49 protein-coding genes (1 of these 49 running past the window's edge) are annotated in these 57,671 nt (G+C 42.8%); 37 read left to right on the top strand and 12 right to left on the bottom strand.

Features of this window, described 5'->3' with window-relative positions; genetic code table 11:
• Positions 1–1,653, top strand: partial view of a DEAD/DEAH box helicase gene (locus tag EKM67_RS03640; protein ID WP_125577391.1) — the 3' portion only. 1,353 nt of this gene lie to the left of the window's left edge; only the last 1,653 of its 3,006 coding nucleotides appear in the window; its start codon lies off the left edge, out of view; its stop codon occupies positions 1,651–1,653.
• 379 nt (positions 1,654–2,032) lie between these two features.
• On the opposite strand, the gene EKM67_RS03635 is transcribed toward EKM67_RS03640, so the two are convergent.
• Positions 2,033–3,418 (bottom strand): FtsK/SpoIIIE domain-containing protein, encoded by a 1,386-nt coding sequence (locus tag EKM67_RS03635; RefSeq protein WP_125577389.1) that lies wholly within the window; start codon positions 3,416–3,418, stop codon positions 2,033–2,035.
• A gap of 94 nt (positions 3,419–3,512) precedes the next feature.
• Here EKM67_RS03635 and EKM67_RS03630 point away from each other — a divergent pair, with 94 nt between their 5' ends.
• Together EKM67_RS03630 and EKM67_RS03625 are read left to right on the top strand one after the other, a co-directional pair.
• Complete coding sequence (locus EKM67_RS03630) at positions 3,513–3,800, top strand: transposase (RefSeq protein ID WP_003688751.1); 288 nt, start codon at positions 3,513–3,515, stop codon at positions 3,798–3,800.
• A gap of 23 nt (positions 3,801–3,823) precedes the next feature.
• Entirely contained in the window at positions 3,824–4,702 is an 879-nt protein-coding gene (locus EKM67_RS03625; RefSeq protein ID WP_010011610.1) for an IS3 family transposase, read from the top strand.
• On the opposite strand, the gene EKM67_RS03620 is transcribed toward EKM67_RS03625, so the two are convergent.
• The 7 genes from EKM67_RS03620 to EKM67_RS03590 form a co-directional block, all read right to left on the bottom strand.
• Entirely contained in the window at positions 4,688–4,993 is a 306-nt protein-coding gene (locus tag EKM67_RS03620; protein WP_125552310.1) for a hypothetical protein, read from the bottom strand. The genes EKM67_RS03625 and EKM67_RS03620 overlap by 15 nt on opposite strands.
• A gap of 43 nt (positions 4,994–5,036) precedes the next feature.
• The gene (locus EKM67_RS03615; protein WP_125552309.1) at positions 5,037–5,300 is read right to left on the bottom strand and encodes a hypothetical protein; all 264 of its coding nucleotides are present in this window, start codon (positions 5,298–5,300) and stop codon (positions 5,037–5,039) included.
• Between the two features lie 25 nt (positions 5,301–5,325).
• Positions 5,326–5,595 carry a hypothetical protein gene (locus EKM67_RS03610; RefSeq protein WP_125552308.1) on the bottom strand — a complete coding sequence of 90 codons (270 nt, stop codon included), beginning with the start codon at positions 5,593–5,595 and terminating at the stop codon, positions 5,326–5,328.
• Between the two features lie 77 nt (positions 5,596–5,672).
• The gene (locus EKM67_RS03605) at positions 5,673–6,041 is read right to left on the bottom strand and encodes a YdcP family protein (protein WP_125552307.1); all 369 of its coding nucleotides are present in this window, start codon (positions 6,039–6,041) and stop codon (positions 5,673–5,675) included.
• Positions 6,042–6,074: 33 nt separating this feature from the next.
• Positions 6,075–6,392 (bottom strand): DUF961 family protein, encoded by a 318-nt coding sequence (locus EKM67_RS03600; RefSeq protein WP_125552306.1) that lies wholly within the window; start codon positions 6,390–6,392, stop codon positions 6,075–6,077.
• A 47-nt stretch (positions 6,393–6,439) separates the two neighbouring features.
• Positions 6,440–6,685 carry a SpoVG family protein gene (locus EKM67_RS03595; protein WP_225417301.1) on the bottom strand — a complete coding sequence of 82 codons (246 nt, stop codon included), beginning with the start codon at positions 6,683–6,685 and terminating at the stop codon, positions 6,440–6,442.
• Positions 6,685–10,506: a SpaA isopeptide-forming pilin-related protein gene (locus EKM67_RS03590; RefSeq protein WP_225417300.1), complete on the bottom strand. Its 3,822-nt coding sequence runs from the start codon at positions 10,504–10,506 to the stop codon at positions 6,685–6,687. The genes EKM67_RS03595 and EKM67_RS03590 overlap by 1 nt, the downstream gene beginning before the upstream one ends.
• A 581-nt stretch (positions 10,507–11,087) precedes the next feature.
• Between EKM67_RS03590 and EKM67_RS03585 the strand changes: the two genes are divergently transcribed.
• The 25 genes from EKM67_RS03585 to EKM67_RS03465 all read left to right on the top strand — a co-directional run bounded on the left by EKM67_RS03585 (position 11,088) and on the right by EKM67_RS03465 (position 42,066).
• Complete coding sequence (locus EKM67_RS03585) at positions 11,088–11,606, top strand: NAD(+) diphosphatase (protein ID WP_125577387.1); 519 nt, start codon at positions 11,088–11,090, stop codon at positions 11,604–11,606.
• A gap of 474 nt (positions 11,607–12,080) precedes the next feature.
• A complete protein-coding gene (locus EKM67_RS03580) occupies positions 12,081–13,127 on the top strand; it encodes a zinc-binding dehydrogenase (protein ID WP_125577386.1) in 1,047 nt (348 codons plus the stop codon).
• A 347-nt stretch (positions 13,128–13,474) separates the two neighbouring features.
• Complete coding sequence (locus EKM67_RS03575) at positions 13,475–13,876, top strand: MerR family transcriptional regulator (RefSeq protein WP_125577383.1); 402 nt, start codon at positions 13,475–13,477, stop codon at positions 13,874–13,876.
• Positions 13,873–14,523 carry an NAD(P)H-binding protein gene (locus tag EKM67_RS03570; RefSeq protein WP_125577381.1) on the top strand — a complete coding sequence of 217 codons (651 nt, stop codon included), beginning with the start codon at positions 13,873–13,875 and terminating at the stop codon, positions 14,521–14,523. The genes EKM67_RS03575 and EKM67_RS03570 overlap by 4 nt, the downstream gene beginning before the upstream one ends.
• Positions 14,524–14,572: 49 nt before the next feature.
• The gene (locus EKM67_RS03565) at positions 14,573–15,049 is read left to right on the top strand and encodes a flavodoxin (RefSeq protein WP_125577377.1); all 477 of its coding nucleotides are present in this window, start codon (positions 14,573–14,575) and stop codon (positions 15,047–15,049) included.
• A 106-nt stretch (positions 15,050–15,155) separates the two neighbouring features.
• Positions 15,156–16,001, top strand: coding sequence for an aldo/keto reductase (locus tag EKM67_RS03560; RefSeq protein WP_125577375.1), 846 nt, complete (start codon positions 15,156–15,158; stop codon positions 15,999–16,001).
• A 143-nt stretch (positions 16,002–16,144) separates the two neighbouring features.
• A complete protein-coding gene (locus tag EKM67_RS03555; protein ID WP_125577374.1) occupies positions 16,145–16,945 on the top strand; it encodes a TIGR00282 family metallophosphoesterase in 801 nt (266 codons plus the stop codon).
• A 14-nt stretch (positions 16,946–16,959) separates the two neighbouring features.
• Entirely contained in the window at positions 16,960–19,551 is a 2,592-nt protein-coding gene (mutS, locus tag EKM67_RS03550; protein WP_125577371.1) for a DNA mismatch repair protein MutS, read from the top strand.
• Positions 19,552–19,565: 14 nt separating this feature from the next.
• Entirely contained in the window at positions 19,566–21,536 is a 1,971-nt protein-coding gene (gene mutL / locus EKM67_RS03545; RefSeq protein ID WP_125577369.1) for a DNA mismatch repair endonuclease MutL, read from the top strand.
• Between the two features lie 974 nt (positions 21,537–22,510).
• On the top strand, positions 22,511–23,104 hold the full coding sequence (ruvA, locus tag EKM67_RS03540; protein WP_125577367.1) for a Holliday junction branch migration protein RuvA: 594 nt from the start codon (positions 22,511–22,513) through the stop codon (positions 23,102–23,104).
• A 48-nt stretch (positions 23,105–23,152) separates the two neighbouring features.
• A complete protein-coding gene (gene ruvB / locus EKM67_RS03535) occupies positions 23,153–24,166 on the top strand; it encodes a Holliday junction branch migration DNA helicase RuvB (RefSeq protein ID WP_125577365.1) in 1,014 nt (337 codons plus the stop codon).
• Between the two features lie 20 nt (positions 24,167–24,186).
• The gene (queA, locus tag EKM67_RS03530) at positions 24,187–25,218 is read left to right on the top strand and encodes a tRNA preQ1(34) S-adenosylmethionine ribosyltransferase-isomerase QueA (protein WP_125577363.1); all 1,032 of its coding nucleotides are present in this window, start codon (positions 24,187–24,189) and stop codon (positions 25,216–25,218) included.
• Between the two features lie 24 nt (positions 25,219–25,242).
• On the top strand, positions 25,243–26,385 hold the full coding sequence (gene tgt, locus EKM67_RS03525) for a tRNA guanosine(34) transglycosylase Tgt (RefSeq protein WP_125577361.1): 1,143 nt from the start codon (positions 25,243–25,245) through the stop codon (positions 26,383–26,385).
• A 78-nt stretch (positions 26,386–26,463) separates the two neighbouring features.
• Entirely contained in the window at positions 26,464–26,898 is a 435-nt protein-coding gene (yajC, locus tag EKM67_RS03520; RefSeq protein ID WP_225417299.1) for a preprotein translocase subunit YajC, read from the top strand.
• A 205-nt stretch (positions 26,899–27,103) separates the two neighbouring features.
• Positions 27,104–29,710 carry a bifunctional acetaldehyde-CoA/alcohol dehydrogenase gene (adhE, locus tag EKM67_RS03515; RefSeq protein ID WP_125577359.1) on the top strand — a complete coding sequence of 869 codons (2,607 nt, stop codon included), beginning with the start codon at positions 27,104–27,106 and terminating at the stop codon, positions 29,708–29,710.
• A 132-nt stretch (positions 29,711–29,842) separates the two neighbouring features.
• Positions 29,843–31,303, top strand: coding sequence for a glucose-6-phosphate dehydrogenase (gene zwf, locus EKM67_RS03510; protein WP_125577357.1), 1,461 nt, complete (start codon positions 29,843–29,845; stop codon positions 31,301–31,303).
• A 93-nt stretch (positions 31,304–31,396) separates the two neighbouring features.
• On the top strand, positions 31,397–32,515 hold the full coding sequence (gene dinB, locus EKM67_RS03505; protein ID WP_125577355.1) for a DNA polymerase IV: 1,119 nt from the start codon (positions 31,397–31,399) through the stop codon (positions 32,513–32,515).
• Between the two features lie 1,052 nt (positions 32,516–33,567).
• Positions 33,568–35,259, top strand: a complete 1,692-nt coding sequence (argS, locus tag EKM67_RS03500; RefSeq protein ID WP_125577353.1) for an arginine--tRNA ligase — start codon at positions 33,568–33,570, stop codon at positions 35,257–35,259.
• An 8-nt stretch (positions 35,260–35,267) separates the two neighbouring features.
• Entirely contained in the window at positions 35,268–35,738 is a 471-nt protein-coding gene (locus EKM67_RS03495) for an arginine repressor (protein WP_125577351.1), read from the top strand.
• 17 nt (positions 35,739–35,755) lie between these two features.
• Positions 35,756–36,250 (top strand): PTS sugar transporter subunit IIA, encoded by a 495-nt coding sequence (locus EKM67_RS03490; RefSeq protein ID WP_125577349.1) that lies wholly within the window; start codon positions 35,756–35,758, stop codon positions 36,248–36,250.
• A 192-nt stretch (positions 36,251–36,442) separates the two neighbouring features.
• Positions 36,443–37,351, top strand: a complete 909-nt coding sequence (locus EKM67_RS03485; protein ID WP_125577347.1) for an alpha/beta hydrolase — start codon at positions 36,443–36,445, stop codon at positions 37,349–37,351.
• A gap of 126 nt (positions 37,352–37,477) precedes the next feature.
• On the top strand, positions 37,478–38,881 hold the full coding sequence (locus EKM67_RS03480; RefSeq protein WP_125577345.1) for a class II fumarate hydratase: 1,404 nt from the start codon (positions 37,478–37,480) through the stop codon (positions 38,879–38,881).
• A gap of 232 nt (positions 38,882–39,113) precedes the next feature.
• The gene (locus EKM67_RS03475; protein WP_125577343.1) at positions 39,114–39,581 is read left to right on the top strand and encodes an Rrf2 family transcriptional regulator; all 468 of its coding nucleotides are present in this window, start codon (positions 39,114–39,116) and stop codon (positions 39,579–39,581) included.
• The gene (locus tag EKM67_RS03470; RefSeq protein ID WP_125577341.1) at positions 39,568–40,539 is read left to right on the top strand and encodes an ATP-binding cassette domain-containing protein; all 972 of its coding nucleotides are present in this window, start codon (positions 39,568–39,570) and stop codon (positions 40,537–40,539) included. Before EKM67_RS03475 ends, EKM67_RS03470 begins: the two co-directional genes overlap by 14 nt.
• Complete coding sequence (locus tag EKM67_RS03465) at positions 40,540–42,066, top strand: ABC transporter permease/substrate-binding protein (RefSeq protein ID WP_125577339.1); 1,527 nt, start codon at positions 40,540–40,542, stop codon at positions 42,064–42,066.
• Positions 42,067–42,158: 92 nt separating this feature from the next.
• On the opposite strand, the gene EKM67_RS03460 is transcribed toward EKM67_RS03465, so the two are convergent.
• The gene (locus tag EKM67_RS03460; RefSeq protein WP_125577337.1) at positions 42,159–43,418 is read right to left on the bottom strand and encodes an NADPH-dependent oxidoreductase; all 1,260 of its coding nucleotides are present in this window, start codon (positions 43,416–43,418) and stop codon (positions 42,159–42,161) included.
• Positions 43,419–43,448: 30 nt separating this feature from the next.
• Entirely contained in the window at positions 43,449–44,057 is a 609-nt protein-coding gene (locus EKM67_RS03455) for an NADPH-dependent FMN reductase (protein WP_125577335.1), read from the bottom strand.
• Positions 44,058–44,313: 256 nt separating this feature from the next.
• Here EKM67_RS03455 and EKM67_RS03450 point away from each other — a divergent pair, with 256 nt between their 5' ends.
• The 7 genes from EKM67_RS03450 to EKM67_RS03420 all read left to right on the top strand — a co-directional run bounded on the left by EKM67_RS03450 (position 44,314) and on the right by EKM67_RS03420 (position 51,519).
• A complete protein-coding gene (locus EKM67_RS03450; RefSeq protein ID WP_164506548.1) occupies positions 44,314–45,597 on the top strand; it encodes an ABC transporter substrate-binding protein in 1,284 nt (427 codons plus the stop codon).
• 21 nt (positions 45,598–45,618) lie between these two features.
• Positions 45,619–46,095 carry a flavodoxin gene (locus EKM67_RS03445; protein ID WP_125577333.1) on the top strand — a complete coding sequence of 159 codons (477 nt, stop codon included), beginning with the start codon at positions 45,619–45,621 and terminating at the stop codon, positions 46,093–46,095.
• 196 nt (positions 46,096–46,291) lie between these two features.
• A complete protein-coding gene (locus EKM67_RS03440) occupies positions 46,292–46,738 on the top strand; it encodes a MarR family winged helix-turn-helix transcriptional regulator (RefSeq protein WP_164506547.1) in 447 nt (148 codons plus the stop codon).
• Positions 46,739–46,756: 18 nt separating this feature from the next.
• Entirely contained in the window at positions 46,757–48,472 is a 1,716-nt protein-coding gene (locus EKM67_RS03435) for an ABC transporter ATP-binding protein (RefSeq protein WP_125577329.1), read from the top strand.
• 1 nt (position 48,473) lies between these two features.
• Positions 48,474–50,255, top strand: a complete 1,782-nt coding sequence (locus tag EKM67_RS03430; protein ID WP_125577328.1) for an ABC transporter ATP-binding protein — start codon at positions 48,474–48,476, stop codon at positions 50,253–50,255.
• 234 nt (positions 50,256–50,489) lie between these two features.
• Positions 50,490–50,894, top strand: coding sequence for a hypothetical protein (locus EKM67_RS03425; protein WP_125577326.1), 405 nt, complete (start codon positions 50,490–50,492; stop codon positions 50,892–50,894).
• The gene (locus EKM67_RS03420; protein ID WP_125577324.1) at positions 50,881–51,519 is read left to right on the top strand and encodes a DUF805 domain-containing protein; all 639 of its coding nucleotides are present in this window, start codon (positions 50,881–50,883) and stop codon (positions 51,517–51,519) included. The genes EKM67_RS03425 and EKM67_RS03420 overlap by 14 nt, the downstream gene beginning before the upstream one ends.
• Positions 51,520–51,665: 146 nt before the next feature.
• Here the strand turns inward: EKM67_RS03420 and EKM67_RS03415 are convergent, their stop codons facing one another.
• Positions 51,666–51,959: a cupin domain-containing protein gene (locus EKM67_RS03415; protein ID WP_125577322.1), complete on the bottom strand. Its 294-nt coding sequence runs from the start codon at positions 51,957–51,959 to the stop codon at positions 51,666–51,668.
• A gap of 453 nt (positions 51,960–52,412) precedes the next feature.
• Between EKM67_RS03415 and EKM67_RS03410 the strand changes: the two genes are divergently transcribed.
• The gene (locus EKM67_RS03410; RefSeq protein ID WP_125577320.1) at positions 52,413–53,672 is read left to right on the top strand and encodes a methionine gamma-lyase family protein; all 1,260 of its coding nucleotides are present in this window, start codon (positions 52,413–52,415) and stop codon (positions 53,670–53,672) included.
• Between the two features lie 60 nt (positions 53,673–53,732).
• Here the strand turns inward: EKM67_RS03410 and EKM67_RS03405 are convergent, their stop codons facing one another.
• On the bottom strand, positions 53,733–55,820 hold the full coding sequence (locus tag EKM67_RS03405) for an Orn/Lys/Arg family decarboxylase (RefSeq protein ID WP_125577401.1): 2,088 nt from the start codon (positions 55,818–55,820) through the stop codon (positions 53,733–53,735).
• 328 nt (positions 55,821–56,148) lie between these two features.
• On the opposite strand from EKM67_RS03405, the gene EKM67_RS03400 reads away from it, so the two are divergent.
• Positions 56,149–57,567 carry an APC family permease gene (locus tag EKM67_RS03400; protein ID WP_125577399.1) on the top strand — a complete coding sequence of 473 codons (1,419 nt, stop codon included), beginning with the start codon at positions 56,149–56,151 and terminating at the stop codon, positions 57,565–57,567.
• Positions 57,568–57,671 lie beyond the last annotated feature (104 nt).

The raw sequence follows: 57,671 nt of genomic DNA, 5'->3' as shown, positions 1-57,671 counted from the left end.
AAAATTAAAGTTACACCAAGAAGAATTGAACCTAATTTTATTAGGAAACAAAAATCTACCACGAAGCAATGGGTTACAACTTTATTTGCTGAAAAATTGATTTCTGCCGGTATGGTTGCAGTATATTCGCCACGAAAAGACAGTATACGAAATCTAGCAAAGTGTTTTCTGGAATTAACGAATGTAAGAAATTCATTTAGTAATCAATTAAGAAATAATGATTATGATTACAGATCTACAAATTCATTGGCTACTCTATTTAGTAAAAACTTTGGAGATAAGAGTGTGCTAGTTCGATCATTTTATAAAGGAATTTTTATACACGATGCGGAAATTCCGAGTGGAATTCGCAATGCTTTGGAGTATGAGGCTTCACAGGGACATATTAAGTTGTTACTGTGTACATCAACGCTAGCACAGGGAGTAAATCTACCTATAAAGTCAATGTTAATTACATCTAAGGGTTATGGAAACTTAAAGTTGAATAATAGAAGTTTACGAAATTTGATAGGAAGGGTCGGACGCCCAGGAATTGAAAACGACGGTAACGTAATTTTTATGGCTTATGGAAATGTGCATGAGAATAAGGAAACCCAAAAGGCTATAATTAGCAATATTAACAGAGAGAGGGTTGAGGATTTAGGAAGTTCAATTCTAAATTTATTCCGGGATACACCTATTGATGAATATAATTATCAATCAGCGGTTATAACTACATCTATGTGGTTTCGTGCTGATTTCTTAAAAAATCCAGTTATGTGGATAAAAGCAAATTTATCAAATGTAAATCCAAATTTAAAAAGTGTTTTTCAAATAAAAGCTGATGCCATTAGTAAAATAGAAAATTTTTTAATGGCTACGTGGGATTTACTGAACGATGGAGACCCTGAAGAAAATTTGATACATGTTGTTGAAAAAACATATGCTTATGCCATCGGTAGTGATGATGACAAAAAATTAATTATGGAACTGTTTATGAATCTATATAAAAAAATAGTAATTTTAGATCTTGGAAATGAAAAAATTAAAGAATATAGTAAAATGATGATTGGTGTTAACGATGCTATAGATATTGAAAATTTCGTTGAAGTCAATATAAACGATTCTATTGAGTCAGACGATATTGTACAAGTTTTAAAAGATATATGGCCTGTACTAGAACAGAAACTTGATCAATCCGATGCCAATGTATTGAATTTATATTATCAATTTGCAAAAATGTGGATTATGGGTGAGTCTTATGTCGAGATGGTTAATATGTGGAACAAATACCCAGATATACGTATTGGTAATAGGAAACCTTCTGTTGAATTAGTTTTTCACATATGTGACCAAATATTACAATACGATTTGTCTATGCAAGTATCATCTATTTTGGAGTTGGTTAGCGATGAATCAAAAAAGAAACGCCTGACTAATTTACATGAATCAATGAAGTTAGGACTTCCAAACCAAACTGAAAAAAATTTGTATAGATTGGGACTAAATGATAGATATCTGGTCAAAAGCATTGCAGACATAATTGGAAAAGATAACCTTGGAGAAAAACGAGTTAAAGAATGGATACGTACCCCTGAAAATCAATTTTCAGTAAAAGAAAATCTGAAAGAGTCACTACCAAATTACTATATTAATATCTTAGAGCATATTTAAAATATTCTGAAAATTAGGAGTTACCAGTATGGTAATGAATTACAATAAGTTTAAGGTTTATGATGCTTTCAGGTCTATTAAGCTTGATGAGCTAAGCCAAGCGATATAAGTAACTATCCTGGGTATTATCAAGTAGCGTTATACTCTCAGCATAATTTAATACTGTTTTATAATAGTAGATAAGAAATCAAAAATATCGTTGATGTTATCCACGGTTGCATATCATGGACAGTGTAGAGATAAAGGACTCTCAAGGCTTTCTGCTACGTTATTACCCTAATCCTCAGCATTAGTCTGGGAAAGATTAGCAATGTTAAGCCGAAAATCTTCTTTAAATCTGGGCTCATTATTAATTCTGACTGATGGCATATAACCCTCCTTAATTATCTGGGGTAGATTGCTTTTCGGTATGCATTGATAGATAAGCCGCTTCGATTTTGGTTAGAAAGTCATACTTTCTGGGTACCATTGGTGTATAGAACTCACTAATGACACTACCACCAGTATCAATGTAGCCACGACCTTTAATTGGTTTCTGGAAAAAATCTTTATTGGTTTCTCCGAACATCATTGTATAGCCAAGGTCAGACATTCTACCAAGTGCTACACGGAACATGAATTGATCACGAATACCATCACCGAGATATTTAGCATCCGGCCGTTGACAGGCCAGGATTAAAAAGAAGCCGGATTGGCGGCCTAACATAACAATCTGTTTGAGTTTACTCATAGCGGTAATGGATTCACGACCAAGCATATCCATAAAAGCAACATACTCATCAAAAATCAGAAAATGGGCAGGTAATCCAAGATAGGCGTAGTTTTCGCCAGTCTTGTAACCGTCCATTTTTTTCATTGCTTCATTACGAGCCATCATAGCGTTATAAAAGTCATTCAAAGCGGCAATCATATCTTCTTTTTGAAAGTGAACATCAGGCAGCACCGCTTCTAAATCTGCCAAATCAGCATTCTTGGGATCGAGGATAGTTAGTTGTGCATTTGTTTTGAGTAGCGATTCAATCAAAGTCAAAATAAAGTAGGTTTTACCACCACCAGTACCGCCAGCAATCAACATATGTGGAAGTGAATCATATTTCCAAGTTACAGTTTTCATCAAACGCATTTCGCCATGATCACAAGTTACATCTTCGATTCGAATACGATTAGCAATGGTATCGTAGAGTAAAGTATATTCAACAAATGAGTTGTGGAGTACTTTATCGACCATTTCGCAAAAGAGGCCGGCTTCCCATTTTTTCTCTAAATGTAGTAGTTGATCCTGATATGAAGACATAACTATTTCTACTTGAATGTGGATTAGACCATCTTTTAATAGATAATACACTCGTGGAAAGTAGCTGATTTTTTCTTTTGATTTTCGGCTAGATAAGTCTTTAAAATAACTTTCACTTTGTTGTGTGGAAGTTTCATACCAGTTATTTTCTAAAATCATGCGCGCCAACTTTTGTCGGTGGCGCAGTTGTTGATAGAAGTTGTCAAAGCGTACCCGTAAGATGATTACTAGGGTGGCAGTAATAATAATGCTAACAATAGTACTCAATATTAGACCGTACCATGACCAAGATAAGGATTTAATGAACGGCCACGAAACATTCTTTAAATTAATCTTATTCAAAATATTCCAATAGAACGTAACTACATTTAATAGGAAGAAACTGAGAAAAACAGAAAGTAAATAATGGAATAACAAGTACTTGTGGTGCGGATAAATTCTGATGCCACGATATTTAAAGATTCGATTCATCTATATCACCACCTGGGCCTAGAATAAAAAGTGTACAAGTTAAATAGAGACTCTGATTTAGTATAATTAAGGAAGTAAATTGGAGGATCAAATAATGACGAAGCACAGTTATGACAAGGAATTTAAGGAACAGGCCGTTCAGTATTACTTAGATAACAAGGATCACATGACCATGAATGAAATAAGTAAGAATCTAGGTATTGGGGCTAGTACATTACATAAATGGATTAAGCTGTTTACTGAGACTGGGGAGTTTGGCCGTGGCTCTGGTAATTTTGCCAGCGATAAGGACAAGGAGATTGCACGACTAAAGCGTCAACTTCGTGACGCTGAAGGAGCGATCGAAGTGTTAAAAAAATCAATCGGGATTCTGAGCAAGTAACTACCGAAAAGGTATACCAAGAAATGGACGTTCAGCACGCTTTGGAATCCCACCCTTCCATCAATGGTATGTGTGATTATGTTGGAATCTCAAGAAGTGGTTACTATCAACGAGAAAAGCGTCATAATCACCAATCACCGCGAAAGCTTCGGAAGAAGTTTATTCAAGGTGAAATTAAAGCAATTTGGCTCAAAAGCCTTTGTATTTACGGTGCCGGCAAAATCACCCAAGAACTTCGCTCAAAAGGATATAAGATCGCTGAACGAACTGTTGGTAAGTATATGCGTGAACTTGGCATTCACGCCGTTTACCTAACCCCTTGGACGACTACCACTCGCAATTCTAAGTTTGATAAACAGCTAATAAATATTTTAGACGAGCAGTTCAATCCATTGCGACCAAACGCCGTTTGGTGCATTGACACCACTTATATTCCAGTTCATGACGGATTCGTTTATTTAACCAGTATTATGGACTTGTACTCCCGACGGATCATTGGTTGGGACTTATCTGAAACCTTGGAGGTATCGAATGTCATCCCACTTATTGAAAAGACTAAGCACAGTCGCCATATTAGCAAGCCATTAATCATGCACAGTGATCGTGGTAGTCAGTTTACGTCTGAAGCTTACAATCAAGTTACAGCTAACATGACATTAAGCTATTCAAAGAAAGCTTATCCTTGGGATAATGCCTGCATTGAGTCGTTTCATGCCTTGATTAAGCGTGAATGGATAAATCGGTTTAAAATCCATTCATACTCCGAAGCTAAACGACTAGTTTTTCAGTACATTGAAACGTTTTACAACACAGTTAGAATTCACAGTCACTGTGGATTCAAATCACCAAAGCAACTTGAAGATGAGTATCAAACTCAAATTCAAAATTTAGTCGTGGCATAGGACAAAAAAGTCTCTATTTAAATTGTCTATTTTATTGACAGGGGACCAACCATAATATATTTGAAGACCGGTTTTGCTCTCGACAAGACTGAAAATAAATTTATTACCCCGGCCATTCACTGATTTTCTTGGTAAAATACCAAATATTAATATAGCGTCTGGATTTCCAAGAATACGCTTAGTAATATTTTTGATCAATACTTCTGGGGCTACCTGATAACAAGATAGAATATTGTTGTTATAATCGGTGATGAACTTTTCTTGATCAATCATAGGGATGCTGTGCTGCATTTATTACACTTCCTTAATTTGAGATTGTGAACATATCAGTTCATTAACCATCATTGACGCCAACATAATGAATCTGTAGGCCATATTCACTTTCATAACTAGTAAAAGTAAATAACTTGGCATGACCGTCTTCAGTCATTTCATCATTGATTTGAATATGTTGATAGCTTTCAGGACTATCAACTAAAATGGTGACCATTTCTTCTACTAATTCTTCTTGGTCCCGCTGAAATTCTGGTTTAACTTCATTACGATAGTCATCATAAAAATCTTCGCGGCGGACGACTGCTATATCATTGATCGACATATTGGTTTACCTCACTTTCAAATTATCATTCATCGGTCATACCGATATAAAAAACATGCATTCTATCGGTAGTTTCAAAAATATTAAAAGCAAATTTTTTAGTAACACCATCATTTGTTTGTTCACTGGCAATATACAAATGATGGTAAGCATATATTCCTTCAATCAAAGCAATAGTTACTTCATTTAATAAGCTTCTAAGATCTGTTTGGTAACGTGGCTTCACAGCTTGTTTGTAATTTCTGATGAAGATTTCTTTCCTAACAATCGGTATAGCACTAATATGCACTGGCATACTCTTGTCTCCTCGTATTGAATTTTCATACAAATACCCACAGAAATGTGGGTGAACGAGAGGGGGAAACTCTAAAGTTATTTTTTGTCATTAGCTGGTTTTTCTAATCCTTTCGCTTTTTCGTTTGCGGCCACAATATTGTCGGCTTTCAAATACCAAGACACATCAGCACCACGAAAGTCAGCATTAGCAACGGTGTCAATAACTGGATTAACTAGCATAACAACTTGATCGTAAGCAAACTCCTTAGTTCCAGCTTCAGCCGGAATAGAAACTTGAATCATCTGTCCTTGTTCGTAACTCTTTAAATCAAAGGTTCGTGCAGCAACATCATTAGTTCGATTGCCATCTTCGTCTTGGACAAATCGTTCACGCCGCTGGGCCGAAAATTTTAAAACACCAAATGTTTTTTCTGTATCTAGGACAATTCCTTCTGGTAAACGCATATAAAATTCCTTCTTTCTTTTGTCGTTAGTGGATTAGAGTTTAATGATGTCATCAGCATTGCAAGTGTAGTTGGTAAAAGCTTGATCACCAATTCGATAGCCAACAGCTGATACTCGAGGATTGATCAACTGGATACGTGCTTCTTTTTCAATGGTTAATTTTTTATCTCCAGATTCAGCCGGGATAGTGACCTCAATATTATCGGCACGTTGTAAATCAGAGTATAGATTGTAAGTGTGCGAGATAATCTTGCCATTACGACCACCTTCGCGATTCTCACTTTTTTCACTGCCAAAGGTTAAGTTGCCAAAGGTGCCTTTTATGTTAGGGATGATATTTTTTAGTTCCATGAATTAGTTCCTTCTTTCATTTTTGAGTAAATTAAAACCAGATAGTCTTAATTATCTGGTTTGAGTTGTTTATAATATTCAATTATTTTGCTTAATAGATCGTTGTAAAAATATTTATTGAGGGGATAGGTGGTGCGACCAGTTTCATTTTGGGGGAAGTTTAGGAATAGACGATAATTACCTTGAATCAATTGAATATCTTTAATGATCAAACAATGATTAAGGATAATTTCACCGTCAAGTAATACATTGGGCTGGTCACTGGGGTACATGTTGATTGCTGAAATAAACATTATTCTTCGTGATGCTTCTTGAGATGGTAAACACCAACAAAGATAAATACATTAGCTAAGATGACAAATCCGATAATAGAAAGCCAAATTGTTTTTTGTTCACCAGTTTGTGGTAAACGTATCAAAGGTTGGTCAATTTTTTTATCGGTCATTTCGGCTTTGACGATTTCACCATTGGTTTTAATTTCAAACGGAACTGGTTCCTCATTGATTTTATAGCCCTTGGGTGCATCGAATTCAATAAACTCATACTTACCAGCAGGCAAATTTTCAAAGCTAAATACACCGTGATCATCAGTCCGACCCTCAGTAACTGTCTTACCATCAGCATCAATAATTTTGATGCCAGTGTTTGGTAATAATTTACCATCACTGACATCTTTCTTAGTCAATTGAGCAGTACCTTTTATGAGATAGTTCTTTAGTTCGAACAAAATGAGTGACTGTTTACTTTTATCTGCCTCATCTGTTTCTTTTTCGTCAGCTTCAGTTGTTGCGCTAATTAATTTATTTTGTGTATCATAGGCAGTAATATCGTCTTTTGTAGAGATGATTTTAACTAAATCTGTATTTAAAACTAATTGGTTATTTGATGTTGCTTTTTCACGTAGATAAAAGGTGCCAACCGGAACGTTTTTAAAGGTTCCAATTGATTGATCATTAATTTTGATACTTTGAATAGTTTTCTTAGTACTATCCAATAATTCAAATTCTGCATCTTTAGCATTACCAGCAAAATCAAATTTATAACCAGTACCTTCATCAAGTTTTGCGACTTCATTGATTTTTTTGAAGGAGAATTCATTTAAGTGAAGTTTATTTAGAATTGGGGACTCTTTTTCACCCGTAATTTCGAATGACTTAGTTGCTTGATTATCATTGGCAGTAAATTCAAAGTCATGTTCGGCTGTATCTAGGTCAAATTGATCACCAGCGTCTAATTCCTTAACAAAGTATTTTCCTTCGGGAAGTTGTACACCATTAAAACTAGCTTTGCCATCTTTAGTAACGGCTGTTGCAACAAGTGCCTTCGCCGGAACTTTAATAGTACCGTTACTGTAAGCCTCACGAGTAAAGATACCGAAGACTTGACCATTGGCAGTAACTTTATCTAAAGTAGGTTTGTTGCCATTCCAATTTTTGATTGCTTCAGCTTGTTTAGCAACTGTCACGTTCAATTTTTGGAAGTCATTAGTCATTGCTAGGGAGGTGGAAGTGACTTCAACCGATTGGCCCGCATATTTCAGCTCAAAATCAATTGGGTTACTATTGAGTACATAGCCGTTTGGTGCACCAACCTCTTTAGCAGCATACTTGCCTAAATATAGTTGTGGTGTTTTAATCTGACCATTTTCATCAGTAGTTGCCGTTGCGACTACTTGTCCTTTTTTAGCGTGGACAGTCCCGTCAGCAGTTTTGATGTCTTCACGGGCAGTGAATTCAAATTTGGCTCCAGCTAGTGAAGTGTAATCATATTTGAAATTGTATTGATCGCCAAACTTAGTCGTTTGTTTATCAACACTAACTGGAGTAGCACCAGTTTTTTTCAGTGCAACGATACCTTTTTGTGACTTATCTAAAAACTTAATATCAACGATGCCATCTTTGTGTGTACCGTCAATTGTGAAGCTAGCTGGATCTTTTGCTAAAACATAGCCAGTAGGGGCTTTTGTCTCTACCAATTCATATTTTCCATAAGGCAATGTTTCACTGGTAATCAAGTAGCCAGCTTCATTAGTCAAGAATGTATCGGTCATACCATCATGGTTATGATTTGGCATGGTTACGTATTTACCAGTTTGTAATGATTTAATCTTAAAGGCTGCACCAGCTAATGGTATTGTCTTACCACTTTCTGTATCAGCTTTGACGACACGCAATTTCTCTTCAATTACTTTATTCTCGACGCCATAATGATGAGTTTCATTTTGTGTATGAATCGTTACTTTGAATGGATCAATGGTTTTGTAACCTTCTGGTGTTTTGTTTTCTGTAACAGTGTAAGTGTCATAAGGCAAGTCAGTAAATTTCAAATAACCTTCGCTGTCAGTTTTACCGGTTTTAACTACTTTTTTAGTAGTATCACTGGTAACCGTAAATTCAACATCAGCTAACGGTTTAGTTTTATTTTCTTTACCAGTTAGTTTGTTTGAGAGGGCAGTATGCCAGTCATAATTACCAATTTTTACGAGGTCAAAGCCGCCAGTGATTACTTGTTCTTTAACGGTTTCAGATTCAGTAGCGGTTTTCACATTTTGACCGGCGTAGGCTAGCTTAAATGGGTGTTTAGCTGTATCGCGTAGATAACCAGTAGGGGCAGTTTTCTCGACCCAGTAGTAGTCATCCAATTTTAGGTTGGCAACACTGGCCTGATTATCTTTAATAGTGACAGTTTTAACTAATTCATTATTTGAAGTTCGGTATAATTCATAGACCGCACCATCTAATGAGGCTGCACCCTGTGATGTTTTACCGGTTAATTTATCTTCTTTGATCAATGTGGCAGTTCCTAATTGTTCATCATCAGTAGCATGAACATCGCTGCTAGTGACTTGAACGTTTTGACCGGCATACTTTAATTCGAACGGTAACTTAGTAGTACTAAGAATATAGCCAGCTGGGGCTTTTTCCTCTACAGCATAGTAGTTGCCAAGTTTAAGGTTCTGTAGAGTCCCTTTACCGGTACTGTCTGTAGTAATCGTGCCAACTTTTTTACCATCAGTGCTATAAATGCCGTAAACTGCACCATTTAGACTGTAGTATTTGTTGAACATTGTTGTGCCAAATTCACGACCAATTTTTGATAATTGAACATTGCCAAGTTGTTCCTTGTTACCTAAAACAACTTCAATCGTTTGATTAGGAGCGATAATTGCTTCCTTTAAATCGCCTTGGTTGTAGTAACCATTTGGTGCCAATACTTCAGAAACTTTAACTTTAGTTCCAGCCTTAATATCGTTTAAAGCTGCATAGCCATCATTGCCGGTAGTAACTTCTTTAGTTTGACCATTGTATTCAAATTTAAGTTTGGCATTTGGTAATGCTTTGCCTGTATCAGCATCAACTTTTTTAGCGCGGAGATTACCATTTAAATTGACTTTGATATTTAATTTAAATTCACCAGCGTTTGATAATTTAAAATTAACGATCTTTTGTTGGCTTCCCTTAGTGTAAACAAACGATTGACCAACGTCGGCCTGTTTGGCAATGGCATAAATTAATTCACCACTAGCTTTAGAATCTTTTGTCGCCGTTAGTTTCAGTGAATTACCATTTTTATCAATTTGTAGATTAGCTGAGTTAGCAACCTGAGTGGCAAATTGTGCTAAACGATTGTTGGTATCGTTTAGTGTGATTGAATCACCAACATTTAGCGTAATATTTTGACCATCAAATGATGGTTTCTGATCGTGTGTATTGACTTTAGCTAGAATGACTTTCTTTTGTGCTTGATAGTCGGGTAGACTATTGGTTAACAACTCACTACCAAGTTCTTCCCAAATTAGCGTTTGGGTAACCCCGTAGTTGTAATTTGTGGGATTTTGTTGGTAACCGTAGTAGGCAATTTTTGCGAGTCTTTCTTTTTTGGCATCTGAGTATTCACTGGGATTGTAACCAGAGCCACTCATATCCAAAGGAACACCATGCTCAACACAGAAAGCAATTTTATTATCTACTTTCTTCATATAAATGCCTTCTTCAGTCCAATGAAGGCCATTAAAGTTTGGTAAATGCCAGGTTGAAACCCAATCACCAGCCTTAATATTTGTCATGTCTGCGGCAAATGCGGAAGTAGGTGCTGCAAAAACTGAAATGATCATTGTGAGTAGGGCGAACCAAACCGACAATTTTCGGGCTTTTATGTTCAATGCCTTTAACCTCCTAATAATTATTAATCTTTGATAAAGTGTAAAGAAAAAAGCAAACAATTTTATTTGTCTGCTTTTAATCATTCGTGTGCAATTTTTACGCAATTCGTGAGCAATTTGGCGCAATTTTATGGTTAATATTTCTAATGCTTTTTTTTGCTTAGAGAACTGTAATCGTAGTCTTACGTTCCCCAAAATCAGTACCAATTTTGGTACGGAGGCTTCAAACTGGTTAAAATACTTTGAAACTTTTAATTTTTTTGTAGGTGCAAAGCCCTATTTTGATTGATTTTAAAACCTATAGAAACCATAAGCTTCAAAGCCAGGTCTTAAGAAAGCTCGTAAAGCTTCACAATTCTCAAAACGTTAATATACATTGTATATCAATGCTCGAGGCACATTACTGTTATTCAGTAATGTGTTTTTTTATTGGTTCGAATTTTATTGGAACGCATGATCAAAACCTTTTAGTTGAAACTGGTGGTTCGATTTAGACCTCTGCACACTAATAATTTGTTATTAGGAGAATTCGTATGAGATATAAATTTTGTCCGCAATGCGGAACGAAATTAATTAGCAAAGATGCCGGTGATGACGGCAAGGTACCATTTTGTGCTAGCTGTGAACGTCTGTGGTTTCCGACATTTTCAGATTGTGTGATTGTTTTAGTGGCGAATGAATTTGATGAAATTGTATTGGCGAAAATGCCTTACTTATCACATCAATATGCTTCGTTAATTTCAGGATATATGCAACCTGGAGAAACCGCGGAAACCGCAGCCAAAAGAGAAGTGGCGGAAGAATTGGGAATTGTTTTAAAAGGTGTTACTTATACGGGAACGTATTGGTTTGATAAGACCGAAACGCTCATACATGGTTTCATTGGCAAGACGAAGAAGTGTGAGTTACGGCTTTCAAAAGAACTCGCTTCGGCTGAATGGATTGCCTCAAGCGATGCGCCACAATATATGTTTCCTGACAGTCCAGAAAATGCCGCGTTGGCCGTATATAAAAAATATATTTATCAACACACTGATGCTCAAAGAGTTTAGATATTAGCGAATAACAAGTTCAAAACCTTAATTAGTTTTTGTCTTGAACTCAAAAAAATGGTCTGAAAAATCAGAATACGATTTTTCGGACCATTTTTCTACGAATTATTATGGGACTTGCGTTTGTGGTAGGTGAGAAACAGTAAAGTGACGCTTAATAATGTTATGGAGACGCCAACCGTCATGCCTAACAGACCTGTACTGTTATTGATGTTTGGGCTGTGTTGTGAGGATAATAGTGCCAATTGAGTCAACACAATTGCCACTGCACCATCTGCCAAACTGATGACTTTAAGCAGTAATAATGAGCCTTGTCTAAATTTCCGAACTCTCACGAAACCGATTCTGAAAATAGCTTGCCTTGAAGTCCAGACTAAGGTTTATACTGAGTTTGAAGTTATTTTTTATTGAAAGGAAATGGACTGCCGAATCAATTTACTTTACGTCGATTCGGTCGTTCTGGGTAAGATATCTATGAAATCTGTAATTTTTGAAAAAGCTGGGTTAGTCACTGTTCAAGAGGTTGATAAACCAAGTCTACTAGCTGACGATGATGTGATCATCAAAGTTGTTCGCGCAAGTGTCTGTGGCTCTGATCTTTGGGCTTATGCGCATGGTGACAATAAAGAACCACATTCTGTTAATGATGGTCACGAAGCCATTGGGATCGTTGAGGAAGTTGGTTCTGCCATTACAACGGTAAAACCCGGCGACTTTGTTATTGCGCCATTCACTCACGGTTGCGGCGAATGTGATGCCTGTCTTGCAGGCTTTGATGGCACTTGTGACCGTCACAAAGGCGCGACTAACTGGTCTAACGGTTTCCAGTCCGAATATATTCGTTTCCAGTATGCTAATTGGGCTTTGATCAAGATTCCTGGGCAACCAACTGACTATACAGAAGGCATGATCAAGTCACTTACGACCTTAGCCGATGTGATGCCAACTGGTTATCATGCAGCGCGTTGTGCCAATGTTCAAAGAGGCGATAAAGTCGTTGTGATCGGTGATGGCGCGGTTGGACAGTGTGCCGTTATTGCAGCAAAATTACGTGGTGCTTCACAAATTGTACTCATGAGTCGGCACGAAGGTCGTCAACAACTGGCACTCCAGTCAGGTGCTACCGCAATTGTGGCTGAACGTGGTGAAGAAGGTATCGCTAAAGTTCGAGAAATCCTCGGCGGTGGCGCAGATGCTGCACTCGAATGTGTGGGTACAGAATCCGCAATCGATCAAGCGCTCGGAGTACTTCATAACGGTGGTCGTATTGGTTATGTAGGTGTACCACACTACAATAACCATGCCATGGGCTCAACTTTTGCACAAAACATTGCAGTCGCCGGTGGTTCTGCTTCTGTAACAACTTACGACAAACAATTCTTGCTAAAAGCAGTTCTTGATGGCAATATTAATCCTGGTCGCGTCTTTACGGAGGCTTACCGCTTGAACGATATTAACCAAGCATACCAAGACATGCAAAATCGCAAAACGATCAAATCACTCGTTGTTGTCGCTGACTAATTTGCGGTATTGAATTGAAATATTTAGAAAACATCTATTTGATGAAGTCGATAAATTTGGGCTCATATTAATAGTGTTTGTTAAACTGAAGCTAGAATAGCTATAGGACATCATAAACCCTCTTCTCGATTTAGGCTGCCGATTAAATCGGTACAGGAGAAGGATATGATGTCCTATTTATTTCGACAAATAAAACGGATTGTTCGTCATATCTGCGTTGTTTCTAAGCACGATCTCCGTGAATTCACCAATTTTCTCAAATTTTTTTAATCAAAGTACTTGCCCTAGAGTCCACACCAGGGTTTACAATGAACCTATCTTAAATAGATCGGTAGAGGTGGGACGTCATGAATATTGAAGGTGTGGCCAAAAAATTCGATTTAACTCGTGATACGTTGCGGTATTGGGAGCGCATCGAATTATTGCCGGCAATTCCGCGCAATCAGAGTGGTTATCGCGAGTACGGCGAACGAGATCTGAATTGGGTATTTTATATCAAGGCGTTACGTAAAGCTGGAATGTCGATCGAGGCCTTGGTTGAGTTTGTTAAATTATATCGCGATGGCAATCAAAATATTGCGGCTCGCAAATCATTGTTAGTCGATCAACGACAGGAATTATTGAATAAGGTTAATGATATTCAAAAAACGGTCAAGTACTTAAGCTTCAAGATCGATCATTTTGAAGATCATACATTAAATTATGAAAACGAAAAATTAGCATACGATCAGGAGGATGATCAAATTTGAATTTATTAATTTTAGCAGCAAATGGCCAAATTGCTCGCATTGTTGAACAGCGGATTTTAAACGAGTCTGAGTTTGCAGATGTCAAGATGACTTTGGTTCTGAGCAATAGTCAGCGACTCAGTCAACTCGGCGCTGATCCCCGCGTGACGATCGTGGAGGGGGACATTGCGGATGCTTCGGTACTTGCTCAGGTAATGCCTGGACAAGACATGGTTTATGTGGCCGTTGTTGACCACGGGCGCGACAATGCCATCACCAAGAACGCGATCACTGCGATGCAAGCCAATGGGGTCAAACGAATTGTTTCGACGAGTATACTAGGGCTTTATAATGAAGTTCCCGGTGAATTCGGTCGTTGGAATTTAGCCATGGTTAAGAGTGGTCTGCAAGCTGCCATAGACGCCGATCAATTGTTGACAGATTCGGGCTTGAATTACACGACTTTACGTTTGCCTTGGCTAAATGATCGCGATGAAGTTAAATATACGGTCACCAAAAAAGATGAAACTTACGTCGGCGTTTCTGGTTCTCGTCAAAGTATTGCGGATGTCGTGCTTAAAATTGTGGCTGATCCCAACTATGGCGCTAACGATAGCTTAGGCATTGCTGATCCAGCTACCCAAGGTCAGGATCGTCCAGTTTATTAAATTCGCCAGAATTAAAAGAGAATCATTTAAGTAGAAACGAGGAAATAGGATGCCAGAAAATCAGCAAAGTTTAATTATTTATTTTTCATTATCCGGAACGACCAAAACAGCAGCTGAAAAAATTCAGGCTGCAACAGGTGCCGACCTGGTTCGGATCGAAGCGACGAAGGCTTATCCTGCGGGTTACGATAATTATATTAAAGTTGCGCAGCAAGAATTGGACGACCAGATTCATCCGGCCATCAGCACGCAACTCCCAGATCTGGATCAGTATGATCGAATTTTCGTGGGCTTTCCAACTTGGTCGCAGCAGCCACCAATGATTATCCATACGTTGTTCGAACAAGCCAACTTTGCTGGCAAAACGATCATTCCTTTTACCACCAGCATGAGCACCGCCATGGCAGATTCCGTGCCTTATCTTCAAAAAATGGCACAGGCAGCACACGCTAAGTTAGGAAGCGGTTGGCGCTATGAAAATAATCAGCAGTCACTCGATCATTTTCTTCAGCAAAATAATTTTTAAATTTAACGCAATTAATTTTAAAAAACTACTTGCTATGGAGTGCACACGATGGTTTAGAATGAATTTGTAAGTTGATCAAAAATAAATCAATAAGGAGATCTTAAATATGACAGTTCCAACTTTTAAATTAAATAATGGTGTTGAAATTCCTGCCGTTGGCTTCGGCGTGTTCCAAATTGAAAATGGGGGTACCAAACAAGCAGTGCTCGATGCAATCGACGCCGGTTATCGGCTGATCGATACAGCACAAGCCTATGGTAACGAAGCCGAAGTCGGCGAAGCCATTAAAGAATCCGGCGTTGACCGCAAAGATTTATTTGTCACAACTAAAGTTTGGGTCAGCGACACGGGTTATGACGCCACTAAGAAAGAATTCCAAGCAGCCCTCGAGCGCTTGCAATTAGATTATCTGGATCTATTCTTGATCCACCAACCTTATGGTGATGTCTATGGGTCATGGCGCGCGATGGAAGAATTACAAAAAGCCGGCAAGGTTCGCGCCGTCGGTATTTCTAATTTTAACGCCGATCGTTTCGTCGACTTGAACTTGCATAATGAAGTGACTCCACAAGTCAATCAAATCGAGATCAATCCTTGGAATCAACAAGTCGATGAACTAGCTTGGCATACTAAGTTAGGTATTCAGCCAGAAGCTTGGGCACCATTTGCGCAAGGCAAGCAGGGCTTGTTCACTAATGAAGTCCTTAGTAAAATTGGACAAGCACACAACAAGGGTGTTGGTCAGGTTGTCTTGCGTTGGTTATATCAACGTGGTATTGTCAGCCTCGCTAAGTCGGTGCACAAGGAACGGATGCAAGAGAACATTAACATCTTTGATTTTGAATTGAGCGATGCTGAGATGGCTCAAATTACAGCATTAGATATGAAAGAATCAGCCTTCTTTGATCACCGTGATCCCCAAATGGTTGAACGTTTAGGTGGCGGACAATAGGTTTTCAAAAAATAACTCCAGGTTTGGGGTTATTTTTTTCTGGTTTTTTTAATGCAGGTTATTTTTTACTGTGTTTGGCTTCCCAGCTCCTGAAATATCAGCTTAATTATGATAAAATGGTCTGTAATGAAAAGGGGTAAGTCATGCGAATTGTTTTTATTGGTGATGTCATGGGGCCGATCGGTCAACAAATGTTGGGTGATTATTTGCCGAAGATCAAGGCGAAGTTTCGGCCGCAATTAACGATCGTTAACGGCGAGAATATTGCCAACGGTAAGGGAATTACACGTGCGTTGTACAAGATGATCTTGAGTTCTGGCGCCGATGTGGTGACCATGGGCAATCATACCTTCGATAAGGATGAGATTTATGATTTCATTGACGAGGCGAGCAAGTTGATCCGCCCAGCCAATTATCCGAAAAATGTGACGCCTGGTAAAGGTTATGTGCTGATCAAAGTGAATCAGGCAACGGTTGGTGTGATCAACTTGCAAGGTCGGGTTTTTCTCGACAGCATTGATGATCCCTTTGCAAAATTTGAAGAAATATATACTGAAATCAAAGACAAATGTGATGCGATTTTCGTGGATTTCCACGCGGAAACAACTAGTGAGAAGATTGCGTTCAGTTGGTATGTCGATGGTCGTGTTTCCGCTGTGATCGGGACGCATACTCATGTGCAAACAAACGATGCCCGGATCTTACCAGGAGGCACCGCTTATTTAACCGACGCTGGCATGACGGGTCCTTATAATGAAATTCTCGGGATGACCAAGGAAAAAGTCATCGAACGCTTTTTACTTCATCGTCCGGTTCGTTTCGAAACGCCTGCTGAAGGCCCCGGTCAAATCAATGGTTGTGTGATTGATTTGAACGATCAGACCGGTAAAACAAGTCATATTGAATTGATCAGTATTTCTCCGGATCATCCTTTCATAGATTAGGAGTCGGTTATTTTATGCCACAAACAACTAAAGATACCCCAATGATGCAGCAATACTTGGCAATCAAGAAAGATTATCAAGATGCTTTTTTGTTTTACCGTATTGGTGATTTTTATGAATTATTCAATGATGACGCCATTAAGGGCTCACAAATATTAGAACTAACTTTAACCGCACGTAATAAGAGTGCCCAAGATCCAATTCCGATGTGTGGTGTGCCACATCACGCTGCGCAAAATTATATCGATATTTTGATCGATAAGGGTTATAAAGTGGCAATCTGCGAACAAGTCGAAGATCCGAAACTCGCCCAGGGCATGGTCAAGCGTGAAGTGATCCAATTGATCACACCAGGAACGATGATGGATCAGAATGCCACCACCGCTAAACAAAACAATTATTTAACCGCATTGACTCGGTTTGATGCCATTTATGCGTTGGCTTATTCGGATTTAACGACGGGTGAAGTGCGCACGACCACACTGCACACGTTCAACGAAGTAGTCAATGAAGTCCTTAATTTGAATACCAAAGAAGTTGTGGTGGATGAGAAAGTTTCGTCTGAAGAACGCCAACAACTCCAGACTTTAGGATTGATGATCTCTGAGAATAAAAAAATCAGCGATTCCAGTGAATTCCATTTTGTTGCGCAAAAAACAAAACGGCCAGGTGAACTGGCGGTTTTAAAAATATTGGTCAATTATTTGTTGAGCACACAAAAACGATCATTGAGCCATTTACAACAGGCGGAGTCATATGAGATCGACCAATATTTGCGAATGAATCACAGCGCCAAATCGAATTTGGAACTTTTCGAATCGTTGCGCACGGGTAAACGTGAAGGCACGTTACTCTGGTTATTAGATAAGACGAAAACAGCGATGGGCGGTCGCTTGCTGAAGCAGTGGTTGAATCGGCCACTATTAAACGAAGCCCAATTGAATCAGCGCCAAGAAGTTGTGGCGACTTTGATCGATCATTATTTCGAGCGGGTCACTTTACAACAGGCTTTACAAAAAGTTTATGATTTGGAACGGTTGGCTGGTCGGATTGCTTTTGGCAGTGCGAATGGTCGCGACTTGATTCAATTATTTAATTCGCTGAGTCAAATTCCGACGATCAAGTCGGTTTTGCAAGGCTTACCAGAACCAACGTTGCAGAAAATCGGCCGCGATTTAGATGAGTTAGCCGATATTCGCGACTTGATCGATGCTGCAATCAACGAAGAAACGCCAGTGTCGATCACCGACGGTAATGTGATCAAGACGGGATTTAACGCGCAACTCGATCAATACCGCTCGGCAATGACGGACGGTCAAAGTTGGCTGGCGCAAATGGAAGCCGATGAACGCAAAGCCACCGGGATTTCGACGCTTAAAGTTGGCTATAATCGTGTTTTCGGTTATTATATTGAAGTTACCAATGCTAATAAAAAGTTAGTGCCAACCGATCGCTATCAACGTAAGCAAACGCTGACTAACGCCGAACGTTACATTACGCCTGAATTGAAGGATCGCGAATCGTTAATTTTACAGGCGCGTGAGAAGTCGACCGAACTCGAATATCAATTATTTGTCGAGGTTCGTGATCAGATCAAGGATCAAACCGGTCGGATTCAGGATTTGGCGAAACAAATTGCCACCTTGGATGTCTTGCAAGGATTCGCGGTGTTGAGTGAGGCGGGGCGTTATGTTCGACCGGAACTCTCGACGAAGAGTCAGGATATCGAACTCATCAATGGTCGTCATCCGGTCGTCGAGAAAGTTTTACCCGCCAATACTTATATTCCCAATTCGGTGATCATGAAAGCCGATACGAACATTTTGTTGATCACGGGACCAAATATGTCTGGTAAGAGTACTTATATGCGTCAACTGGGCTTGATCGTGATCATGGCGCAAGTGGGCTGTTTCGTGCCCGCTGAAAGTGCAAAATTGCCGATTTTTGATCAGATCTTTACTCGCATCGGTGCCGCGGATGATTTGATTTCCGGCGAAAGTACCTTCATGGTGGAAATGAAAGAGGCTAATGATGCTTTGCTCAACGGAACGAGTCACAGTTTGTTGCTATTCGACGAGTTGGGGCGCGGGACGGCGACTTATGACGGGATTGCCTTGGCAGATGCCATCATCGAATATATTCATGATCATCTGGGTGCCAAGACGCTTTTTTCCACCCATTATCATGAATTGACCCAATTATCAGAACGCTTAGAGAAATTAGAAAATGTTCACGTTGGCGCAACGGAAGAAAACGGCAAGCTGATTTTTCTACATCAAGTCTTGCCTGGACCTGCCGACAAATCTTATGGGATCCACGTCGCTAAATTGGCCGGATTACCGAGCCAAGTCACGAAACACGCCGCTCAAGTTTTGCATGTTCTGGAGGCGGATGGCAATGAATTGGTTAATGAAGATTTACCGCTAACGGAACAATTGCCGTTATTTACAATTGCAGATAAACCAGCTCCCGAAAAACAAGCACCACCACAAATACCAACAGAAGTGCAAACGTTGATCGATCAAATCAAAACGACTAATTTATTGCAGCTAACACCGATCGACGCCATGAATTTGATCAATGAGTGGCAAAAATCACTTAATTGATCCTGGAGGCCACAATGGGAAAAATTCATCAATTATCAGAATTATTAAGTAACCAAATCGCGGCTGGGGAAGTCATTGAACGACCAGCTTCTGTCGTTAAAGAATTGGTCGAAAATGCCGTCGATGCTGGGGCGACCAAGATTCAAATTTTCCTCAAAGATTCCGGCTTGACCGAGATCCAAGTAATCGATAACGGTTCGGGGTTTGCACCAGACGATTTAGAGATTGCTTTTTTAAGACATACCACCAGCAAGATCTCCTCTCGGGAAGATCTTTTTCGCGTCCACTCACTGGGATTTCGTGGAGAAGCCTTAGCAAGTATCGCCGCCGTTGCGCATGTTGATCTGAAGACCAGCATCGGTGAACCAGAAAGCGGTCGAGAATTGCAGATTTCCGAAGCGGATGCCGAAATCACGAAGGCTTCCCATCCCAAGGGTAGCACGCTGACGGTTAAGGATTTATTCTATAATACGCCAGCGCGTTTGAAATATTTGAAGTCCTTGTCGACCGAATTGTCTCACGTCGCGGATATCGTTAACCGCATCGCCTTGAGTTATCCCGCGGTTTCACTCACGTTAGTCAATGATGGCAATCAAATGTTGAACACTGTCGGCAATGATAAGTTATTACAGACAATTGCCGGTATTTACGATATTAAATTGGCTAAAGAATTGTTGCCGATCGAAGGCGAAGACCTTGATTTTAAAATTTCAGGGTATATTTCTCGTCCAGCAGTGACTCGTGCAAGTAAAAATTATCTTTCTTTCCTGATCAATGGGCGTTACATTCGTAATTTTCAATTGAATAAGGCTTTGATCGAAGGTTATGGTTCGAAGTTAATGGTCGGCCGTTATCCAGTGGCCATTATCGATATCACCATGGATCCATTGTTAGTCGATGTGAACGTGCATCCCACCAAGCGAGAAGTGCGCTTGAGTAAAGAACCAGAATTAATGAAGCTATTGACCTCGATTGTGCGGGACACGCTTGGTAAAGAAAACCTAATTCCAGATGCCATGGAAAATTTAAAGAGCCATCAGACGCCGGTTGATCTCGATCAGCTTAACTTAAATTTGGAACAGGCCAGTGCGCACCAACGTGAACAATATCAAAGTTCACAGACACCACAAGTTTCCGAAAGTTTACCGACTTATGTCACACCGCAATCACAAACTAGACGACCGGGATCCGAACCTGTTCCCGATGTCGCGGCATCTGAATCGATTTTTACAGATGAAAGCAAGTTGTCGAACTGGGATCAGTGGCTCGATTCTGATCAACATCCCCGTGCGTTTACGGCGGACTCAGCCCAAATTGCAGACGCCAAGGCACAAACCGAGTTAGACACGAATTCAAATGTGGCGACTAAAGGGCCGCGTTTTCCCGAATTACGTTATGTGGGGCAAGTTCACGGTACCTTCTTGATTGCCGAGAGTGAAGATGGTTTTTATATTCTTGACCAGCACGCTGCTCAGGAGCGGGTCAAATATGAATATTATCGAGTTGAAATTGGTAAAGTTGGCCAAGATCAACAAAATCTATTGGTGCCGATCGTCTTGAATTACTCAGCATCAGATTTCGTCCAAATCAAAGCACACCTAGATTTGTTGGCCGATATTGGCTTACATCTTGAGGTATTTGGTGAGAATAGTTTTATCGTCCATACGCATCCGACTTGGTTCGAGGCTGGTCAGGAAGAAGACACGATTGAAGAAATGATCGATTATTTCTTAGCGGATGGGCGAATCTCAGTTGCCAAGTTCCGCGAAAAAACGGCGATCATGATGAGCTGCAAGCGTTCGATCAAGGCTAATCATCATATGGAAGCCAGTCAGGCACAGCAATTATTAGTCGATCTGGCTCAGGCGGAGAATCCATTTAATTGTCCTCATGGCCGGCCGGTGTTGGTGCATTTTAGTGATCAGGAATTGGGTAAGATGTTTAAACGCATTCAAGATCCGCATCAGCATTGGGATGGAGAATAGCACTGGAAAACTAATCTGGAAGGCTTTGTTTACGTGAGGTAGGATTTAGTTTGGTTCCGTCATAACGCTCCAGAAAAATGTTGCGCCTCGCTGTGGGGATGACTTTTAAAGTTTCCAACTGATTCATGAAGGCTTATTATGCGTGCGGTAATATTTAGTTTGGTTCCGTCATAACACTCCAGAAAAAATCACTGCTCACTCTGGGGATGACTTCAAGCCTTTTGAAAACCGCAAAAGTCTTGAAGATCACCCTCGTTCTAGTGGGACTTTAGATAAGTTGGAAACTATTATGGTGATCAACTATTCTGAGTTGCTTTAAAAATTAAATTAAGTCCCACAAGAACGATTTCACAGTGATCAGTAATTTTTTCTTCCGCGTTCTGACTCATCTCGGCAGTTTTTTAGTGCTGACTCTAGTCAACGGCTAGTCCTGTGCGACTAATTTGTACCGCAACCGGTTTTTGTAGAGGACGAAAGGCGGACTTGATCATCGTTCAGATTTTTTTGAAAAACTATTCTGAGTAAAGACACAATGTCCATCAAGTTTGAGGAACCCTGTTATTCAGATCCTAGCCTAAACGAAATAAGTTTAGGCAGAAGTTGCGTAAGAAAATAGTGGGATTGCAGTGGTAATTTTGTTAATGAGCGGTCTTTGCGAATTTACAAAATGGGAAAATGTGAGATCCGGCGGTTTTCCGGAGCTCACATTTTAGGCGGAAGAATTTCCGGTTTTTGGAAATCCTGCAGCCGTCCCCACAGCAATTTCCCACTATTTTCTGGAGCAACTTCTGCCGCAGGTAGATCAGGTCTCACGCAATTTGAGAAAAGCCTAATACCATGCTACAATGTTTCATTGAGACAAACACAAAAAGAAGCGGCAATGAATGCCTTTGCCTATATTAAGAAATCATTTAAATGTTAGTCAGCACACGCAAAATTTTTGATCCTGACCACAGTCATGAAAGAGGAATTTTATGTACGAATATATGAGCGGTGTTGTCACCATCGTCAAGCCCACGTTTATCGTCTTAGAAGTCAACGGCATCGGCTATAAACTATTAGTCGGGAATCCTTACGCATTTAAAGTCGATGAATCGGTCACAATTTACGTTGAGCAAGTGATCCGCGACACGGAACAAGTTTTATACGGCTTTAGCAATGAAGCCGAAAAAGCCTTGTTTGATCAATTGACTAGCGTTGCCGGTATCGGTCCTAAGAGTGGCTTGGCGATTTTGGCAGCGAATGATCATGACGGTTTAACGATCGCCATTGCCAACGGGGACGTTAAATTCCTGACCAAGTTTCCAGGCGTCGGCAAAAAAACCGCGCAACAAATTATTCTGGATCTGAAAGATAAAATTGTGCTTTCTGACACGCAAAAATCAACGTCACCTGCAGCAGACGATACGGGTGTACATGATGAGAATTTCACGGATGGCTTAGCGGCTTTAGCAGCGCTTGGTTATTCGGTCAAAGAATTGGATCGTATCACGCCCAAATTAGAAAAGTTAGAACTGAACGGTCCCGACGAATATGTGCGGGCCGGTTTAAAATTATTGAGTCACTAGTATAATAGAACATGAAGTTATCAATGAATGAACGGAGGTGTCTAACTGATGGCAGATGATGAACGTATTTTAAGTGATCAGCCGATAGATGAAAACGAGAACGTGATCGAAAAGTCGTTGCGTCCTCATCTTCTCAAGGAATATATTGGTCAAGATAAAATCAAAACCGAGTTGCAGGTCTATATCAAGGCGGCTAAGCAACGTGAAGAAGCGATGGATCATGTGCTTTTATTTGGCCCACCCGGTTTAGGAAAAACGACGTTAGCTTTTGTGATTGCTAATGAATTAGGCGTTAATATTCGCACGACTGCTGGTCCAGCCATTGAGAAGTCTGGCGATTTATTATCCGTTTTGAGTGAGTTACAGGCGGGTGACGTGCTTTTTATCGATGAGATCCATCGGCTTCCACGAGCCGTCGAAGAAACGCTCTACTCGGCTATGGAGGACTTTTACGTTGATATCATCGTTGGCCAAGGACCGACTGCCCATCCCGTTCATTTTCCATTACCACCGTTTACGTTGATCGGCGCCACGACGCGAGCCGGATTATTGTCGGCACCATTGCGCGATCGGTTCGGAATTTTAGCGTCATTGAATTATTATGAATACAAAGATCTGCAAGAAATCGTGCAGCGTTCGGCGGATGTTTTGCAAACCCACATTACGCCTGAAGCAGCCATGGAAGTTGCGTTGCGAGCGCGGGGGACGCCGCGTGTGGCTAACCGCTTGTTGAAACGGGTGCGTGATTTCGCCGAAGTTTCCGACCAAGAAGTGATCGACGAAACACTCGCTGCAAAGGCGTTGACCCAATTGCGCGTCGATCGTTCCGGCTTAGATCAAGTCGATCGCCGCTTATTAAAGATGATGATCGACTTATATGATGGCGGTCCAGTCGGGCTGAACACCATTGCCGTTAATATTGGCGAAGATGTTGAAACCGTCGAAACCATGTATGAACCATTTTTATTGCAGAACGGCTTCTTGAAACGAACGAGTCGTGGCCGCATGGTGACACCCAAAGCCTATCAACACCTAGGCTTAGCAATGCCTGAACAAAAATAGTACTCAAAAGAGGGAAAAAGATGTTAACCACTGAAGATTTTGATTATGATCTACCACAAGAATTGATCGCCCAAACCCCAATTGAAAAGCGTGATAGCTCGCGTTTACTCGTTCTCGATCACAAGACCGGTGAAATGGCAGACAAACATTTCTACGATATTATTGATCAGTTGCACGCCGGCGATGCGGTCGTAATGAACGATAGCCGCGTCATGCCCGCACGTTTATATGGCGTCAAAGCCGATACTGGTGGCCACGAAGAGGTTTTATTGCTGCGGAACACAGTCGATGATGAGTGGGAAACTTTAATGAAGCCTGCCCGCCATGCACACGTTGGTACCAAGGTTGTTTTCGGTGATGGTGAGTTGACGGCGACGGTCACGAAAATTTTAGATCACGGTGGTCGCATGATCAAATTCGATTACGATGGGATTTTCCTAGAAATTCTTGAGAGTTTAGGCGAAACACCATTACCACCATATATTAAAGAAAAGTTGGACGATCCTGAACGTTATCAAACGGTTTATTCGAAAGAACTCGGATCGGCTGCTGCACCTACAGCTGGCTTGCACTGGACCAAGGAATTACTGAAAAAAGTTGAAGACAAGGGTGTCAAGTTAGTTTATCTGACTTTACACGTTGGTTTAGGGACTTTCCGGCCAGTTTCAGAAGATAATATTGAAGACCATAAGATGCACAGCGAATTTTATCAATTCAGTCAAGAAGCTGCCGATACACTTAACGAAGTTCACCGTAATGGTGGCGGCATTGTCGCAACTGGGACTACTTCGATCCGGACTTTGGAAACTGTCGCCACGAAATTTGATGGTGAGCTCAAGGCCGATAGTGGTTGGACCGATATTTTCATCAAGCCTGGCTACGAATGGAAGGCCGTCGATGCTTTCATCACCAATTTCCATTTACCAAAATCAACGTTAGTCATGCTGGTTGCATCGTTTACCGGCCGCGAAACAATTTTAAATGCTTATGAGCATGCCATCAAAGAACGTTATCGCTTCTTCAGTTTCGGCGATGCCATGTTTATTAAATAACGCGAGTTTGAAAGAGGATAATTAATGACAAGTCCGATTCAGTATCATTTAATCAAAAAAGAAAAACATACGGGCGCACGTTTGGGTGAGTTGATCACGCCACACGGCACTTTTCCAACGCCGATGTTTATGCCCGTTGGTACTCAAGCCTCGGTAAAATCTTTGGCACCAGAAGAACTAGATGAGATGGGCGCCGGCATGATTCTAGCCAACACTTATCATCTTTGGTTGCGTCCCGGCCAAGATATTGTTAAAGAAGCCGGTGGCCTGCACAAGTTTATGAATTGGCCTAAGGGAATTTTGACGGATTCAGGTGGTTTCCAAGTCTTTTCGCTGGCCAAGATTCGTGATATTACCGAAGAAGGCGTGCATTTCCGCAGTCATTTGAATGGTGAAAAGCTGTTTTTGACCCCAGAAAAAGCAATCGGGATCGAAAATGACCTTGGCCCGGATATTATGATGAGCTTCGACGAGTGTCCACCGTATTATGAGAGTTACGATTATGTGAAGAAATCGGTCGAACGGACTTCACGTTGGGCGGAGCGGGGACTTAGAGCTCATCAGAATCCAGATACGCAAGGTTTATTTGGTATCGTTCAGGGTGCTGGTTTCAAAGATTTGCGTAAGCAAAGTGCGGCGGATCTAACCGCAATGGATTTCCCCGGTTATTCGATCGGTGGACTTTCTGTCGGTGAATCAAAACCAGAAATGAATGAAATGTTAGAATTCACGACACCATTGTTGCCAGAAAACAAACCTCGTTACTTAATGGGGGTTGGTTCCGCCGATTCTCTGATCGACGGCGTGATTCGCGGCATCGATATGTTCGATTGCGTTTTACCAACGCGAATCGCCCGCAATGGTACCTGTATGACTTCACATGGTCGCTTGGTGGTCAAGAATGCCCAATATGCGCATGATTTTGGTCCGATCGATGATAATTGCAATTGCTACACGTGTCGTAATTATTCTCGTGCCTATGTTCGTCATTTGATCAAGGCCGACGAAACGTTTGGGTTGCGTTTAACTTCATATCATAATTTGTATTTCTTGCAGAATGTGATGAAACAAGTACGTCAAGCCATCATGGACGACAATTTACTCGATTTTCGTGCCGAATTTTTCGAAAACTACGGCTTTAACGATGTAAACGCTAAGAATTTTTAAAAACTGACTGGAAGTTTGCTTGTAGTTTTGGTAAGGTATAGTTAACAAAATTTATTAAAAAACTGATGAGGTGTAGAATTGAACAATTTATTATTAGCAGCTGCAGCAACTGGTTCAGGTGCCGGCGGTAGTTTCTCTTTCTTGATCATTATTGTGATCATGTTTGCGGTTATGTATTTCACGATGATCCGTCCTGGTAAGAAGCAACAAAATCAACGTCAACAAATGTTGGGTGGCATGAAGCAAGGCGATTCGATCGTCACGATCGGTGGCTTACATGGTGTGATCGACACGATCAACGTGGATGAAGGCACTGTTGTTGTCGACGCTGATGGCATTTTATTAACTTTCAACCGGACAGCGATCCGCGACGTTAAACCTGGCACGGGTGTTGCTTCAAGTACCACGACTGAAGAAATCACCGGCAGTCACAGCGTTGAAGATGAGACAACAGTTAGCGAAGAACCAGCTGTTGATCCCGATCAATCAGAAGATAAAGACTCTGATCAATAAATTTCAATACGCAGTAATTAGAACGAGCCATAAAATGGGGCTCGTTTTTTTATTGCCTAAAACACTGCAATGATAACGTTTTCGAACTAATTTTAAATTTCCGTGAAAAAATTCACGGAAAGGGGTTTACAAATGATTCGAAATAGGGTAATATAATTCTTGTGAAATGGATAACGAAAATGTGAAAACCCGAGGAGGATCCATCATGTTAAAAACAGAACCTAAAACAAACGAAGTTGAAGTTATGATCGACGAATTAGTTGTCAAGGCAAATAAAGCGCTTGATATTCTAGAAGGTTTTGACCAAGAAAAAATCGACCACATTGTTCATCAGATGGCAATTGCGGGTCTAAATGACCATATGAAATTAGCAAAAATGGCCGTAGAAGAAACTGGCCGTGGCGTTTATGAAGATAAAGCCGTTAAAAACATGTTCGCTACCGAAGAAATTTGGCACGCCATCAAAGATGACAAAACTGTCGGGATCATCGAACGCGATGAAGACCATAAATTAGTTAAAATTGCTGAACCTCTCGGCGTTTTAGCAGGGGTTACACCTGTTACGAACCCAACTTCAACGACGATGTTCAAGGCGCTGATCGCCATCAAGACGCGTAATCCAATCATCTTTGCTTTCCACCCCGGCGCACAGAAGAGTTCTGCTGCAGCTTTGGATTCATTACGAGTTGCTGCTGAAGAAGCTGGCTTGCCTGCAGGTGCGTTGAGCTATGTTCCAGTACCAAGCATCGACGCAACTACAAAATTAATGAACCACCCTGGTGTGGCTTCTGTTTTAGCAACAGGTGGCCCTGGCATGGTTAAATCTGCTTATTCAACTGGTAAACCAGCACTTGGCGTTGGCCCTGGTAATGTGCCCGCATACGTTGAAAAATCCGCTAATATCAAACAAGCTGTCAATGATGTGTTACTTTCAAAGGCATTCGATAACGGGATGGTTTGTGCTTCTGAACAAGCAATCATCGTTGATCAAGATATTTACAAGGAAGTCACTGCCGAATTAAAGGCACAACATGCTTACATCGCGACTAAAGACGAAGTTAAACGCTTGTCAGACGTTGTGATCGACAAAGACAAACACGCTGTTAATGGTAAAATCGTTGGTCATTCTGCCGTCGAAATTGCCGGTTTAGCTGGGATCAAAGTTCCTGCAGAAACAACCGTCCTCATTGCACCGATCGATGGTGTGGGCGACGAATATCCACTTTCTCGTGAAAAATTGTCTCCAGTTTTAGCCATGATCAAGTCTAAGAATCATGAAGATGGCTTCGCACTTTGCCAAGCAATGTTGGAATTAGGTGGCAAGGGTCACTCCGCTGCCATCCATACCACGGATGAAGATTTAAGCATCGACTTCGGTATTGCAATGCACGCATCACGGATCTTAGTGAACCAACCGACAACTGTTGGTGGTATCGGTGATTTGTACAACAACTTATTGCCATCATTAACATTAGGCTGTGGTTCATACGGACACAACTCGGTTTCTCATAACGTGGGAACTTTCGATCTCTTAAACATCAAGACAGTTGCGATGCGTCGTAACAACATGCAATGGGTTAAATTGCCTTCCAAAATTTACTTCGAAAAAAACTCAGTGAACTATCTGGAAAAGATGGAGGGTTTGAAGCGGGTTTTTATCGTAGGTGATCAAGGCATGTCAAAACTGGGCTATGTCAAGAAAGTTGAAGAAACTTTGAATCGCCGTGATGAGTCAGTTGTTTACCAAACTTTCGTCGACGTTGAACCTGATCCATCATCAAACACAGTTTACAAAGGTGCCGAAATGATGCGCTCATTCAAACCTGACACGATCATCGCAGTCGGTGGTGGTTCAGTTATGGATGCTGCTAAGGGCATGTGGTTATTCTATACAGCTCCAGACGCGTCATTCTGGGGAGCTAAACAGAAGTTCTTGGATATCCGTAAACGGACATACAAATTCCCTAACTTAGACAAAGTTAAACTGGTCTGCATTCCCACAACTTCTGGTACCGGTTCAGAAGTAACACCATTCGCCGTTATTACTGATAGCGAAAGTGGCATCAAATATCCTTTAGCCGATTATGCTTTGACACCAAATGTGGCCATCGTTGATAGTCAATTTATCGAAACAGTTCCTAAGACAGTTGTTGCTGACTCAGGTCTCGATGTTTTGTGCCACGCCATTGAAAGTTATGTTTCAACGATGGCTTCACATTATACACGTGGCCTAAGTTTACAAGCGGCTAAATTAGTCTTTGAAAACTTGAAGAAGAGCTGGGATGGCGACAAAGAAGCGCGTGCAAACATGCATGATGCTTCGACTATGGCTGGGATGGCGTTTGCCAATGCCTTGCTAGGGATCAACCACTCAATTGCCCACAAACTTGGTGGCGAGTATCACTTGCCTCACGGACGTGTGATCACGATCACGATGCCACATGTCATCAAATATAACTCACTCGTTCCGACTAAACGGCAGATTTGGGCTAAGTACAGTTACTTCCGTGCCGATGAAGACTATGCTGAAATTGCGCGCTACGTTGGCTTGAAAGGGAACACGACCGAAGAATTAGTCGATGCCCTGATCAAAGCAATCGTTGATTTAGCTGAGAGTGTTGGCATCAAGATGTCATTACGCGAACAAGGAATCAGCAAACAACAAGTGACTGAAGCTGCTGGACGTTTAGCAGAATTAGCTTACGAAGATAACTGCACGATCACGAACCCTAAGGAACCATTGATCGCAGATATGCAACAAATGATTTTAGACGAATACGAAGGACCCGTTTCAAGTTTCTCTAAGAAATAAATTCCGCACAGAAAAAGTCGAGCGCATGCTGGGCTTTTTTTGTCGTCAGTGAGGGAAATTGTTTAATGTTTAGGGTAGAGTAGTGTAAAATAGAAATGATAGATATCTCTTAAGAAAAGGTTCGGTTAACTTATGGTTAAAGAAAATAATGTCTTATTTGTAATTTTTGGTGGTTCGGGCGATTTAGCACACCGTAAACTTTATCCAGCCCTCTTTCAACTTTATTTAAAAGGATTTTTGAACGAACACTTCGCCGTCATCGGCACAGCACGGCGGCCTTGGACGCATGATTTCTTCCGCCAAGGTGTCTTGGAAAACTTAGACGAAGGCACGAATGAGCAGCAACAAGAATTTGCCGGTCACTTTTATTATCAATCTCATGATGTCAAAGATTCAGATCATTACGTCGCTTTGAAAAAAGTGATCGATCAACTAGACGAAAAATATCAATTAAACGGGAATCGCTTGTTCTATATGGCGATGGCACCCGCGCTCTTTGGCACGATCGCGCAACATTTGAAGTCGGAAAACTTGTTGAGCAATGAAGGGTATAATCGTTTGATCATTGAAAAGCCGTTCGGACATGACTACCCGTCCGCATTGGCTTTGAATCAGGCAATCGTTGATACTTTTGACCGCAATCAAGTCTTTCGTATCGATCATTATCTTGGTAAGGAAATGGTTCAGAATATTCCGTATTTGCGCTTTGGCAATCCATTCTTAACCTCTGTTTGGAATAAGGATTACATCGACAACGTGCAGATCACTTTGGCAGAATCACTGGGCGTTGAAGAACGTGCCGGTTATTACGAAACGGCTGGTGCCTTGCGTGACATGGTGCAGAATCACATCATGCAGATCATTGCCATGTTAACTTTCCCCAAGCCAGAACAATATACGGATGATGAGATTAACCAAGCAAAGAGCAAAGTTTTTGCTAGTCTACCTGTTTATTCGGAAACTGATGTGGCCGAGAAGTTTGTCCGTGGCCAATATGATGAAAATGCAGATGGTTCACAGAAAGCCTATCGTCATGAAGACAAAATCGATCCCAAGTCCAACGTTGAAACGTTTGTGGCTGGCGAAATCGATTTGAACTTACCCGAATGGCAAGGCATTCCATTTTATGTACGGACAGGGAAACGGTTAGCAGCTAAAAATACGTGCATTGATATTGTGTTCAAGTCCGATGTAGCTAACTTGTTCAGTGATCAGAAACTGGAAAATCCAGTTTTGACCATCGAAGTTCAACCCGAATCCGGCGTCTTACTGACCGTTAATGGCAAGAAAATCGGCACGAGTAACGTTGTAGAAACTCACCAATTGACTGACCTGTTGGATGATGACCAACAGAAACAGGTTCCCGATGCCTATGAGCGGTTATTATTAGAGGCAATTCTGGGCAAGCAAGGCAATTTCGCCCAATGGGAAGGTATGGCCGGTTCATGGCACTTCGTTGATGCGATTCGCGACGCTTGGGCAAAAGATTCGCAACCAGATTTTCCTAATTATCAATCTGGCACAATGGGACCCAAAGCTGCGGATGCCTTGCTGGCAAAAACAGGTCGTCATTGGATCTATCAAGGTAAATAATTTAAGTGAATGACTGATTATATTTTGAAGCTGTGAGCTCGAACTACACAAATGTGGTCGAGTCCATGGCTTTTTTCAGGGAGGGATGTTTCGATGGCAGAATGGCTGGAAATTCCATTACAATATCATACCGAGCGCAAAATTATCCATGTCGACATGGATGCTTTTTATGCGTCGGTCGAAATCCGCGAACATCCTGAACTTAAAACGCGTGCGGTGGTGATCTCGGCGGATCCGCGCGAAAATCACGGACACGGCGTTGTTACCACCGCTAATTATGTGGCTCGGCAATATGGCGTCCATTCGGCGATGCCCGCGGCCCAGGCCTTGAAGCTGATTCCCAGAGATAAAGTTGTCTTTGTCCCACCACATTTTGAATTGTATCGCAGCGTTTCGGCGCAGATCCACCAGATTTTTCATCAGGTGACGGATATAATTGAACCGATTTCGCTAGATGAAGCTTTCCTAGATGTGACTGAGAACAAATGGCACGAAACAAACACCATCAAAATTGCCATGCGGATCCAGCAACAAATTATTCAAACGACGCACTTAACTTGTTCGCTAGGGATTTCGTATAATAAATTTCTTGCTAAAGTTGCCTCTGATCACAACAAACCAGTGGGACGCACGATTATTCGTCCAGAACAGGCCCAGGCTTTCTTGCAAGATTTACCGATCGATAAATTCTTTGGCGTCGGCAAGAAAACCCAAGAAGTTTTACACGAGATGCAAGTCTATACAGGCGGGGATTTGTTGAAGATCCCGCAAATGGAACTGATCGCGAAATTCAACAAAATGGGTTTCGTGATGTACAAACACGCGCGTGGTGTCGATGACAGCCCTGTGCAGGAGCGACGTGAGCGCCGATCGATCGGCAAAGAGCGGACTTATAATCCGCCGATCGAAGTCAACGAGCGTGTTGAACGAGAACTGCGCACGATCAGCGAGCAAGTTGCGGCAGCGTTAGCGAAGCAGCAGATGCATGGGCGCGTCATCGTGCTTAAAATGCGCAACAGTTTATTCGAAACCACCACGAAACGGCAGTCGTTTGATCAATATGTGGTCAGTGCGGAACAAATTTTCCAAATTGCTTGGCAATTGTGGCTGACGCATGGAAATCTGAGTAATGGCATTCGATTGTTGGGGATAACGGTGACAGAATTGGATCCGCGCTCGTTTGAGAATATTGATTTGCCTTTGTTTGAATGATTCTTAAAAAATTATCTACCTTCGGTCGAAAGTGCTGGGGCCGGCAGTACGTTGGCTTGTGGGACCGCTCTCCGCTTTTCCAAGTGCGGGAAAAGCTCCGAGCTTCGATTTGAGCTTTTGCAAAGACCGCAAAATCTCGAATCAATCCACCATGTAAGGCGGGCAAAAACGGCCCGCCAACATGGTTGTCACTGCCATGACTGCCTGCCCCAGCACTTTCGACCTAAACTTAATTTGTTTAGCTTAGGAAATGAATAACAGGGTTCCTGGAAGTTGATTTACAATGTAGCCGTTACTCTGAATTACAAAATAAAAAATGTGATGAATTTCAAATCTGAGCAAAATAACATACGACCAATTTTAAAATAGGTGCAAGATACAGTCAAAAAGCTATTGTTACAGCTTTTCAGACTAATCTGCGCCTATTTTTATATTTGTCGTGTGTCTAGATTGCCGATTTTCATTTTGCGCGTTAGAAATTTAGAAAGATAAATTAAATACGTGACGTTAAACATATCGAGCTCTTCCGAATAGAATAGGCGAAATTTATGGTGGGAACTGGGACTGCAGTGATATTTCTGTTAATGAGCGATCTTTGCGAATTTACAGAAAGGGGAAATATGAGCTCTTCCCGATTTTGGAAGAGCTCATATTTCAGGCGGAAAACTTTTGGCGAATTTCCAAAAGCTTGGAGCCGTCCCCACAGCAGCTTCCCAGCTCCCACCACAAATTTCGCCGGAACCAAACAAAATATTCCCAATCAAAGCCCCGACTTTCCCGTCACAAATTTTATAAGTTTTCCGTGGCATTTCTGCTACAAAGACTGTATACTAAATGTATAAATTAATTTGCTATGGTAATGGGAATTTTGTGGCCGACTAATCAACCTAGAACCGATACAAAGCCTAGATAACCCAAGATTTCGGCGCAGCCAATCGTTGACACTTGAATATTTACTTTAAGTATTCGATTTGGTTAGTAATGTAGTACCGCGGAATTCCCGTCTCTTTTGTATGTAGGGGCGGTTTTTCTTTGGCAAAATGGAGGATGACATGGATATTAAAACAACGATCGTCAATAGCTTGAGTGCCGTTTTGGCAGACGAGTTAAATAACACTGAAATTAAAAATTTACTTGAAGTTCCCAAATCGTCAAAATTAGGTGATTATGCATTTCCAACCTTTATCTTGGCTAAATCACGTCATCAGGCACCCCAAAAAATCGCTCAGGAATTAGTTGAACAGCTTGATCATGAACCTTATGAAAAAATCGAAGCGACTGGTGCTTACGTTAATTTCTTTTTGAACAAAGGTAATTTTGCTGAAGCAACCTTGCAAACGATTTTGACGAGTGGCGACCAATATGGCGATTCCCAGGTTGGTCAGGCTGGTAATGTACCGATCGATATGTCTTCGCCTAACATTGCCAAACCGATGTCCATGGGGCATTTACGTTCTACCGTCATTGGTAATGCGTTGGCCAATATTTACAAAAAAATTGGTTACCAACCCATCAAGATCAATTATTTAGGTGATTGGGGCACGCAATTCGGTAAGTTGATCGTCGGCTATCACAAATGGGGTAGTGAGGCGGAAATTAAAGAAGATCCCATTGGTAATTTGTTGAAATATTATGTTCATTTCCATGAAGCCGCTGAAAAAGATCCTGAGCTCGATGACGAAGGTCGTGCTTGGTTCAAGAAGCTAGAAGATGGCGATCCTGAAGCAACGCATCTATGGGAATGGTTCCGTGGTTTGTCGCTGGCAGAATTCCAGAAGATCTATGATCGCCTTGGCATCGAATTCGATTCGTTCAATGGTGAAGCTTATTATAATGACAAGATGGATCCAGTTGTCGATGAATTGAAGGCCAAGAATTTGCTACAAGAGAGTCGTGGCGCACAAATTGTTGATTTGACTGACGAGAATTTAACGCCGGCATTGATCAAGCGTTCCGACGGTGCCACGTTATACATTACGCGTGACCTGGCAGCGGCCACCGATCGTTATAACAAGTTCCATTTTGCGAAGTCATTATATGTGGTCGGTAGTGAACAGACCGAACATTTCAAGCAGTTGAAAGCCGTTTTGAAGAAAATGGGTGATGACTGGTCAGATGATATTATTCATGTGCCATTCGGATTAATCACCAAGGATGGCAAAAAGTTGTCCACTCGTAAGGGTAACGTCGTCTTGCTAGATAAGGTTTTGGATGAGGCCGTTGATTTAGCTAAGCAACAAATCGCCGCTAAAAATCCTGATCTTGCTCATGCGGATCAAGTTGCTCATCAAGTCGGCGTCGGCGCCGTTATCTTCCACGATTTAAAGAATGATCGCTTAGATAGTTTTGATTTCAGTTTAGGCGAAGTGGTTCGTTTTGAAGGTGAAACTGGGCCTTATGTACAATATTCGAATGCCCGTGCTCAGAGTATTTTACGCAAGGCAAAACGTGAAGTTAACCTGGACGATGTCTTGAATTTGGCAGATCCTAACGCCTGGGACACAATCAAGTATTTGGCTGATTTTCCCGCGATGGTTCTGCGTGCGGCTAATGAGTATGAACCTTCCGTGATTGCAAAATATGCGTTACGTTTAGCGAAGACATTTAACAAGTATTATGCTAATTCTAAGATTCTGGTCGAAGACGATCAATTGAACGCGCGTTTAGCACTCGTTAAAGCAACGAGCCAAGTATTGCAACAATCATTAGCATTATTAGGTGTGCAAGCACCAGATGAGATGTAGGTGAAGTCATGAAGAAAAAAGAACGTCAGGCAATTTTGTCAAAGATTATCCAGGAGCATTTGGTTCATACGCAAGAAGAGCTGCAAGGCTATCTGCATGAATATGGGTTGAAAACGACTCAGGCTACGTTATCTCGTGATTTACGTGAGTTGAAGATCACTAAGATGCGCGATGAATATGGGAAGTCTCGTTATCTGAAACTTTCGACCGAGACGACCGGGGATGCTCAGGCTCGACTATTTTCAGCGTTAAAAACAGTGACTAAGTCGATCGATATTGTTGAATTCTTGGTCATTATTCATACGAGCCCGAGCTATGGTAACTTTTTAGCGGCGGCTTTGGATGATTTGCGTAATACACCGCCGACGGATATTTTAGGCACAATTGCCGGTCATGACACGGTTGTGGCTTTCTGTCAGAGTGCCACGCAAGCACAGACTGTTGCCGGCTTTTTGAGTGATCATTTGCGTCTTCAATAAGTTGAGGGGTAGTTAAAGTGGGGTTGTTTGGGTTTGGCACCAAGAAGCGGGGGAATGATTTGTCGATTTGTGCGCCCGCTGATGGTGATATTGTTGACTTGATCAAGGTGGCCGATCCGATTTTTTCGCAGCGAACCTTGGGCGATGGCTTTGCGGTAGAGCCGACCGATGGTGTGATCTTTGCACCAGTTACGGGGGTCGTGACGCTGATCGCAACGACGCAACACGCCGTGGGAATGCGGATGGACAATGGGTTAGAGGTGCTTGTTCATTTTGGCTTGGATACCTATAAGTTGAATGGCGAGCCGTTTCGCATCCATGTCAAACATGGACAGTTGGTCAAGGGCGGCCATCGACTGGTCACCGCCAATCTAGGGAAAATTAAAGCGGCCGGACTCGATGATACGATTGTCGTTACTTTCTCTAATTCCGTCGAGTTGTCAGCTCGTCCGGAGATTCAATACGGACCGTGTCTTGGAGGGCGTCGGATCGGTCGAGTTGTCCTAAATTAATAAGAATTTTGAGGGTCACATCTGAATTATTGGGTGTGGCTTTTTAATTTGGTTACAATTAATGAGTTTGACATCTTAACCTTACAATACTGATAGGGCATTTTTCAGTGAGAATGGCTATAATGTAGTTGAATGAAAGAACGTTTTTAACTCCCGATTTTTGTTGCTGTTAGTTGGACCCGAGGTGCACTCATGAAAAAAATTATTGCTGCATTCATCTTCGTCGTCTTTTTATTGGTTGGTGGGGTCGAACACGCACAGATCGAGCGGGTGTGGTCGAGCTCTAATAAAGTCGTTTTGGCGGATACGGAACCTAAGAGTACCGTTCATTATCGGACGCCGACGATTTTTGTCCATGGTTTCGGTGGTGGCTTGGGGTCGTTGAATTATCTGATCGATGAGTCGCAACACGAGGGATTTGCGACCCGCACCTTGACGGCATACATTTCGCCGACCGGAACGATCCACTATACTGGAGCATGGCATGCGCAAGTGCGGCACCCAGAGATCCAAGTAATTTTCGAAGATAATAAGCAACCTAATTATCACATTGCCGCGAACTGGCTGAAGATTCTGTTAACGCAATTACGGCAAAAATACGGGATTCGCCATTTCAATGCGGTCAGTCACTCTTGGGGAAATAATGCCGTCATTTATTATTTAGCTCATTATGGTGCAAATCAAAATCTGCCCCAAATTAAGAAATTAGTGACGATCGCGCCACCGATGACGCCGTTGGAACCCGCCGCCCGCAATCGCGGGATTTATACACATAATCCCGGCCGCTATCGTGTTCAGCGCATGGACGCGGATTTGCGTGATTACGAGCGCGCGGACTCGCCATTGAAGCAGTTGAACATCAATGAATTAAATATTTATGGTGATCTCAATCATCCTGATCATACGGATGGTCGTGTGAGTGTTAAGGCTGCTCAAGCGTTACGCCACGTTTTCACCGGCGCAACGCAACAATACCACGAGGTTCATTTGTATGGGCCAGATTCGCAACATAATGCTTTGACGCGGCGTAATGTGATTGTACTCAATCGTTTGGAGCAATTTTTATTTACGCAGCCTAATAAAAAGGGTGTTAAATCATAATAATACTGCTGGACTAACTTTAAAATTGGCTCATTCTGTTTTTTGCTAGGATTGTCGGTTCATTAAATTGGCTTGAAATGATACACTAAAGTTGCGTCACAACAAGTTGAATTTTTTCAAGGAGAGATGGCAGAGATGAGAGTTGAACACGATTCGTTAGGTGAGGTTCAGATTCCAGACGGCGTTTGGTGGGGACCACAAACTGAACGGTCTCGCCACAATTTCACAACGGGTCCGTTAATGCCGCTAGCGTTGATTCGCGCACTGATTCAGGTGAAGTCCGCCGCAGCCGAAGTGAATAGCCAGATGGACGTGATTACGCCGACAGTGGGTCAGGCAATCCAGGCTGCCTGCCAACAATTATTAGCCTTAGATGATCAAAAATTGCGCGCCCAATTTCCGCTGCGTGTTTATCAGACGGGCTCGGGAACGCAGACGAATATGAACGTCAATGAAGTGGTCGCCCATTTAGCGAGCGCTCATTCTGCGCAGACGATTCTGCCAAATGACCATGTTAATGCCAGTCAGAGTTCCAACGATACTTTTCCGACCGCAATGAACATGGTGGCTTACCAAGCGATGACGGCGACAATTTCCACAATTGCGCAATTAAATACTGATTTGTTACAAAAAGAAACGCGTTATCAGCGCACAGTTAAATTAGGGCGAACTCATTTGCAAGACGCCACACCTTTAACGTTTGGTCAGGAGATTTCTGGTTGGCGCGCAACTTTAGTGGCAGACATCAGCACGCTGAAAAGTGCTCAGAAAAGATTACTTGATTTGCCACTTGGCGGTACCGCAGTCGGCACTGGATTGAATACGACGCCGGATGTGACCGCCAAGATTATTAGCGTGCTTGCACGCGAACTGGCAATTCCGTTCCAGAACATGACAAATAAATTCCATGGTTTATCTGCACACACAGAATTGACCAATGCGCACAGCACCCTTAAAACGCTCGCTACTGATTTATTGAAGATTGCCAATGATATCCGCTTCTTAGCCAGTGGACCGCGTGGTGGGTATGGCGAATTGACGATACCTGCCAATGAACCGGGGAGCTCGATCATGCCGGGTAAAGTGAATCCGACCCAAGCAGAGGCACTGACCATGATTGCGACGCGAGTGCTCGGTAATGATGTGACCATTGGGGTGGCGAATAGTCAGGGTAATTTCGAAATGAACGTTTATAAGCCAGTGATGATTGCCACATTTCTAGAATCGGCAGACCTATTAACTGGTGGAATCGCTCAATTTGATCGTTTATTGGTTCAAGGCTTGCAGGCCAACGAAGAAGTCATGCGGGCGACCGTCGACGGTTCTTTGATGACCGTCACCGCTTTATCGCCTCATATCGGTTATGAAGCCAGTGCAAAAATTGCCCAGGCGGCTTTGCGGGACGATACGACTTTGAAGGCCGCGGCGCTGAAGTCTGGTCTGTTGACAGCAGCGCAATTTGACCAATGGACCGATCCGTTGAAGCTGACGAATATTGATCAATCGTCGCATCAAGATCCTGATTTTTGAACCGATCCAACAATATGAATGACAAAATAAGACTAGGTGGTCAAATTTTGATCACCTAGTTTTTTGTGTTTTCCAAGTTGTATGAATTGACCGAGATTTCCGTGAGTGCTACACTTTTTATTACCAGTTACTTTCTAAATAACAGCGGTTGCAAGCGGATGTTGTTTTCAATCGATCGGTATAAAGTGGTCGTTCAATTCGGACACGCAGTGGATAGATGGAGGTGGTCAGCTTGAAATATTCCCATCGGTTAAGCGATGCAATTCATATTCTAGTCTTCGTGGTGATCAATGCGGATGGCGACTTATCCAGCCAGTCTATCGCTGACAGCATTCAGTCTAATCCTAGCTTGGTGCGGCGATTAATGTCACGTTTAGTCAAAGCCGAATTATTGGTGAGTCGACCTGGACGTGTCGCGCCGCATTTAGCTAGACCCGCAAACACAATCACATTGCTAGAAATTTACCGGGCAACCGAGGATAATCAAGAGTTGTTACACTTGGACCGAGAGACGAATCCACGTTACATGGTGGGACGCCTGATTCAAGACACACTGGCATCTACGTATTCAGAGATTCAAGCAGCCGCTGAGGCGAAAATGGCGCAGATCAGCCTGCAAGACATTGTTGACGATCTCTTACTTCGCAATGATCAGGAACGAAAGCAAACTAGGGGGATCGATGATCGTGATCGAATTTAAAAACGTAACCAAAACATACGAGACTGAAGATGCCTTGAAGGAATTAACGTTAACCATCAATGATGGTGAATTATTTGTGCTGGTCGGACCATCGGGAAGCGGGAAAACAACGCTGCTCAAGATGATCAACCGTTTAGCCGTGCCAACATCGGGGGAAGTCTCGATCGATGGCCAAAACGTGGCCGAAATGGATTTGGAAAACTTACGCCGTCACACAGGCTATGTGTTGCAAACGGGGGCACTTTTTCCCAATATGACCGTTGAACAAAACGCCGGTATTCAATTAGAAGCGTTGGGTTGGGAAGCCACCAAACGCCATCAGCGAATCGTCGAATTAATGAAACGGGTCGACTTAGATCCTGAATTATTTTTAAAACGACTTCCCAGCGAACTTTCTGGTGGTGAATCGCAACGGATCGGGATTGTCCGTGCGCTAGCTTCTAATCCAAAGTTAATTTTAATGGATGAACCTTTTAGCGCCTTGGATCCACTTTCGAAACGGCAATTACAAGAATTGATTTTACATTTGCATGCGGAATTAGCGACGACCTTCGTATTTGTGACCCACGATATGCGTGAGGCAATTCGCTTAGCCGACCGTTTAGCCGTGATACATAATGGCGAGCTGCAACAGTTGGGTAGCGCGAAGGAAATCTTATCGGCACCGGCCAATGATTTCGTGCGCGAATTCTTCGATGACGATTCGATTCGGCGTCAATTTATGCAGACCGTCGTTGCCGCAGGACTCGGACAACCAATTACCTTGGTTAAAACCGATCGACTAGCAACCGACGTGATCGTCTCTGGTGATGTCGTCAAGATGGCAGCTAGCGATACGATTTTTTCGTGGGCAGCACTGGTGAAACAGCATCCTCAACAAGTTGTGCAAGTTGAAGAGACACTCTTGAAGCCGGCGGATTTGATTGCTTATCTGGCCCAAGCAAAGGAGGCCAAATAAATGTTCGATTCGTTAAATACGTACATTGCTGAAAATGGTAATGAAATTCTGCTCTCATTGTGGCAACATATTGAAATTTCGGCGATTGCGGCGCTGATCACGATCATTATCGCGATTCCTCTGGCCGTCGTGTTGCTCAATCACCGTCGTGGTGGGGAATTTGTTTTGCAGGTGGCCAGTGTGATCCAAACGATTCCCAGTTTAGCGATTTTAGGTTTATTGATTCCGTTCGTCGGGATCGGGACGGTACCGGCAATTATCGCGCTGGTTTTATACGCGATCATGCCGATTTTTTCCAACACTTATTCTGGATTGACGAATATTGACCCGGTGTTAATGGAAGCGGCGGATGCAATGGGCGTTTCCAAACGTTACAAGCTATTCCGAATCCAGTTTCCATTAGCGATGCCGATGATTCTTTCGGGAATTCGGATCGGCGTGGTCATGATCATCGGGACAGCCACCTTAGCCGCATTAATCGGCGGTGGCGGCCTGGGGACTTATATTCTGCTAGGAATCCAGAGCAATAATAATAACGCCTTGTTGATCGGTGCCGTTTTGGCGGCGGTGCTGGCGTTAGTGGCCAGCTGGATCATCAAGGCGTTATCTGGCGTCTCGATCAAGAAAATCGGGATCGGCGTGCTCGTGTTGGCCATCTTAGGTGGCGCGGCTTATGGAATCAATGCTGCACTCAAGCCTAAAACAGAAACGATTATCGTTGCGGGGAAAATGGGTGGCGAACCGGAAATTCTGATCAATATGTATAAAGATTTGATCGAAGCCGATAATCCGAATCTGAATGTTGAAGTGAAACGCAATTTTGGTGGCACGACTTTCTTATTCAAGGCACTGCAAAGTGATCAGGTTCAGATCTATCCGGAATTCACTGGGACTGTTTTGCAATCATTGGTGAAAACCGATCAGGGGGTTAGTCATAATCCGGAAACGGCGTATCAGACGGCTAAAACCGCGCTCTCAAAACAGTTCAAGATGACTTATCTCGAGCCGATGAAATATCAAAATGGTTACGCAATGGCAGTCAGCAAAGAAACCGCAGAAAAGTACAACTTGAAAACCGTGGCGGATTTGGCGGCGCATCCTGAATTAGTCGCTGGTTTCGACGCCGACTTCTATCAGCAAAACGATGGTTATCCGGGTCTGAAAGAGGCTTATGGGCTTAATTTCGAAACAGTCCGCACTATGGAGCCATCATTGCGTTACGAGGCTTTGGCAGATGGTAAGCTGGATGTGACCGACGCTTATACGACCGATCCACAGGTCAAGAAGTATGATCTCGTCTTGTTGGAAGATACGAAGAGCTTCTTCCCACCGTATCAAGGCGCACCGGTGATGATGAAGAGCTTCGCCAAGAAACATCCCGGCGTCAGCAAGAGTTTAAATAAATTAGCGGGTAAAATTACGACGAAACAAATGCAAGAGATGAATTACAAAGTTACGGTCGAGCATGAAAAAGCGGCCACAGTCGCCCGTGAATTTTTAGTTGAGCAGGGGTTGCTGAAAAAATAAAATCAAGCAGAGATAGCGTATTAGTATTCAAAAAAAACACCAAACCAACTCATAATTGGTTTGGTGTTTCTTTTGTCGTATCTCGGTAAATCTCAGTCTTTCTTTGATGCCCCGGAAACGCCATCAACTTTCGGCATTGCCGGCGCAACTGGTGCGGGTGCGGCTTCTTTTTTCGAAGCGCCAGATACAGCATCTACTTGTGGTGCTGCCGCTTTTTGGGAAGCACCCGAAACGGCATCGACTTTACCGCCAGTCAATTGTTGACCGGTTTTTTTAAGATAGAAGTCGACAATTGGTTTGATGTCGAGAATGTATTCATTCACGCCGGCATAATGACCGTCTTCGTCGTGCATCGCGGCGTAATTATGAACCACATATTTATCGGGACCGTGAGTTGGAACAGGCATTTGTACGCGGTCCGTTTGGCCAGAACGCAAGGCAGCAATCACGGCTTGAACGTGGGCATAAGCGCGGGCAGGGTGGCAGTCACCGATCGGGTTGCCGACTTGGCCGGGTTTTCTGTGGGCGAACATCTTTTCAGAGTCGGCGGTGTGATTGTAGTACAAGAATTGGTTATTGCTGTCGACAAAAGTAATTTCCAATGGGATCGATTTTAATAAGCCATTGATTTGATCTACCGTCAAAATTCCCCGGTCTAACTCAACGTAAGTGTCGCCTTTAACAGGCGTGACTTTGGCACTGGCTTGTTCGACCCAGTCATCCGCGTGCATATCGACATCAGCAATGGTCGTGGCAATTTTTCCAGTCGCATGGAGATCTTCTTCGGGTAATTTTTCTGGCACCTTCAATTGAGAAGCAACGCCGATGAAGCGGACGAATTTCTGGAGTGTTTCGCTCAGAAAGGCGCGCGTTTTTTCATCCTTGAGATTACCTAGATCATCGAAAGCTTCTTTGACTTTTCCGAGTAAGAATTCATTACCGGGCATGGTGATCGCACCGACGCCTGGCGCATCTAAAATCTGACGAAGGTGTAATTGGGCGCGTGAGGTTCCTTGGTCGTAAAACGAACAGCCGACGATCATGACGGGCTTATCTTGGAGTGGGTGGATTTTGAATGATAACCATTCGAGCACGCTCTTGAGTCCAGCCGGCACCGTATGATTGTGTTCGGGCGTGGCAATGATCACGCCATCCGCTTGTAAAATTTTACGATTCAAGTTTTGGATCATCACGCTGTCCGTTAAGTCGTCGCTTTGATTGAACATGGGAATATCTTTAATTTCGATAATTTCCAAGTCGAATAATGACGCATATTCTTTTTGAATGTATTGTAATAAGAAACGGTTGTAAGACACGTCTGCATTCGAACCAACGATACCTAATAATTTCATGTTAAAAACTCCTTTATAATAATTGATCGGCTATAGTTTATCCCAAGAAAATTCCTTGGCTTCTTTTTTGTTCTGGTTATGCGCATGATTTAATTGGGCGGTGATATCGATAAAAATCATGAAGTCGGCGAAGAGACCATCTAGTTTTTTGACGCTTTCACGATCAAGCAACCGATTGTCGGCATCGAAAGCCGTCAGCGAATTTGCTAGCAAAAATTCTGAGCTCGGCATGATCCGCGCGCGCAATTCTGGTGCATCCAGCATCTGCCGCAATTGAGCCTGAGCACGTGAGGATCCTAAAACGCCATAAGAAGCGCCGGTGATCATGACAGGCTTGTCGACAAAGGGATAAATGCCGTAGGAAAGCCAATTGAGTGCGTTGATCAAGGCGGCCGGAACCGCGTGATCATATTCGGGAGTACTAATGATCACACCGTCGGCCGCGTCGATTTTGGCGGCAAGCTTCTGAATGCATTCTGGTAATGTCTTATCGACCGGTTTATTAAACATGGGGAAATCTTTGATCTCGGCTAATTCAATCTCGGCGTCGTTGGCGAAGTGCTTTTGCATGCACTGTAATAATTGCCGGTTAGTCGATTGATCCGAGTTGGTACCAACGATAGCAATGAGCTTCTTCATGAAATAAGTCCTTTCAATTAAAAAATGATAAGCGACTAAAGTTGAGTTTGTGAGCATTGTGATTGCGTTTACATAACTACTATTATAGAATACACTAGCCTAATTTAACCGTCAATGTTTGGTTAGAAAGCGAAGCAAGATTCAACAAATTTGAGGAACTAAATTTGACAGACATTCTTAAAAAGCGTATTTTATATTTAAAGGTAAAATATACCTTTAAATATAAACGGGCATTTTTACGGAGGAAATTTTTAAGATGAAGTTAACTCAGAAGTTATTTTTATCGATCGGGTTATCCGCAATGGCGGTGTTGTTATTAGCGGGTTGCCAATCTCAATCGAGTGCGCAGAAGCGTTCTGAACCAATCAAGATCACTTATTGGCATCGGCTTTCGGGCTCATGGGCCAAAGATCAACAGAAAATCATCACCGACTTCAACAAGTCGCAGAAGAAATATCAAGTTGTCGCGACTTCGATGAATGATTATGACACCTTGCAGCAAAAAATTATGGCGGCAGGGAAATCCGGTACACTGCCTGTTTTCGCGCAAACGCCGTACACAAATATTGGTGATTACGCGAAGAATGACTTGATCATGCCGATCGACGGGTTGTTCAGTGGCGATAATGCCTTGAGTAAGCAGCAAGCGGCTAATATTGTACCGTCATTTTTAGATACAGGTAAATTTAACGGCAAACAATATGCACTACCATTTTCAATTTCAACGCGAATTTTATTTTACAATCAACAAATGCTAGCGGATAATCAGCTCAGTGTGCCGAAGACTTGGTCTGATGTGGTCAGCCTCGGCGATAAGTTGCGCGCCAAAAACGTTTACGGATTGATGTACGACACTTCGTACGACATGGAATTAGAAGGCATGGCTGAGAGTGCCGGCGAAAAAATGATCACGTCAGATTTGCAAGTCAATATTGATACGCCGAAAACCAAAGCAGCCTTAACGACGATCTTGAAAATGATCAAGGATAAAACTGCGCGAACTGCCTTAGGTGATCAGTATTTCAGTACACCGTTTGTCTCATCGAAGACGGCGATGGGAATTGGATCGAGTTCGACGATCCCCCAAATTATGGCGGATGCGCCCAAAGGCTTTAAATGGGGGACTGCGCCAGTCCCCGCCTTTGATGGTCAATCAGCTAACGCCTTGGCCGGAAGTGATCTGGTAATGTTTAAAGGCAGTTCTAAGGCAGAACAGGCGGGTGCATTGGCCTTTATGAAATTTGCCTTGAAAGATAAGTATGTGGTGGATTGGTCGATTGCGTCTGGTTACGAACCAATTACCACGAGTGCGTTGAACAGCGAACGTTATCAAGCCTATTTGAAGGCTCATCCTCAATATCAAGCCGCTGCGGATGCCATCAAGACGTCATTTGCCTCGACGGTTTTTACCGGGTATAGTGACTATCGTAATCAATTAATGGCGACCGTCGATGATACCATCAGTAAACACGAGAGTGCCGATACGGCATTAACGGCGCTGGCGAAGAAAACCAAACAAATCATCAAAGATAATCAGTAGTCGTTTCAGAAGGGAAGCATTATGGAAATGCCAACGTTACCAGCGCCACTTATTATTTATTTCTCGGCGACGGGAACGACAAAGCAGGCAGCCGAAAAAATTGCCCACGCGCTCAATGGCGATTTATTGGCCTTGCAACCGGCGACCCCTTATCCCGATAATTATTCGGAATTAGTCCCCGTTGCTCAAAAAGAACATGATGAAAATCGCGCACCAATGTTAGCACCGCTGCCCATGAACCTGACCAGTTATCAAACCATCTTGTTTGGCTTTCCGATTTGGTGGGGAGAACCGCCACACTTGATTCGGCGATTTTTACAAGAAAATGAATTGAGTGGGCAGAAATTGATCGCCTTCGCAACAAGTGGGAGCAGCACAATCGAGGAAGCCATGCCTACGTTAGCGGATTGGACGAAAGGGACTCAAACCCAATTGGTTGCGGGTTTTCGGGCCAACAATGCAGCAGAAATTCGTCAAGGTTTGAACAGCTTAGAATAGACACAGATCTGTGATTAAATTTTTAATTGTTGATCTGAATTTAATCAGACGCAAAACGATGATCGTGGTGAACGCGGATCATCGTTTTTTTTGATTTCTCGAATAGTCATTCTTGAAATTCACAAGAACAGTTGGTATAATCGTTTAGTCCGATTACAGACAATATGATTTCAGACTAATTAAACGAGGGATTGATTTGCACAATGAAGAAGTTACAGCGGATTTAAAAAGATCTTTTGATCAATGGCATGAGTATGATAGTGTTCGCGAAACTTATGCCAAGAAACACGGGATTTCGCGTTCGTTGATCGATGTGCTGGCGATTTTGCAGTCGGTGCCAGAGGAGTGTACACAGAAATTCCTGATCGAACACACCTTACTGCCCAAGCAAACGATCAATTCCATGGTGACCAGTTTGTCGAAGCAGGGCATGATCAACTTGACGGAATCAACGACCGATCGGCGGCGCAAGAATATTCAATTAACGCCGACGGGTAAGGTGTATGCGCAAGAAATCGTCGATCCGATCGTCAAGGCCGAATATCAGACCATGGCGCAAATGCCGGCTGCGGAGCGGCAACAGATGATCACGAGCCTAGATCGTTATATTCAGGCGTTTGCGCAGCGCGTGAACGCAATTTAAACACTATTGGGGGAACACATGACTTCATTAATGACTTTTATGAAAAAATACCGCGGTGATGCGATCATCGCGACTTTAGCGACGCTGGTCATCGCCTTTGCCACACTTTGGCAACCGCGGATCTTACAAGAAATGATCACCGCGATTTTGGCGCGCGATCAAGGGACGGTTTTCAATTTAGGGATTCAATTAATTGGCCTGGCACTTCTAGGAATCGTCGCCGGTGTGATCAACACAATTTTCTCGGCCAAAACCGCACAAGAAGTTTCGGCGGATATGCGCGAAAAAGGCTACCGCAAGATTCAAACCTTCTCATTTGGTAACATCGAGAAATTCTCGGCTTCAAACTTAGTGATCCGTTTGACCAACGATATTAATCAGGTGCAGATGGTGATCATGAGCGTGCTGCAACAAATCACGCGGATCCCGATCTTATTTATTGGTGCCTTCATCTTGGCCATCATCACCATGCCGAAATTCTGGTGGATCATTGTCATCATGCTGATCCTGATCGTCGCCGTTAGTGCCTTCTCGTTCACACGCATGGGTAATTATTTCGAGAAATTGCAAACCACACTCGAAAATAATAATACTTTGGCACGTGAGAACCTGATGGGGATGCGCGTGGTCAAGTCGTTTGTACAAGAACAAAATCAAATTAAGAAATTTTCGAAGTCGTCCGACGAAATGACCGACACAACTATCCGCATCGGTAATTTGTTTTCAATTCTGATGCCGGCCTTTTTCTTGGTCGGGGATTTAGCTGTTGCCGGTTCGATTTTATTAGTTGGTTCGATGGTGACCACCGATCCTAGCATGATTGCAGCCGTTCAGGCGTTTATCAGTTACCTGATGCAGATCTTATTTGCCGTGGTGATGGGTGGTTTCATGATGACTGGCGCTTCTCGAGCGTTTGTTTCATTGGGACGTCTCCAAGAAATTTACGATACCGAACCCGAGTTGACTTTTCCAGAGACACCGGAGACAGATTTGACTGGTGACGTGACCTTTGAACATGTGTCCTTCACTTATCCCGGCGATCAAGAACCGGTGCTCCAAGATATTAGTTTCTCAGTCAAGGCTGGTGAAATGATCGGTATCGTGGGCGCGACCGGTTCTGGAAAAACCACGCTGGCCCAACTGATCCCGCGCTTATACGATCCAGATTCAGGCGTGATCAAAGTTGGCCACGAAGATATTAAACAAGTGAATGAAAGTTCGCTGCGCAAAACGGTTTCCTATATTTTGCAACGTTCAACTTTATTCTCTGGTACGATTTCCCACAACTTGCGCCAAGGCAAAGAGGATGCAACGTTGGATGATATGAAGTGGGCGGCACATGTGGCCCAGTCTGCCGAATTTATTGAAAAGTTAGACAATCAATACGACGCGAAAGTCGAAGAACGCTCAGCCAATTTTTCTGGTGGACAGAAACAACGGCTCTCAATTACCCGTGGTGTGATCAAGCAACCGGATATTTTGATTATGGATGATTCGACGAGTGCGTTAGATGCCCGTTCCGAGAAACTCGTCCAAGAAGCGCTGGATAAGGAATTAAACGGCACGACGACAATTATTATCGCCGAGAAAATTTCCTCGATCATTAAAGCCGATCGGATTTTAGTCTTGGACCAAGGTAAACTCGTTGGCATGGGAACCCATCACGAATTGGTGCGCAATAACGAAGTTTATCAGGAAATTTATCGCACACAGAAGGCATTGGAGGAGGTGTAACATGAAAGATCTTAAAGGAGCAGGTCGATTTTTCGCCCATTATCTAGGTAAATATTGGCAAAAATTAAGCGCCGTGATTTTATTGACGATCATGAGCACTTATTTCCAAGTTAAGGCGCCCGTATTCATGGGACACGCCTTCGAAGACTTGGCAAAATATATGCAGTTGTATTTGAATCCGGCAACGCGCGCAACCGCAACTCGAACCGATTTCAATCACGCCATCTTGAATCTGATCATCTTTTATATTTTGATCTCGGCTTCCATGCTGATCAGTTCGTTATTGATCTCGCAAGTTGCGGGGCGTTCAACTGGCACGATGCGGATCGGGTTATTCCGCAAAATGCAGCGGATGAAGATCAGTTATTTCGATACCCATTCAGACGGCGATATTTTATCGCGTTATACTTCTGACTTGGATAATATTTTCAACGCCATGAATCAGGCGCTGTTTGAAGTTTTCAATAGTGTGATTCTGTTCGTTGGTATGTTGATCATGATGTTTAGACAGAACGCGACCATGGCTTGGATCACGATTGCGACGACGCCGATCGCGGTGATCTTAGCGACGATCGTGATCATCAAAGCCGAGAAGTACGTCAATCGTCAACAAGATGATGTGGGTAAACTTAACGGCTATATTAACGAACAGATCACGGGTCAAAAAGTGATCATCACCAATGGCTTGCAGGAAGATTCGATCAATGGTTTCGTGAAACATAACGATCAAGTGAAACGTACGACCTTCAAAGGACAAGCTTGGTCCGGGATTTTGTACCCTTTGATGCAAGGTATGTCGCTATTAAATACGGCCATCGTGATTTTCTTCGGCTCGTGGTATGTCTTGAATGGCAGCATGAGTCAAGCTGCTGGCTTAGGGTTAGTCGTGATCTTCGTTCAGTATGCGCAGCAATATTACCAACCGATCAGTTCGCTGACATCGCTGTATAGCATGATTCAATTGGCCATCACCGGTGCGCGCCGGATCAATGAAGTTCGCGAGCAACCAGATGAAGTGGCACCAGAAAACGGCAAGACTTTTGCAGGGATCGATGCGAAAATTAATCTGAAAGACGTTCATTTCGGTTACGTGCCTCATAAAGAAATTCTGCACGGCATCAATATCGAAGTCGATAAAGGCCAAATGGTCGCGTTAGTCGGTCCAACTGGCTCGGGTAAAACCACCGTGATGAACTTACTGAATCGATTTTACGATGTGGATTCTGGTGCAATCACGTTTGATGACACCGACATTCGGGAAATGGATCTGAATAACCTTCGCGATAATGTGGGGATCGTTCTCCAAGATCCCCAACTGTTTAGCGGCACGATTGCGGACAACATTAAATTTGGCACGCCAGACGCAACGGAGGAAGAAGTTTTCGCCGCCGCCCGCCAAGCAAACATTCATGATTTTATCATGAGTTTGCCGGATGGCTATCAGACTCAGATCGATGATGACAATTCGATTTTCTCAGCGGGACAGAAGCAATTGATGTCGATTGCCCGCACGATCATTACGAATCCGAAGCTGTTGATTTTGGATGAGGCAACTTCCAACGTCGACACCGTCACCGAAGCGCAGATCCAAGCGGCCATGGATAATGTCATCGCCGGCCGCACCAGCTTCGTGATCGCCCACCGATTGAAAACCATCCTCAACGCCGATAAAATCGTCGTGTTACGCGACGGTGAAGTCATCGAAGAGGGCAGCCACAAACAACTCTTAGCCGAAAAGGGCTTCTATTCCGAGTTGTATCATAACCAAATGGTCTTTGAATAACCATAAAAATAAACCGCCTCTGAATCTGCTAATAGATTCTCGGGCGGTTATTTTTGTTGTTCTTGGAATCGAGGCATCATTGTTTTAACAGTCATATAGCGACCGTTAAAACGGTTATTAATACTGCTAATTTCCTCGGCTAACTGGGACTATCTTTCCCCAAGCACTCGTATTATAATAACTAAATAATGGAAGCATGGATTTTTAATCGTGCTTCTTTTTGGGGGAATAAATATGAATAAAAGTGTTCGCACGAGTGTACTATCGCTGAATATTGTTCAGTTATTGATTTATTTGGTTGGTTTTTATAATTTTGCAGCCGGTATTACGCATCATCAACGACTATTCAACACGGATATCACGAGTTTGCCAGGGATTTGTTACTGGTCGCTCTTGAGTATGATCAGTGTCGTTGGTTTAGTTTTATCGATTTACTTATTGGTTAAGCAACGTCAGGTTAGATCAGTCGGACTGATCATCAGCACGATTGCGTTTGCTTCACCGATTATTTTCATGTTCTTTTTGATTATTCCAGCAACTTTATCATTGTTAGCCATTATTTTTCTGCGGATCGACAACGCTGAGAATTCGTTCGAAGCAGCTAACTCGGGAAAGGGTGCCACACATGAAACGGATTAATGAGAAACCTGGTCACGTTTCCTTTGGTCAGGCGTTTAAAGACTATTGGCGCGGTTACGTTGAATTTCTGGGACAATCAACGCGCGCAGGTTATTGGTGGATGACGTTACTAACTTCGATTTGGATGGTTTTTCTAGTCGTATTTTTAATTATTGCGGTGTTCTCTTCAGGTATCTTTGATATTTATGGAACCACTGATAAATCATTTGGCCCATTGATCGTCGCACTTATTTTATTTGTGATTTCGACACTCGGCTTGTTTCTGCCCAACTTAGCCTTACGTATTCGCCGTTATCGTGATGCTGGGCTTCGTGGTCGTGGATTTCTAGTCTTGTGGGCAATCGATGTCGTGATCCAAGTTACCGGCAATGTCTTTAATTTAACGAATATTTACGCGCAACTCGCAACCGATCCGACTTCTAGCGCCGCGTTTATGCACACGTATCTGACATCGTGGAGCACGTTGGTGACATTTGCGTTTTCAATTTTTCTGTTCGTGCTGACTGTGTTGCCAACAGACACAGTCTTGGTTCGTCCTACCAGCATTAGTTTCGTGAAGTTTTTCTTCCGAACTCGCACAGCTGCTGCTGATTCGGAGCAAGCAACTGAGCCTGATGAGAAGTAAAACGAACTCGAATTATGGTGCAGGATCGAAATATAATTATCGAAAAAAGTACCAATGTGGATAAGACCACACACTAAAAATAAACCCATTTAACCAGTTATGGTTAAATGGGTTTATTTATGCGAAGATTGTGTCAATGGAATTATTTATTCTGCCAATGTCGATTTGATCACCATTAATTCGCAGTCATCAATGGCAGCTAAGGCGTGATCTTCGTTAGGGCGCATTTGCACAATTTTACCGGGATAAATTTCCTCGGTAGTCGTTTCATCGGAGAAATTAACGTGGCCTTTGATCGGCACAACGACCACGGAATAATCGGCGTGGTGCACGGGGACTGTTTGACCAGCCGCCAAGACTAAATGAGTGACTGCTTGATTGGGTGTCTGAAATAAATTTTCGTATAAATCAATGTCTGTGCGACCTGTGTAAACTTTCATGAATTATTCTCCTAGATTAAGTGTGGCGATTTCAGATGCTGCACTGTTTATTTTAACATGAAATATGATGGTAAAGAAGACGCATTCATACAAAACGAGAAAGTTCTGAATTAACCAATCAATCCAGGTGAAAGTGACGGAAGAAAATAGACTGAATGCCGTGATATTTCTGTTAATGAGCGATTTTTGCGAATTTACAGAAAGGAGCGCTTTCGAGATTTTGCGGTTTTGGCAAAAGCTCGAAACGTGATTTAAGACAATTTGCTTTGTAATTGGCTTAAATCTATCTTCCACAGCATACGGTCTATTTTTCTGGAGTCACTTTCACCGGAAATAGCCGCCGTTATTTTTATCATCAGCCCGCCAACGTTCATTTGTCCTTTACATCATTCTTGAGTATACTAATAAGGTAGTTCTCACTTGGAAAGTAAATATGTACAAAGGGGTAAAATCATGAGTTGGAAAGACGGAATCGAGCCCAGTTTAGTCGAGCTCGTTGCAAAAGTCGACAAGAAAATTGCGCCAAGAATTGCCGAACTTGATGAACAGATTTTAGAGAATCAAGATAAGGTATTGAAATCCTATCAGAGTCACAATGTTGCCGAGAATCATTTGTACGGCTCAACAGGTTACGGCCATAATGATGAAGGTCGCGATGTGCTGGAAGAAATTTATGCGGATGTGCTTGGTGGCGAAGATGCCTTAGTGCGCCCACAGTTTGTTTCGGGTACGCATGCGATTGGGACGGCATTGTTAGGCTTAGTTCGTCCAGGTGACGATATTTTATATATCACCGGCGAACCTTATGATACTTTGCAAGAAGTCTTAGGTTTGGCTGGTAACGGCATTGGCAGCCCAACTGAATATGGCATTGGTGTCGATTTCGTGCCTTTGCTGGAAGATGGTTCGGTCGATTTTGCCGGCGTGAAGGCGAAGATCACCGACAAAACCAAAGTCATCGCCATCCAACGTTCTTGTGGTTATGCGACTCGCGATTCATTTACGGTGGCTAAGATCAAGGAAATGTGTGATGTCGTTCGTTCAGTTAAGCCGGACGTTTGGATTTTTGTCGACAATGCCTATGGTGAATTTTCCGAAACGATCGAACCCTTGCAAGTCGGCGCTGATTTAATGGCCGGCTCGTTATTCAAAAACGCGGGTGGTGGCATCGCAAAAACTGGTGGCTATATTGTTGGTCGCAAGGATTTAGTCGAGCGGGTCAGTTATCGCTTCACTGTGCCTGGTATCGGCGGTGAAGAGGGCGCAACTTGGGGTTCACTGATGGATATGTTCGAAGGCTTCTTCATCTCGCCCCAAACGACCGGCAACGCCATCAAAGGCGCGATTTTCGAAGCCGCATTACTGGAAGAACTCGGCTTGGATGTGGCACCGAAATGGGACGCACCGCGAACGGATTTGATTCAGAAAGTTAATTTTGGCAATAAAGCAGATATGGTTCACTTTGCGCAAGCCATCCAAATGGCCTCACCAGTGGATTCATTCGTCGAACCGATTCCAGAAAAAATGGCTGGTTATGAGGATGAAGTCATTATGGCTGGCGGGACCTTTGTTGCGGGTTCGACCATCGAATTTTCTGGTGATGGTCCGATCCGGCCACCATACACGATTTACATGCAGGGTGGGTTAACCTACGCCCACGTCAAACTGGGAATCATCCAAGCTGCCCAATATACGTTCTACAATCAAAAATAAAACATTTAAAAACAGGCTCAAAGTCAGCGTTGACTTTGAGCCTGTTTTGGCATCAAAAATTTATTTTTCAGTGACGACATGGACAACTGGTTCGCCATTTTTGTCAGTGGAAACCCCTTGAATTTCCGGCGTAAATCCGGGAAACTTCTTGATGGCAGTGAATAGGGTCTGGAAATATTGGACCGCAGTTTCATGCCAAACTTCACCAGGAACGACGACGAAAATTCCGGGAGGATAAGGAAGTGCGCCTTCGACGGCTACTCGACCGATACAGTCGTTCAGCGAAATTGCCTGATAATGACCCTTAATGAAGGCTAAATCGGCTTCAGCAGGGGTTAATTTCGTTTGTCGATCACGCGAACCCGTGAAGAGTGCACGTTGGTTTGCTACCAGATCGTGATCAACGAAAAAGTCGGAAATTTCTTGGCAAAGTTCGGGTAAAGTCGTGTTTTGATAACGCCCGCCAGTTTCGGTGATCAGCTTTGGTAAAACTTCGCTGACTTTTTTGTTGGCAAAATAGTCGGCTTCGAATTGTTGCAAGACTTCAAAGAGCTGATGCCAATCTTGTTGGTTGGATCCTGGCGTGACTAAGAATAGCAATGAATTTGGATCTGCTTTTTCAGGCACGATGCCATGATCCAGCAAGTAACGGTCGACGACCCAACCACAAATACCACGATCATGCGTTTTCGGCAAGGTGACCGTCACTTTGAAGGGATCTAAATAAGCTTGTTGCGAAAGTAAATCTGGGAATGAATGCCATTTTGCGTTCGGCGTGAGTTCCCATAATTTTGGATCATGCGTCATTTCTTGCAATGAATGTTGTAAGAGTTCGGGCGAATTGAAGGTGTCGAATAATTGAAGTGGTTGAACTTCTTGGCGGAATTGCAATGAAGCAACTAGCGCGTCCTGCCAGATTTTTTGACCAAATTCGCCCTGATTCAAAGCCACGTTGACGGCCAGCGAGGCATAAACAGGATAAGAATAGCTAGTCGTGACGTGTTTCAAATACGCATGATTGAATTGTGCATGGGATACATAGCGAGCTTGGCCTTTAAGATGCGCATCTTTTTTATGGATCTGCGATGTTTGTGCGAGTCCGGATTGTTGCTTGTGGACAGATTGCGTCACTAAAATACCTGGGTCATCTGCCGTCAAGGGCAGCTGTAGGGGATCCATGGCTTTGGTCAGTGGACTAAATGGTTCATAGCCACCCCAGGCCGCGTCAAATAACATATAATCCGTCAAACGACCAAATTGATCGAGTAACATTTTGACGTCGGGCACTAAGCCATCGAAGGTTTCTAATTCCATGACGGCTAAACGGAACGAACGAGCCACGTGCGCTTTTTCAGGGGCGACTTTGGCGATCCATTGTCGCAAGTTTTCTTCGGTGATACCTTGCAAGCTGACTGGCCCGATCAAACCGAGATCATTGCGTAACGTATCCAGATAGATCGGAATGGCGCCGTTCAAAACCAAAGCCCCATTATAGAGCGACTTGTGATTATTCCGATCGAATAAAACCAAATCGCCAGGACTCAACAAGGCACTAGCACAAATATTATTGCTGCCAGTAGTGCCGTTGGTCACGAAGTAAGTTTTGTCGGCGTGCCAAATTTTCGCAGCGGCCTGCTCGGCAGTCAGTGGGGTGCCACCATGAGTCAGCATGTCGCCTAATTCCGTGACCACATCGCTAGTATCGCTACTGAAAAAAGTTTGCCCATAAGCTTGCTTGAATAAATAACCGGCCGGCGCCAGCTCGTCGTATTCGCCAGCATGATGACCAGGTGTGGCAAAACTCGTGGGATTACGGTGACTAAAGTCGAGCAAGTCGCGTAGGAAATCGGGAACTTGTGCCTGCTCATATTTTTCGGCAGCCGCTAAAATAGTTGCGCGATCAGTCGAACTGAGTTGATTGTTGCTGAGTGTGAGCTCTTGCCAATTTATCTCGTTATGATCGAGCTGACCGATGACAAAAGTCGGCACTGGTAAATGACTGGCGTTAATTTTTTGTTGAATAGTGACATCAGTAGCGCTAATTATAATGGCGTTAAAAGCTGCGATCGGTTGGTCGGTGATCACGACTTGTTGGGGCAGATTTAATTTTGAAGCCAGAGTTGGGGTTGTGCCAATTTGCAGTAACAGAATGCTCAATCCTTTCGTGTAAGGGAATTCATCGTTTAGATTCACAATTTATCTATACAACTACTTCATTATAAGATAAAATAATACTTATGCAATATTCAGATGAGTCTAGGTTAGCTAGGCGATAATATTAAGTTTGGTTAGGATTGGTATTTATGCGTCCATTTCGGAATAAAGGACCGGGTCAAATCAGTTTTTAAAAAATAGCAGTCAACTCATAAGCAGATGAGTTCTTTTGAGATGAGTTGAAAAGTGGGTAATCAATTTTTAGAACTGGATTTGATGGAGGTTTTTATTAGTGGATGATTTAAATACGCAACCTAAATACATGGCTTGGCCAGTATTAGGTTTATTAGTTTTTGTAACGGTGATCGGGTTTGAAAACATTCTTTATCCGTTTCAAAATCAAGGTTTGTCGGTTGTTTTTTCGTGGATTTTCTTACTGTTAGCTTATATTATTCCTTATGCGTTGATCTCGGCACAAATGGGCACGACTTTTACGCATGATGGTGGTGGCTTGGCCTCTTGGGTGCGTCACACTTCTGGCGACACGCTGGGTTATTGGACCAGTTGGATGTACTGGTCGAGTACTTTACCATATTTGATCGACGTTTCGAATTCGGTCATCGTCGCTTTTTCATGGTTGATTTTGGGCAATAATACGTTAGATAAGCACATGTCGAATTTATGGTTCGGCATTCTCACATTCGTCGTGATTCTTGTCTTTATTATTTTAGAAAATTTATTCACGCGTTCTTTGGAAGTCATGTCGTTGATTGGTGGCGCTGCTATGTTCTTAATGGGCGCCTTGTTCGTCTTCATGGCAGCTGCAGGGGTGGCTAAAGGATTTCCGATCGCCACACATCCGTTCAACTTGGCTGCCTTTAAGCCACATTTTTCGACCCATTATTTTTCAACGACAGGTTTGTTGATTTTTGCCACATCCGGTGCGGAATTGGGTGCGACTTACATTGGTCAATTGCGCAATCCCAAGAAGCAATTTCCTAAGGCAATGTGGATGTTAGCGTTGATGACTGGTTTCCTGGTTATTTTCGGCTCGTTGGCATTAGGCGTCTTCTTCAACGCGAATCATTTACCAGATGATCTGAAAATGAACGGTGCCTATTACGCTTTCCAATTACTGGGCGAGCAGTGGGGTGTGGGCAAGTTATTTATGTACATGTTTGCAGGAACGCAACTGGTCTTCATGTTGGCACAACTTGCCGTCCTGATCGATGCGTCCAGTCGCGTTTTGTCCGCCGATACCGCGATTCAATACATGCCTAAATGGCTACTCCAGAAAAATAGACAAGGTCGGCCAATTCATAGTTATATTTTCACGGCCTCTCTGTGCTTATTCCTATTATTGATGAGCAGCACCTTGCCTAATATCAATTCAGTGTTCAACTGGTTACTGAATTTGAATGGCATTGTCTCGCCATATAAAACTTGCTGGGTTTTCTTCGCGTTTCTGAGTTTGCGGTTGCAGCAAGATAAATTTGAATCTTCCTATGTCTTCATCAAGAATAAAAAGGCCGCCTTGCTCGTTGGTGGCTGGTGCCTGATGTTCACCTTTGTCTGCGCAACCATGGGCTTCATGCCCCAAGAAGCCGCATTTGGTAGCCGCGCATTCGACCATCAACTGTTGATGAACGTCGTCTCGGTCATTGTCCTCTTCGGCCTAGGCTTCGTCATGCCAGTACTAGCAAGATTTGAATTAAAGCACCACCATCAATCATTAAATTAATGAATGAGATCAAAAGAGGTTCAAGATTATAACAATCTTGGCTATACTCCTACTTAAGTAGACAAGCAAATAATCAAAGCTTGTACACTTAGGAAGGAGTTTTT

The organism is Lapidilactobacillus mulanensis, from assembly GCF_003946215.1.
GTDB classification, from domain to species: domain Bacteria; phylum Bacillota; class Bacilli; order Lactobacillales; family Lactobacillaceae; genus Lapidilactobacillus; species Lapidilactobacillus mulanensis.
Note: the sequence above shows the minus strand (reverse complement) of the source record. Positions and strands in the feature narration are given on the sequence as shown.

Excerpts from the sequence above, each read along its gene's own strand:
- EKM67_RS03590 (WP_225417300.1), bottom strand. The coding sequence starts at position 10,506 with ATGATCATTTCAGTTTTTGCAGCACCTACTTCCGCATTTGCCGCAGAC.
- EKM67_RS03630 (WP_003688751.1), top strand. The coding sequence starts at position 3,513 with ATGACGAAGCACAGTTATGACAAGGAATTTAAGGAACAGGCCGTTCAG.
- EKM67_RS03575 (WP_125577383.1), top strand. The coding sequence starts at position 13,475 with ATGAATATTGAAGGTGTGGCCAAAAAATTCGATTTAACTCGTGATACG.
- mutL (WP_125577369.1), top strand. The coding sequence starts at position 19,566 with ATGGGAAAAATTCATCAATTATCAGAATTATTAAGTAACCAAATCGCG.
- zwf (WP_125577357.1), top strand. The coding sequence starts at position 29,843 with ATGGTTAAAGAAAATAATGTCTTATTTGTAATTTTTGGTGGTTCGGGC.
- EKM67_RS03450 (WP_164506548.1), top strand. The coding sequence starts at position 44,314 with ATGAAGTTAACTCAGAAGTTATTTTTATCGATCGGGTTATCCGCAATG.
- ruvB (WP_125577365.1), top strand. The coding sequence starts at position 23,153 with ATGGCAGATGATGAACGTATTTTAAGTGATCAGCCGATAGATGAAAAC.
- queA (WP_125577363.1), top strand. The coding sequence starts at position 24,187 with ATGTTAACCACTGAAGATTTTGATTATGATCTACCACAAGAATTGATC.
- EKM67_RS03485 (WP_125577347.1), top strand. The coding sequence starts at position 36,443 with ATGAAAAAAATTATTGCTGCATTCATCTTCGTCGTCTTTTTATTGGTT.
- EKM67_RS03605 (WP_125552307.1), bottom strand. The coding sequence starts at position 6,041 with ATGCGTTTACCAGAAGGAATTGTCCTAGATACAGAAAAAACATTTGGT.
- EKM67_RS03595 (WP_225417301.1), bottom strand. The coding sequence starts at position 6,685 with ATGTTTATTTCAGCAATCAACATGTACCCCAGTGACCAGCCCAATGTA.
- dinB (WP_125577355.1), top strand. The coding sequence starts at position 31,397 with ATGGCAGAATGGCTGGAAATTCCATTACAATATCATACCGAGCGCAAA.
- adhE (WP_125577359.1), top strand. The coding sequence starts at position 27,104 with ATGTTAAAAACAGAACCTAAAACAAACGAAGTTGAAGTTATGATCGAC.
- EKM67_RS03430 (WP_125577328.1), top strand. The coding sequence starts at position 48,474 with ATGAAAGATCTTAAAGGAGCAGGTCGATTTTTCGCCCATTATCTAGGT.
- EKM67_RS03415 (WP_125577322.1), bottom strand. The coding sequence starts at position 51,959 with ATGAAAGTTTACACAGGTCGCACAGACATTGATTTATACGAAAATTTA.
- EKM67_RS03560 (WP_125577375.1), top strand. The coding sequence starts at position 15,156 with ATGACAGTTCCAACTTTTAAATTAAATAATGGTGTTGAAATTCCTGCC.
- EKM67_RS03465 (WP_125577339.1), top strand. The coding sequence starts at position 40,540 with ATGTTCGATTCGTTAAATACGTACATTGCTGAAAATGGTAATGAAATT.
- EKM67_RS03410 (WP_125577320.1), top strand. The coding sequence starts at position 52,413 with ATGAGTTGGAAAGACGGAATCGAGCCCAGTTTAGTCGAGCTCGTTGCA.
- EKM67_RS03625 (WP_010011610.1), top strand. The coding sequence starts at position 3,824 with ATGGACGTTCAGCACGCTTTGGAATCCCACCCTTCCATCAATGGTATG.
- EKM67_RS03585 (WP_125577387.1), top strand. The coding sequence starts at position 11,088 with ATGAGATATAAATTTTGTCCGCAATGCGGAACGAAATTAATTAGCAAA.
- ruvA (WP_125577367.1), top strand. The coding sequence starts at position 22,511 with ATGTACGAATATATGAGCGGTGTTGTCACCATCGTCAAGCCCACGTTT.
- tgt (WP_125577361.1), top strand. The coding sequence starts at position 25,243 with ATGACAAGTCCGATTCAGTATCATTTAATCAAAAAAGAAAAACATACG.
- EKM67_RS03620 (WP_125552310.1), bottom strand. The coding sequence starts at position 4,993 with ATGCAGCACAGCATCCCTATGATTGATCAAGAAAAGTTCATCACCGAT.
- EKM67_RS03400 (WP_125577399.1), top strand. The coding sequence starts at position 56,149 with ATGGCTTGGCCAGTATTAGGTTTATTAGTTTTTGTAACGGTGATCGGG.
- EKM67_RS03565 (WP_125577377.1), top strand. The coding sequence starts at position 14,573 with ATGCCAGAAAATCAGCAAAGTTTAATTATTTATTTTTCATTATCCGGA.
- EKM67_RS03435 (WP_125577329.1), top strand. The coding sequence starts at position 46,757 with ATGACTTCATTAATGACTTTTATGAAAAAATACCGCGGTGATGCGATC.
- EKM67_RS03555 (WP_125577374.1), top strand. The coding sequence starts at position 16,145 with ATGCGAATTGTTTTTATTGGTGATGTCATGGGGCCGATCGGTCAACAA.
- EKM67_RS03445 (WP_125577333.1), top strand. The coding sequence starts at position 45,619 with ATGGAAATGCCAACGTTACCAGCGCCACTTATTATTTATTTCTCGGCG.
- EKM67_RS03460 (WP_125577337.1), bottom strand. The coding sequence starts at position 43,418 with ATGAAATTATTAGGTATCGTTGGTTCGAATGCAGACGTGTCTTACAAC.
- EKM67_RS03600 (WP_125552306.1), bottom strand. The coding sequence starts at position 6,392 with ATGGAACTAAAAAATATCATCCCTAACATAAAAGGCACCTTTGGCAAC.
- EKM67_RS03610 (WP_125552308.1), bottom strand. The coding sequence starts at position 5,595 with ATGCCAGTGCATATTAGTGCTATACCGATTGTTAGGAAAGAAATCTTC.
- EKM67_RS03615 (WP_125552309.1), bottom strand. The coding sequence starts at position 5,300 with ATGTCGATCAATGATATAGCAGTCGTCCGCCGCGAAGATTTTTATGAT.
- EKM67_RS03580 (WP_125577386.1), top strand. The coding sequence starts at position 12,081 with ATGAAATCTGTAATTTTTGAAAAAGCTGGGTTAGTCACTGTTCAAGAG.
- EKM67_RS03480 (WP_125577345.1), top strand. The coding sequence starts at position 37,478 with ATGGCAGAGATGAGAGTTGAACACGATTCGTTAGGTGAGGTTCAGATT.
- EKM67_RS03635 (WP_125577389.1), bottom strand. The coding sequence starts at position 3,418 with ATGAATCGAATCTTTAAATATCGTGGCATCAGAATTTATCCGCACCAC.
- argS (WP_125577353.1), top strand. The coding sequence starts at position 33,568 with ATGGATATTAAAACAACGATCGTCAATAGCTTGAGTGCCGTTTTGGCA.
- EKM67_RS03455 (WP_125577335.1), bottom strand. The coding sequence starts at position 44,057 with ATGAAGAAGCTCATTGCTATCGTTGGTACCAACTCGGATCAATCGACT.
- mutS (WP_125577371.1), top strand. The coding sequence starts at position 16,960 with ATGCCACAAACAACTAAAGATACCCCAATGATGCAGCAATACTTGGCA.
- EKM67_RS03420 (WP_125577324.1), top strand. The coding sequence starts at position 50,881 with ATGAAACGGATTAATGAGAAACCTGGTCACGTTTCCTTTGGTCAGGCG.
- EKM67_RS03425 (WP_125577326.1), top strand. The coding sequence starts at position 50,490 with ATGAATAAAAGTGTTCGCACGAGTGTACTATCGCTGAATATTGTTCAG.
- EKM67_RS03495 (WP_125577351.1), top strand. The coding sequence starts at position 35,268 with ATGAAGAAAAAAGAACGTCAGGCAATTTTGTCAAAGATTATCCAGGAG.